General features: G+C 38.4%; 56 protein-coding genes (1 of these 56 only partly in view). 47 read left to right on the forward strand and 9 right to left on the reverse strand.

Annotation, left to right across the window (positions count from 1 at the left end):
• Window positions 1-4 precede the first annotated feature (4 nt).
• The 3 genes from PUND_RS16040 to PUND_RS16050 all read right to left on the reverse strand — a co-directional run bounded on the left by PUND_RS16040 (window position 5) and on the right by PUND_RS16050 (window position 3315).
• Window positions 5-1003, reverse strand: a complete 999-nt coding sequence (locus tag PUND_RS16040) for a DUF4382 domain-containing protein (protein WP_010389419.1) — start codon at window positions 1001-1003, stop codon at window positions 5-7.
• 128 nt (window positions 1004-1131) lie between these two features.
• A complete protein-coding gene (astB, locus tag PUND_RS16045; RefSeq protein ID WP_010389418.1) occupies window positions 1132-2478 on the reverse strand; it encodes an N-succinylarginine dihydrolase in 1347 nt (448 codons plus the stop codon).
• A gap of 348 nt (window positions 2479-2826) precedes the next feature.
• Window positions 2827-3315 carry a MarR family winged helix-turn-helix transcriptional regulator gene (locus PUND_RS16050; protein ID WP_010389415.1) on the reverse strand — a complete coding sequence of 163 codons (489 nt, stop codon included), beginning with the start codon at window positions 3313-3315 and terminating at the stop codon, window positions 2827-2829.
• A 130-nt stretch (window positions 3316-3445) separates the two neighbouring features.
• On the opposite strand from PUND_RS16050, the gene PUND_RS16055 reads away from it, so the two are divergent.
• The 5 genes from PUND_RS16055 to PUND_RS16075 all read left to right on the forward strand — a co-directional run bounded on the left by PUND_RS16055 (window position 3446) and on the right by PUND_RS16075 (window position 8914).
• The gene (locus PUND_RS16055; RefSeq protein WP_010389414.1) at window positions 3446-3874 is read left to right on the forward strand and encodes an organic hydroperoxide resistance protein; all 429 of its coding nucleotides are present in this window, start codon (window positions 3446-3448) and stop codon (window positions 3872-3874) included.
• 185 nt (window positions 3875-4059) lie between these two features.
• Complete coding sequence (locus tag PUND_RS16060) at window positions 4060-4413, forward strand: metalloregulator ArsR/SmtB family transcription factor (RefSeq protein WP_008108943.1); 354 nt, start codon at window positions 4060-4062, stop codon at window positions 4411-4413.
• 22 nt (window positions 4414-4435) lie between these two features.
• Entirely contained in the window at window positions 4436-5449 is a 1014-nt protein-coding gene (locus PUND_RS16065; RefSeq protein ID WP_010389412.1) for an ArsJ-associated glyceraldehyde-3-phosphate dehydrogenase, read from the forward strand.
• Window positions 5450-5464: 15 nt separating this feature from the next.
• A complete protein-coding gene (gene arsJ, locus PUND_RS16070; RefSeq protein ID WP_010389411.1) occupies window positions 5465-6685 on the forward strand; it encodes an organoarsenical effux MFS transporter ArsJ in 1221 nt (406 codons plus the stop codon).
• A 111-nt stretch (window positions 6686-6796) separates the two neighbouring features.
• Complete coding sequence (locus PUND_RS16075) at window positions 6797-8914, forward strand: methyl-accepting chemotaxis protein (RefSeq protein ID WP_010389410.1); 2118 nt, start codon at window positions 6797-6799, stop codon at window positions 8912-8914.
• A gap of 63 nt (window positions 8915-8977) precedes the next feature.
• Here PUND_RS16075 and PUND_RS16080 read toward each other — a convergent pair whose 3' ends face one another.
• Window positions 8978-9565, reverse strand: coding sequence for a TetR/AcrR family transcriptional regulator (locus PUND_RS16080; RefSeq protein ID WP_010389407.1), 588 nt, complete (start codon window positions 9563-9565; stop codon window positions 8978-8980).
• Between the two features lie 112 nt (window positions 9566-9677).
• On the opposite strand from PUND_RS16080, the gene PUND_RS16085 reads away from it, so the two are divergent.
• Window positions 9678-10220 (forward strand): carboxymuconolactone decarboxylase family protein, encoded by a 543-nt coding sequence (locus tag PUND_RS16085; RefSeq protein WP_010389406.1) that lies wholly within the window; start codon window positions 9678-9680, stop codon window positions 10218-10220.
• Between the two features lie 75 nt (window positions 10221-10295).
• On the opposite strand, the gene PUND_RS16090 is transcribed toward PUND_RS16085, so the two are convergent.
• Window positions 10296-10826, reverse strand: coding sequence for a hypothetical protein (locus PUND_RS16090; RefSeq protein WP_010389405.1), 531 nt, complete (start codon window positions 10824-10826; stop codon window positions 10296-10298).
• Between the two features lie 48 nt (window positions 10827-10874).
• Here PUND_RS16090 and PUND_RS16095 point away from each other — a divergent pair, with 48 nt between their 5' ends.
• On the forward strand, window positions 10875-11234 hold the full coding sequence (locus PUND_RS16095) for a DUF1294 domain-containing protein (RefSeq protein ID WP_010389404.1): 360 nt from the start codon (window positions 10875-10877) through the stop codon (window positions 11232-11234).
• A gap of 48 nt (window positions 11235-11282) precedes the next feature.
• On the opposite strand, the gene PUND_RS16100 is transcribed toward PUND_RS16095, so the two are convergent.
• Window positions 11283-11627: a PEGA domain-containing protein gene (locus tag PUND_RS16100; protein WP_010389403.1), complete on the reverse strand. Its 345-nt coding sequence runs from the start codon at window positions 11625-11627 to the stop codon at window positions 11283-11285.
• 178 nt (window positions 11628-11805) lie between these two features.
• Window positions 11806-13779, reverse strand: a complete 1974-nt coding sequence (locus tag PUND_RS16105) for a serine/threonine-protein kinase (protein ID WP_010389402.1) — start codon at window positions 13777-13779, stop codon at window positions 11806-11808.
• A 393-nt stretch (window positions 13780-14172) separates the two neighbouring features.
• On the opposite strand from PUND_RS16105, the gene tagH reads away from it, so the two are divergent.
• The 37 genes from tagH (at window position 14173) to PUND_RS16295 (ending at window position 55062) form a co-directional block, all read left to right on the forward strand.
• Entirely contained in the window at window positions 14173-15447 is a 1275-nt protein-coding gene (gene tagH, locus PUND_RS16110) for a type VI secretion system-associated FHA domain protein TagH (protein ID WP_010389400.1), read from the forward strand.
• Between the two features lie 15 nt (window positions 15448-15462).
• Window positions 15463-15927, forward strand: coding sequence for a type VI secretion system lipoprotein TssJ (gene tssJ, locus PUND_RS16115; protein WP_010389398.1), 465 nt, complete (start codon window positions 15463-15465; stop codon window positions 15925-15927).
• A 16-nt stretch (window positions 15928-15943) separates the two neighbouring features.
• Window positions 15944-17272, forward strand: a complete 1329-nt coding sequence (tssK, locus tag PUND_RS16120; protein WP_010389395.1) for a type VI secretion system baseplate subunit TssK — start codon at window positions 15944-15946, stop codon at window positions 17270-17272.
• Between the two features lie 22 nt (window positions 17273-17294).
• The gene (tssL, locus tag PUND_RS16125; protein WP_010389393.1) at window positions 17295-18575 is read left to right on the forward strand and encodes a type VI secretion system protein TssL, long form; all 1281 of its coding nucleotides are present in this window, start codon (window positions 17295-17297) and stop codon (window positions 18573-18575) included.
• 10 nt (window positions 18576-18585) lie between these two features.
• Complete coding sequence (tssM, locus tag PUND_RS16130) at window positions 18586-22095, forward strand: type VI secretion system membrane subunit TssM (RefSeq protein WP_010389390.1); 3510 nt, start codon at window positions 18586-18588, stop codon at window positions 22093-22095.
• On the forward strand, window positions 22077-22805 hold the full coding sequence (gene tagF, locus PUND_RS16135) for a type VI secretion system-associated protein TagF (RefSeq protein WP_010389388.1): 729 nt from the start codon (window positions 22077-22079) through the stop codon (window positions 22803-22805). Before tssM ends, tagF begins: the two co-directional genes overlap by 19 nt.
• The gene (locus tag PUND_RS16140) at window positions 22798-23595 is read left to right on the forward strand and encodes a PP2C family protein-serine/threonine phosphatase (RefSeq protein WP_010389385.1); all 798 of its coding nucleotides are present in this window, start codon (window positions 22798-22800) and stop codon (window positions 23593-23595) included. Before tagF ends, PUND_RS16140 begins: the two co-directional genes overlap by 8 nt.
• A 202-nt stretch (window positions 23596-23797) precedes the next feature.
• The gene (tssA, locus tag PUND_RS16145; protein WP_010389383.1) at window positions 23798-24913 is read left to right on the forward strand and encodes a type VI secretion system protein TssA; all 1116 of its coding nucleotides are present in this window, start codon (window positions 23798-23800) and stop codon (window positions 24911-24913) included.
• 15 nt (window positions 24914-24928) lie between these two features.
• Entirely contained in the window at window positions 24929-25432 is a 504-nt protein-coding gene (tssB, locus tag PUND_RS16150) for a type VI secretion system contractile sheath small subunit (protein ID WP_010389380.1), read from the forward strand.
• The gene (gene tssC, locus PUND_RS16155; RefSeq protein WP_010389377.1) at window positions 25429-26919 is read left to right on the forward strand and encodes a type VI secretion system contractile sheath large subunit; all 1491 of its coding nucleotides are present in this window, start codon (window positions 25429-25431) and stop codon (window positions 26917-26919) included. Before tssB ends, tssC (PUND_RS16155) begins: the two co-directional genes overlap by 4 nt.
• Window positions 26920-26956: 37 nt before the next feature.
• The gene (gene tssC, locus PUND_RS16160; protein ID WP_010389374.1) at window positions 26957-28483 is read left to right on the forward strand and encodes a type VI secretion system contractile sheath large subunit; all 1527 of its coding nucleotides are present in this window, start codon (window positions 26957-26959) and stop codon (window positions 28481-28483) included.
• Window positions 28484-28485: 2 nt separating this feature from the next.
• The gene (locus tag PUND_RS16165) at window positions 28486-29265 is read left to right on the forward strand and encodes a type VI secretion system accessory protein TagJ (protein WP_010389372.1); all 780 of its coding nucleotides are present in this window, start codon (window positions 28486-28488) and stop codon (window positions 29263-29265) included.
• Between the two features lie 15 nt (window positions 29266-29280).
• Window positions 29281-29766, forward strand: coding sequence for a type VI secretion system baseplate subunit TssE (gene tssE / locus PUND_RS16170; RefSeq protein ID WP_010389371.1), 486 nt, complete (start codon window positions 29281-29283; stop codon window positions 29764-29766).
• The gene (gene tssF, locus PUND_RS16175; RefSeq protein ID WP_010389369.1) at window positions 29763-31589 is read left to right on the forward strand and encodes a type VI secretion system baseplate subunit TssF; all 1827 of its coding nucleotides are present in this window, start codon (window positions 29763-29765) and stop codon (window positions 31587-31589) included. The genes tssE and tssF overlap by 4 nt, the downstream gene beginning before the upstream one ends.
• Window positions 31586-32575 (forward strand): type VI secretion system baseplate subunit TssG, encoded by a 990-nt coding sequence (gene tssG, locus PUND_RS16180; RefSeq protein ID WP_010389368.1) that lies wholly within the window; start codon window positions 31586-31588, stop codon window positions 32573-32575. The genes tssF and tssG overlap by 4 nt, the downstream gene beginning before the upstream one ends.
• A 22-nt stretch (window positions 32576-32597) precedes the next feature.
• Window positions 32598-35216: a type VI secretion system ATPase TssH gene (tssH, locus tag PUND_RS16185; protein ID WP_010389366.1), complete on the forward strand. Its 2619-nt coding sequence runs from the start codon at window positions 32598-32600 to the stop codon at window positions 35214-35216.
• 220 nt (window positions 35217-35436) lie between these two features.
• Complete coding sequence (locus PUND_RS16190; protein WP_010389365.1) at window positions 35437-35916, forward strand: Hcp family type VI secretion system effector; 480 nt, start codon at window positions 35437-35439, stop codon at window positions 35914-35916.
• 74 nt (window positions 35917-35990) lie between these two features.
• The gene (gene tssI / locus PUND_RS16195) at window positions 35991-37844 is read left to right on the forward strand and encodes a type VI secretion system tip protein TssI/VgrG (RefSeq protein WP_010389364.1); all 1854 of its coding nucleotides are present in this window, start codon (window positions 35991-35993) and stop codon (window positions 37842-37844) included.
• Entirely contained in the window at window positions 37844-38203 is a 360-nt protein-coding gene (locus tag PUND_RS16200) for a hypothetical protein (protein WP_010389362.1), read from the forward strand. The genes tssI and PUND_RS16200 overlap by 1 nt, the downstream gene beginning before the upstream one ends.
• Before the next feature lie 38 nt (window positions 38204-38241).
• The gene (locus PUND_RS16205) at window positions 38242-38532 is read left to right on the forward strand and encodes a PAAR domain-containing protein (protein ID WP_010389361.1); all 291 of its coding nucleotides are present in this window, start codon (window positions 38242-38244) and stop codon (window positions 38530-38532) included.
• 2 nt (window positions 38533-38534) lie between these two features.
• Entirely contained in the window at window positions 38535-39560 is a 1026-nt protein-coding gene (locus PUND_RS16210) for a hypothetical protein (RefSeq protein WP_010389360.1), read from the forward strand.
• Window positions 39557-40402, forward strand: a complete 846-nt coding sequence (locus PUND_RS16215; protein ID WP_010389359.1) for a hypothetical protein — start codon at window positions 39557-39559, stop codon at window positions 40400-40402. The genes PUND_RS16210 and PUND_RS16215 overlap by 4 nt, the downstream gene beginning before the upstream one ends.
• Entirely contained in the window at window positions 40402-45327 is a 4926-nt protein-coding gene (locus PUND_RS16220; protein ID WP_010389357.1) for a polymorphic toxin type 15 domain-containing protein, read from the forward strand. Before PUND_RS16215 ends, PUND_RS16220 begins: the two co-directional genes overlap by 1 nt.
• A complete protein-coding gene (locus tag PUND_RS16230; protein WP_240539529.1) occupies window positions 45324-46010 on the forward strand; it encodes a GAD-like domain-containing protein in 687 nt (228 codons plus the stop codon). Before PUND_RS16220 ends, PUND_RS16230 begins: the two co-directional genes overlap by 4 nt.
• A 79-nt stretch (window positions 46011-46089) precedes the next feature.
• Window positions 46090-46566: a hypothetical protein gene (locus PUND_RS16235; protein ID WP_010389354.1), complete on the forward strand. Its 477-nt coding sequence runs from the start codon at window positions 46090-46092 to the stop codon at window positions 46564-46566.
• Window positions 46567-46684: 118 nt separating this feature from the next.
• Entirely contained in the window at window positions 46685-47458 is a 774-nt protein-coding gene (locus PUND_RS16240) for a ChaN family lipoprotein (RefSeq protein ID WP_010389352.1), read from the forward strand.
• On the forward strand, window positions 47452-48039 hold the full coding sequence (locus PUND_RS16245) for an SEL1-like repeat protein (protein WP_010389351.1): 588 nt from the start codon (window positions 47452-47454) through the stop codon (window positions 48037-48039). The genes PUND_RS16240 and PUND_RS16245 overlap by 7 nt, the downstream gene beginning before the upstream one ends.
• A 107-nt stretch (window positions 48040-48146) precedes the next feature.
• Entirely contained in the window at window positions 48147-48746 is a 600-nt protein-coding gene (locus PUND_RS16250) for a hypothetical protein (protein WP_010389350.1), read from the forward strand.
• 297 nt (window positions 48747-49043) lie between these two features.
• Window positions 49044-49346: a hypothetical protein gene (locus PUND_RS16255; protein WP_010389349.1), complete on the forward strand. Its 303-nt coding sequence runs from the start codon at window positions 49044-49046 to the stop codon at window positions 49344-49346.
• Window positions 49346-49825, forward strand: coding sequence for a hypothetical protein (locus PUND_RS16260; RefSeq protein ID WP_010389348.1), 480 nt, complete (start codon window positions 49346-49348; stop codon window positions 49823-49825). Before PUND_RS16255 ends, PUND_RS16260 begins: the two co-directional genes overlap by 1 nt.
• A gap of 253 nt (window positions 49826-50078) precedes the next feature.
• The gene (locus PUND_RS16265; protein WP_010389347.1) at window positions 50079-50843 is read left to right on the forward strand and encodes a ChaN family lipoprotein; all 765 of its coding nucleotides are present in this window, start codon (window positions 50079-50081) and stop codon (window positions 50841-50843) included.
• 2 nt (window positions 50844-50845) lie between these two features.
• Window positions 50846-51430 (forward strand): SEL1-like repeat protein, encoded by a 585-nt coding sequence (locus PUND_RS16270; RefSeq protein WP_010389346.1) that lies wholly within the window; start codon window positions 50846-50848, stop codon window positions 51428-51430.
• Window positions 51431-51531: 101 nt separating this feature from the next.
• A complete protein-coding gene (locus PUND_RS16275; RefSeq protein ID WP_010389341.1) occupies window positions 51532-51798 on the forward strand; it encodes a hypothetical protein in 267 nt (88 codons plus the stop codon).
• Between the two features lie 60 nt (window positions 51799-51858).
• A complete protein-coding gene (locus tag PUND_RS16280; RefSeq protein ID WP_010389339.1) occupies window positions 51859-52644 on the forward strand; it encodes a hypothetical protein in 786 nt (261 codons plus the stop codon).
• Window positions 52645-52823: 179 nt separating this feature from the next.
• Window positions 52824-53333 (forward strand): DUF6795 domain-containing protein, encoded by a 510-nt coding sequence (locus PUND_RS16285; protein WP_010389338.1) that lies wholly within the window; start codon window positions 52824-52826, stop codon window positions 53331-53333.
• A gap of 133 nt (window positions 53334-53466) precedes the next feature.
• Window positions 53467-53868 carry a DUF6795 domain-containing protein gene (locus PUND_RS16290; protein ID WP_240539531.1) on the forward strand — a complete coding sequence of 134 codons (402 nt, stop codon included), beginning with the start codon at window positions 53467-53469 and terminating at the stop codon, window positions 53866-53868.
• A gap of 27 nt (window positions 53869-53895) precedes the next feature.
• Window positions 53896-55062, forward strand: a complete 1167-nt coding sequence (locus tag PUND_RS16295) for a lipase family protein (RefSeq protein WP_010389336.1) — start codon at window positions 53896-53898, stop codon at window positions 55060-55062.
• Between the two features lie 13 nt (window positions 55063-55075).
• On the opposite strand, the gene soxR is transcribed toward PUND_RS16295, so the two are convergent.
• A complete protein-coding gene (gene soxR / locus PUND_RS16300; RefSeq protein ID WP_010389335.1) occupies window positions 55076-55534 on the reverse strand; it encodes a redox-sensitive transcriptional activator SoxR in 459 nt (152 codons plus the stop codon).
• A gap of 98 nt (window positions 55535-55632) precedes the next feature.
• On the opposite strand from soxR, the gene PUND_RS16305 reads away from it, so the two are divergent.
• From PUND_RS16305 to PUND_RS16315, 3 genes are read left to right on the forward strand one after another with little or no spacing between them, the layout of a single operon-like run.
• Complete coding sequence (locus PUND_RS16305; protein ID WP_010389334.1) at window positions 55633-56097, forward strand: flavodoxin family protein; 465 nt, start codon at window positions 55633-55635, stop codon at window positions 56095-56097.
• Between the two features lie 47 nt (window positions 56098-56144).
• Window positions 56145-56669 (forward strand): DsrE family protein, encoded by a 525-nt coding sequence (locus PUND_RS16310; RefSeq protein WP_010389331.1) that lies wholly within the window; start codon window positions 56145-56147, stop codon window positions 56667-56669.
• Window positions 56669-57286, forward strand: coding sequence for a GDSL-type esterase/lipase family protein (locus PUND_RS16315; RefSeq protein WP_010389329.1), 618 nt, complete (start codon window positions 56669-56671; stop codon window positions 57284-57286). Before PUND_RS16310 ends, PUND_RS16315 begins: the two co-directional genes overlap by 1 nt.
• 35 nt (window positions 57287-57321) lie before the next feature.
• On the opposite strand, the gene PUND_RS16320 is transcribed toward PUND_RS16315, so the two are convergent.
• Window positions 57322-57671, reverse strand: partial view of a TonB-dependent receptor gene (locus PUND_RS16320; RefSeq protein ID WP_010389327.1) — the 3' portion only. 1900 nt of this gene lie beyond the right edge of the window; the window shows 350 of its 2250 coding nt (coding positions 1901-2250); the start codon falls outside the window, past its right edge; its stop codon occupies window positions 57322-57324.

A 57671-nucleotide genomic window follows, 5' to 3' on the forward strand; every position in this document is an offset into this window, starting at 1 on the left:
ATGCTTACTGAGCAATATCAAATGTCACTTCGGTATCTTCACCGGCTACAACCGCCACCGGCTTAACTTGATATAGGTTAAACGCTTCATCTTGTAGTTCGGCATCATCAATATGCGCGTTACAGGTATAACCTAGCTGATAATCGCCAGGCGTAATAAATGCTAGTTCAAATTCATATTGGCTAGTTTCATTGTTAAGTACCACATTTGCAGTAGCTAATGGTGCGTCTACAGGGGTTTCACCCTCAGTGACTTCGTAATTATCAAGTGGTTGCTCTACATCACTGTTATACAAGTAAACAGCATGGCCGAATGAACCATCTTCAGCGGCAACCTCAATGTTATCGGTTTCACAATTTGCATAAAGTGATTCGCTTACTGTACCTTCAATATCTTGTGACTCAGCAAGGTTTTCAAGACGAACTCCACGTGGTTTTAATACTATTTCGTTACCGCTTTGTGGCGCAACTAACGATTTTTTAAGATCAAATTCAAGTACAAAAGTGTTGTCCGTTTGATTCAGAGTAAAACCATCAAGTTGAATCTCACCGATTCCGTCATTGCCTTTTCGTTTTACGATTAACGGTGCAATGCTGTCATCTTCATAAACAACATGCGAAGTTTCGGTTAGGTTGTTTATATCACCATTAATTACATCAGCACGTATCCACGCGTATTCACCTGCAGGTACGTCTTCGCCCTCTAGTAAGGAAAAAATATCATCGCCAGTGTAATCCAATAAGTTAACCATTTCAGCTTCGGTTGAATCGCTGGCTTCACGTGTTTCGAAGCTAAAATCTTCGCCACCTTGTGAACGAAGGGTGATAGAGTCAAAAACTACATTAACCGCTTTTAAGCCTGTTACTGGCGCATCTGAAACTCCTAAACTGAACGTTGATTTTTGCGGATCGGTAGGAGTAATAGGGGAGTCATCATTTGATGAACCACAACCCGTTAATGCTAATAAGACGGCGCTACTAAGTAATGTTGATTTTAAGTTCATGTTAGGTTTCCAAATACTTTAAAGTATCACTCAGTATAGATACAAAAACTTAACCTAAATTGAATTAAAATTATTAATTACAGGAAGAAGATTTAAATACTGTGTATCTTCCCCCTATAAAAAAAAGCTTAGGCTTCTAATTGGAAGGGATAAACTGATCCCAAGCTCAGTAATTGTGTTAACTCATCAAGGGCTTGGTAGCTTTCGGTAAGTAAAGCAGGGTCTGCAAAGTCGTTGGCACCAAGTTTATCTCGGTAATGGCGAGTAGCCCAATCACATAATTGAGTATACTTTTGCTCATTTAAGATCACATCAGGATTTACCGCTGCTAATTCGTGGCTGTTTAATGCAACTCGTAATCGCAAACAAGCAGGCCCACCACCATTTTGCATACTTTGGCGCAAATCAAAAAACTGCACTTGATTTATGGGGGTATCGGCAACAATTAGCTCTTCAATATACGCTTTTACAGCAGGGTTGCGCTGGCATTCTTGTGGGGCAACGAGCAACATTGCATCGTCACTAAGGCTAACCAGTTGGCTATTAAATAAATAGCTACTGACAGCATCTTGAATACTCACTTTGCTGGTTGGCACCTCAATAATATAAAGCTGTTTGTTACCTACATAGGCTTCTCGGATATCGTCTAATGCTTGCGTTTGATTTAAAAACGCCTGTTGATGGCATAATAAAACATTGGCGTTACCCACTGCAATTACATCATTATGGAACACCCCTTGGTCAATCACATCAGGGTTTTGTTGTAATAGTATTTGGCTGGTATCTTTTATATTGTGTAATCGACAAATGGCTTCAGACGCTTCCAAAGTTTGCCTAGCAGGGAACTTAACGGGTTTAACAAGTTTACTGTTAAAGGCACTTGCACCAAATACAAATAGCTCCAGACCTGTTTCACCATGACTGTCGCATAGGCGGGTATGGTTTGCTGCGCCTTCATCGCCAAAAAAACCTTGCTCAGGCAAATGTGAATGGTGTGCAAAGTATTGTTCGTTATTAAACATCGCTTTGAGCAAACGTGTAGTGGTGTTTGGCTCTAAAGAGCGATGAAATTTATTATTTAGATTAGCCGCAGTGAAGTGTACCTTGCCGTCGTTAGTATCAGGTGAAGGCGATATGGTGGCTGCATTAGCGGTCCACATGGCAGAGGCAGAGTAACAGGCGCGCAATAAAATAGGATCAGCTTTAAAAGCTTTATTAATGACTTGCGCATCGTTGCCAGTAAATCCTAAACGGCGAAGTACATTTAAATCCGGGCGAGCATGAGGAGCAAAAACCCCTTGGGTTAAGCCTTTATCATGCATAGCTTTCATTTTAGCCAGGCCCTGCAATACAGCTTCTTGCGGATTTGAAAAACTCGCCGCGTTATTTAACGAAGCAACATTACCATACGACAAACCTGCGTAGTTGTGAGTAGGGCCGACTAAGCCGTCAAAATTAACTTCTAAAGCATGCATACACGTTCCACTAACCAATTAAATAGTCTTTTACAATACAACGCTATGAGGTAGCTTGCAAAGTCTGTTCAAAAATAGTTTAACGCGAATAGATACGCTCTTTTTCACTGGTGGTATGCGTATTTGTTGGCTCATTTACTTGCCACACTGTGATATCTAAGCGCCATAAAAAATAAAGAGTGTTGTATAAATTAGACATAACTTTTCCTTGGTGTTGCTAACGTCATTAAGAGAGAAGGAAGAAGTATGCCAATTGTTAATTGAATATTTTATGAATAATAATCAATAAGTTAATTTTTTATAACTGAACTATAAAAAAGCTTAAGCACCACATTGGATAAATTTACGCTAGGTTTGCACTAACTTGGGACTGTCTTTAGCATCGACACTTTCATCTTCAGTCTGGGTGCTTAAGTCGCTAACGATTAAATCGAGTAACTGCATTAATTGCTGTGCTTGGTTAGTGTCGATACTGTCAAATTTACAGAAAATTGTTTTTGGAATATCAGCAGCTTTAAGTTTTAAAGATTGGCCGGTGTGAGTCAATTGCACCAAACGCTTACGCTTATCGTGTTCGTCCTTTATAACGTTAAGCAGTGACTTGCTGGTCATCTTTTTTAATATTTGAGTAAGCGCGCCACCATCAATTGCGGTTTTATCGATTAGTTCGGCGATGGTTACTTCATCTTGCTCCCAAAGCGCCATCATAACAACATACTGAGGATAGGTAAGGTTAAGCTCTGTTAGAGACTCCCGATAGGCACGGGCTATGCTGTTAGACGCCATATATAAACGATGGCATAACTGATTTTTTAATTTTAACTGTTCAAACGACATCGCATTACCCTTCATTTCAAGATAGCTTATTTTAATTTGCATGCAAAGTAATTGCAATCAGAATTTAGTTGCTCTATTATTTTGTATACAAAGTAATTAATTTGAAAATTTTAAATCTTAGGAGTTCACTATGAATGTATTACAAAATGTAGCTTATACAGCAAAAGCTAGGGCAACAGGCGGACGTGAAGGGGTAGCTAAATCGGATGATGGTCGTTTAGATGTTAACTTATCAACGCCTAAAGGGTTAGGTGGTGACGATGGGCAAGGCACTAATCCAGAGCAATTATTTGCAGCAGGTTATGCAGCGTGTTTTATTGGCGCACTTAAATTTGTAGCCGGTAGCGAAAAAGTTGCTTTACCAAGCGATACTTACATTAACTCTGAAGTGTCTATTGGTGCTATTGAAGGCGGTTTTGGTATTGCTGTAAAACTTGCTGTATCACTAGGTGATATGGACAAAGCAGCGGCGCAAGAGCTGGTAAATAAAGCACATCAAGTATGCCCATACTCAAACGCAACACGCGGTAATATTGAGGTAGAACTTTCAGTTATTTAATTTACCTCTTTATATTGTTTATAAAAACACGCCATGAGTGATCATCGCGTGTTTTTTATTCGCTACTATATTTTTAAATGAATTGAAAATAGATAAATTCAGTTACATTCGAAATTTCATATATTCACTATTCCATATGTTTGTTTTTTGTTTTATTGTATGTGCATAAACCAAACGAGGACGCTATGGAACAACTCAACCCACTACAGTTTTATAAATGCTTAGCTGACGATACGCGCTTAAAAGCCATGCTGCTAATTAGCCATGAGCAAGAATTATGTGTATGCGAGCTTGTGGCTGCCCTTGAGCTTAGCCAGCCTAAAGTATCTCGTCATTTAGCCCAGCTTAGGCAATGTGGCTTATTGAGCGATCGTAAGCAAAATCAATGGGTGTATTACAGTATTAATAAAGCCCTACCAGAGTGGGCTGAAAATGTACTAGCACAAACCCGTAGCGCTAATATTGAATTTTATAACGATGATTTAAATCGACTCAATGCAATGGGTAACCGCCCTGAGCGTGCAGCAAACTGCTGTTAATTAACTTTTAAAGGTATTTATTATGACAATTAAAGTAGGGATTAATGGTTTTGGCCGTATGGGGCGCTTAACATTGCGTGCTGCACTTGATTGGCCTGAAATTGAATTTATTAAAATTAATGATGTTGCTGGCGATGCTAAAACGCATGCACATTTACTCGAATTTGATTCAGTACATGGGCGCTTGGCACACAATGTAACAGCATCAGCGCACAGCTTTAGTGTAGGTAAACACACCATTGCTGTAACTAATAATAAAAACATTGATGATACTGATTGGTCAGATTGCGATGTAGTCATTGAAGCCAGCGGTGTGATGAAAACCACCGAATTATTAAATCACTACCTAGCTCAAGGTGTAAAACGTGTGGTAGTGACTGCACCGGTGAAAGAAGACGGTATTTTAAATGTAGTGATGGGCGTAAATGATGATTTATATAATCCTGATGAGCATAAAATTGTTACAGCGGCATCATGTACAACAAACTGTTTAGCGCCAATTGTTAAAGTACTACAAGAAAAAGTGGGTATTAAACACGGCTCTATGACTACTATTCACGATATAACTAACACCCAAACTATTATTGATGCCCCACATAAAGACTTACGTCGAGCTCGCTCATGTGGTACCAGTTTAATTCCCACCACAACAGGCAGTGCTACGGCTATTACGCATATTTTCCCTGAGCTTAAAGGGAAACTTAATGGCCATGCTGTTCGTGTACCACTTACTAATGCATCAATTACCGACTGTGTATTTGAGCTTGAACACGGTGTTACGCAAGATGAAGTAAACGAGTGGTTTTATCAGGCTGCAGAGGGCACATTAAAAGGGATTTTAGGTTATGAAGAGAAGCCACTTGTGTCTATTGATTATAAAACCGATCCGCGTAGTTGTACTATTGACGCGCTTTCTACCATGGTGATTAATAATACCCAGCTTAAATTATATGCTTGGTACGATAATGAGTGGGGATATGCAAACCGTACCGCCGAACTTATGCTAAAAGTAGCAAAAAGTGATGTAGTTAATTAGCCCAAGGTATTAACCATGTTTGCTCAACTTAGTGATTTACCTCAAGCGATAAAACAATATTTAATTATTACCGGTAATTATTGGGCGTTTACTTTAACCGATGGGGCGCTGAGAATGCTGGTGGTGCTGTATTTCCATCAGCTAGGATATGATGCACTTGCCATCGCTATGCTGTTTTTGTTTTATGAAGTGTTTGGGGTGATCACTAACTTAGTGGGGGGGTGGCTTGGCGCGCATTTAGGCTTAAATAAAACCATGAATATTGGCTTAGGCATACAGCTTGTTGCCTTAGCTATGTTATGTGTACCTAGTGATTGGCTGGGCGTTTTTTACGTTATGGCTGCACAAGCGCTCAGTGGTATTGCCAAAGATTTGAATAAAATGAGTGCTAAAAGCGCAATTAAGTATTTAGTGCCTGATGACGAAACAGGGCAAAGTAAACTATATAAATGGATTGCGTTACTAACCGGTTCAAAGAATACGCTCAAAGGCATAGGCTTTTTTTTAGGTGGGTTACTATTAACTCTAGTGGGTTTTAAAGGCGCATTATTTGTCCTGATTGCTTTATTAGGCGTTGCTTGGTTGGTTAGCCTTATTTACTTAAAAGGTGATATGGGTAAAGCCAAAAATAAGCCTAAATTTAAGGAGTTATTTTCAAAATCCAGAGCCATTAATTTACTCAGTGCTGCGCGATTATGTTTATTTGCTGCACGTGATGTATGGTTTGTAGTTGCGCTACCTGTTTATTTGGCCGCTCAGTTTAACTGGGATCATTGGTGGGTAAGTGGTTTTATGGCACTGTGGGTTATTGCCTATGGAGCTGTGCAGTCACAAGCCCCTAAAATAACCGGTAATTCGGCTAATAAAATCGATGTGCTTAATAAGGCATACTACTGGGCCATTGCTTTAACGGGGGTGACTTTTATATTAGCAGTGCTCATGCAGTTTAATATTGCTATTCATATTAGTTTGCTCATCGGTTTGTTAGTTTTTGGTGCGGCCTTTGCAGTTAATTCCTCTTTACATAGTTACCTTATAGTCAGCCTTGCTAAAAGCGATGCAGTATCACTTGATGTGGGCTTTTATTACATGGCTAATGCAACCGGTCGACTGGTTGGGACAGTATTCTCAGGATTAGTGTATAAACTATATGGATTACAAGCTTGCTTGTGGGTAAGTGTTAGCTTGCTTTTTGTTGTTGTGTTAGTGACTCTGCGACTAAATAAGCAAAGTTAAATGGTCGTTGGTTATGAGATTAAGTTATCCATATTATTTTAAAATAATTAATAATATGTTGTTTAATTTGGTCTAAACTAAAAATAAATAAGTAAAGCAAGGTAGTTATAAATGCGGGAAATAGCGTTAGCAAAAAAGTTATTATGGATAAGCGTCGGAAGTATACTTTTAACGGTAGTACTATTTTCAGGCATACTTTGGTCTAAACTCTCATCGAGTAATGCCAACACTTCTGCAGAAGCTGAGACTCTAATTGTTAATGAGGTCGATGGGCGATTAACAGCAAATGCAGCCGCCTATGGTGAAAAAATTGCCGCCTTTATTAATGAAGCTTACCGAATACCTTTTTCACTTGGTAGTATTTTAGAAGATGCCGATAAAGCCTCAATAAAGCGTGATTCAGTTGTTTCTTTAAATCGTTCAATATTAGAAAGTAATGATGTTATTTCCTCTATTTATTCACAGTTTGAAAAAAATGGTTTTGATGGTAAAGATAGTGAATTTACTCAAGGATACAATCACTCTGTTGCCGGTGCTGGAACATTAGAAATTTATTTTACCAAAAACAGCAATGGTTTGGTTGAGCAACAGGTTGTAGAAGACGCGGAAGAAAAATACGCGGATAAAATAAACGAATTTGGTTTACGTGAGGCAGAGTGGTACTTGTGTGCTAAAGACAAGCTAAAACCATGCATTATGGAACCCTACTTGTATGAGATTACACCGGGTTACTCAGAAATGATGACCTCACTTGTTGTTCCTGTTATTAAATCAGGCAAGTTTGTAGGCGTTACAGGGGCGGATATAACTTTACCTGTATTTCAAAAACTAACAGAAGAACTTTCAAAGGCGCTTTACGATGGCAAAGCAAAAGTAACGTTACTTAGTCATTTGGGTTTAATTGTTGGTACAAGTCATTACAAAGAAAAATTAGGCCGCCCACTAAAAGAAGCTGTTAGCGCTAAAAGTTATGAGAGTTACAAAGCACTAAAAGGCACTAAAGGAATAAACAAACAGGGCGCTGAAATAATGGTGTCTTACCCGATTGAAATTAAGCTTGCTGATGTGAAATGGATGCTGCTAATTGAAGTACCCGCTGAACTTGCCTTTGAAGGACCTATTCAATTAACTGCGGGCATGTCTGAGGCTGCAAAAGAGCTGGGTGTGATTATTTTGATCACTGGGACTGTGATTGCGGTATTGGCATTTATAGTAATGAAGCTTGTAGTAGGCAGTGTTGTGGCTCCTCTTAGACAAATTCAGGAGCGGGTTGACAACTTAGCAAGCTCTGAAGGTGATTTAACACAAACTCTGCATGTTGATACTCACGCTGAGCTTATAGCTCTGGCTGGAGGATTTAATAAGTTTTTATCAAAACTTCGTGAATTGATCAGTGAGCTTAAAGCGGTCTCAGATCAAACCAAGCACCAAGGTGAAGTTACCTCAAATATTGCGGTAGAAACCAAGCATAATGTGCAGGCACAGTTTAAAGAAATTGAAAGTGTGGTTACTGCAATGAACGAAATGAGCGCGACAGCACTTGAAGTGGCAAAAGCTTCAGAGCAGTCGGCGCAACAAGCTGATGAAATTAACACCTTAGTGGTTAGTAGCGAATCGAGCTTATCATCGGCTATGACGCAAGTTAAAACCATGTCTGAAGAAATTAAAGAAGCTAATCAGGCAGTAGAAAAAGTAGCATCGCGTAGTAATGATATTACTCAAATACTTGATGTGATCCGAACTATCTCTGAGCAAACTAACTTATTAGCACTAAACGCAGCTATTGAGGCTGCACGAGCTGGGGATCACGGACGTGGTTTTGCCGTTGTTGCTGATGAGGTTAGAGCTTTAGCATCTAAAACGCGCTCCTCAACCGATGACATTAGTAGTTTAATCGATAGCTTACTTTCAGAAGTGGGTAATGCATCAACTGTTATCGAAAAAGGTGTAGTACGCGCCGAAACTGCAGTAGATGAAACCTCAACAGCTTTTGATGCACTGCACAGTGTGGTTGTGAAAGTAGATGAAATAACCAATCAAATTACTCATATTGCAACGGCTGCTGAAGAGCAAAGCTTAGTCACCGAAGAAATAAATCGCAACTTGACGATAATTTCTGATGCTGCTTCACAGCTTTCTGATTTATCTGCTCAAGCAGGCGATAGCAGCGAAGAGTTAAATAAACTAGTTGCGCAGCAAGACTCTGAGCTTAATAAATTAAAAACCTAGACGTTGACTTGGGTTTTAGATTAAAAAGGCAGCTAACTTTATTAGCTGCCTTTTTATTTTAAGCTAAAGACTCTTCATGAGTGAAAACATGTTTTCGATCATTGGTTTGGCCAACTTTTCTACATTTGGTCGATTAAAATAACTACGTAAACCAGTAAATTGTATTTGGAAAAAACGAGCATAATCTATAGCCGAGGTATTTCCACTGAGCTCTTTATTAGCTATAGCGTTTGTAAATAGTTCAGTAAGGTAATGTTCAAAGTCTATCATCAGCTCTACGCTGATTTGATAAAGATAGCTGTCTTTATCAACAAACTCATTATTTGCCTTAACTAACATGCAGATAGAACTTGGAGTATGACTTTGTGAGGAAATAACAACATATTCTACAAAGTCTTGCAATGCTTCAAGAATACTGCTGCATGATACTAAACGTTCATCTATTAAGCTTTGCATTTGCTTGGCATAATTTTTTATCGCTTCACAATATAAACCTTCCTTAGAGCCAAATGCCGCATAAATGCTGCCTGGACGCATATTAATTGCATCTTGTAAATCGCGGGTAGATGTAGCATGAAAGCCCTTCTCCCAGAATAATTGACTAGCGGCATAAACAACTTGCTCGCGTTCAAATTTAACTTTATTGGCCATGATAGTTTCTATTAAGTTGAGCAACTGTTCAATTTTAACTTGAGCGATCGCTCAAAATCAAATAGTATGTGTCTCGATGTTACTTAAAACTATTTTTTAATTGGAGTTAGTGATGGACGAATTTACCTTATACACACAAGAAAATGCATCAGAAGAAGCACAACCTCTATTGGCAGACTCTATTGCTGCTTTTGGTATGTTACCCAACCTTCATGCTGTAATGGCTGAGGCGCCAGCCTTACTTAAAGGCTACCAAGTACTGCATGAGCTATTTCAAAAAACATCATTCAATGCAAAAGAATTAACCGTTGTTTGGCAGTCAATTAATGTTGAACATGCGTGTCATTATTGCGTGCCAGCACATAGTGGTATTGCTGCTGCTATGAAAGTTGATAAAAGTATTGTTGATGCGCTAGTTAATAAAACGCCATTGGAGGATGTAAAACTTGAAGTTCTTCGTGAAACAACCCTTGAGATGACACGCGAACGAGGTGTGCTAAGCCAGTCACAGCAGGATAAGTTTTTTGCCGCTGGCTATACAAAGCAACAGCTTTTAGAAATTGTATTGGGTCTTGCGCAAAAGGTGATGAGTAATTACACCAATCATCTTGCAGATACGCCAGTGGATGATGCGTTTAAGAAATTTGTAAAATGATAGGTTAGCCGCTATTTAGCCATTAAGTTATATCGATTTAATGGCTAAATAATTTTTATATAAAGATGAAGCTGTTTATTTAAATTTAACGTCTTTATTACTGCGATAGTAAGTGCGAACTTCCGGTTTAGTCCATTCACCTTTTTTTAAATAAGAAGTAGACACAACAAACTGTTGGTCTTTAAATTCACTGGTTGATTTCACTTTAGTGATCCCTTCTTGGCTACCAGTGACATCTTCATAGGCCACAAATTGTGTTGGGCTCAGTACTTTCATGACGCCTTTAGTATAAAAGCCAGCTGTTGTGAAATAATAGAAAACAAGTGACTGTTTTTTACGATCATAGAAAATCATTGATTCCCCTCCATACTCACCCTCATTAATAGAGTGTGTAGTACGAATGGCTTTACCATTAAGTACGCGCTGCCATTTACTCACATCTTGAATGCTTGACTCACCTTTTTCGGTATTAAAATCAGCTTGCCAAGTCCCTAAGTAGGGCGTGAAAATCGCAAGTTCTGGTGCTAGTGACTCTGTTTTATTATTCGCTAGAGTGCTAAATATAGATAGCGATAACAGCAGCATCGCGGCCTTTAAATATGTCATAATTAACCCGAGTGTTTATTTATTATTCTTATTATAGGCGATTATTTTTTGATAAAAAGTACCTTAATTATATTTTCGAGCGTGTTTATAGCTTTACTATGGCTTGCTTATTTAAATCATAAAATTGAGATGTTCGTACCGATATATATTTCACTACTCAGTGGTATTACATTTTTATATTATGCGTGGGACAAACGAAAAGCAGTACAGTCGAATCGCAAGCAAGTAAGTCGTATACCTGAACGACATTTACATCTCTGTGCTCTATTGGGAGGATGGCCTGGTGCACTTATAGCGCAGCAGACTTTAAGGCATAAGTCACAAAAGCGTGTATTTATAGTGATATTGTGGCTGTGTATAGCGGTGAATTTAAGCTTGGGTAGTTATGTATGGTATGTTTATTATTAATGTTTAAATGCCTTTATTCATTAAAGGCATTTCACTTTTTTAAACAGTCTATTGCGCTGATTGGCTTAACTGTTTTTCATCGAGCTCTATAGTTAAAATGGTTTTTTTATCAACCGTTACCCATTTTCTATAAGTTACATAGCCCGCTTTACTTACTTCAATATCATATTTACCAGCATCTAGTTCAATTGCATCTTGATATACAGGCACTATATTCATTATCCGTACTCTAGAATCAGCTGGGTTAGTAATAACCGTAAGTGATATTGGTGCACTTTCTTCGCTCACTTGAGGGGTTGGCTCAATAACGACATCTTCAGTTTTGCTGGTTTTAGATGTTGCTGAACAGCCTGAGAGTATGAGGGCTGCAGCTAGTAAGCTTAAATTTTTCATAGGTACTCCATTAATTATAAAAACTCTAAATATGTAAAATCTTGGCGGAGTGTATGATGATATGAATGCACTCGTCGTCCTTGACTTTGTTATCTGTATTTTGATTTTAGTCTAATAGCTATGTAATCGTTATTCAATCACCACTGTGCTATTTTTGAGCAATAAATATATACTCTTTTTAAAGCATATTATCTAAAGACTGAGTAATCGCTTCACTTTTTTCAACTAAGCGCTCAGCAGCTTTATACATTCTTTTTTTCATTAAATCGTTAGCTGTGCTGATGTAACGTCTCGATAATTCTTTTCTCAACGAGACTAAAAGTGAGAAGTCATTCGGTAATGCTGTTGATTCAGACTTAATAAACTCTTCAAACTCCATTAACGCTTTATGATCTTCTATTGTTTCTAATTGAGCCGAGAAACGTTGAAACTTAGGACCATAAAACACCACTGCATCGGCACGCGGAAAGTCGGCTTGTTCGCCTAAATTAACCTTTTGCTGATACGCAGTTAATGCATTAATAGCAGACTCTCGCTGCATTAAATTTGCTAGTAACTCATCCGCTTTTTTGTTGTTTGTAAAAACGATTTTACCCACGTTTAAGAGAACTTTTTGGGTGATCACATCGTCACTTTCTATAGCGGTATTTAACGCAACAGTGAAATTATCAAGGTGAAGATCTGTTGGCTGATAACGGTAAGTTTTATCAACTTCTTTTAAGTCTGAAACTAAGTGAGCAATACTATTGGGCTGCTCTTCGTTATAACGCGACTGTTCAAGTAATAAATCGATTCTGGCTGTAATATCAAAAATAATTGATTGGCGTTCTCTAAGTACACTTTCTAATTGCATCGATAGTTTTTCTGAATCAGGGTAATAATCTAATGCATCAGAGTAGACGGCTATGATTTTATCGAAATCTTTAAATTTACGACCTGCAATATTATTAAACTGATTAGCTTCATCATTAAAGCTCTCTAATATGCTTTGCTGGTTTGATCTTAGTAACCCTTGTTTAAGCACTTCATATTGTGGTGGAATTTGTTCAAGTTTGTTTAAAATAGTTGGCCCCTGCCAAGACATCCACGCTTCTACTTGTTGGTTAATCGCTTTGGCATTATCGAGTTGTGCCTGTAATTGTTTTGTATTATCTGAGCTTGAGTAATAATTTTGCGCAATTAAACCAATAATGGCGATACTGGCGACGCTTGCAAAAATGGCTGGCTTTAAGTTTGTTGTGAGACTTTTTAAAATGGGCTCTAATGATTCAAGCCTTTGATTCGCATTTAAAACTAATGCTTTATTTAAATTGTTCCACAAAAGAATAGGGCAGTTACTTGGTTTTTTAACTGCTGTATTTTTAGGTACTTTGTCTGCAGCAACACGGTTAAATGGGTGTTTACTACTAAGTAGTTCATAGGCAATACAGGCAAAAGAAAAAACATCGTCTTTTACTGATGCTTCACTACCCTTTAATTGCTCAGGACTTGCATATGTTGGGGTGTAGCCGCCAATAGTTGCCAGTTCACTGTCATTTTTTACAGCGTATTGATCGTCTAAGCTTTTGTGTTTGGCAATACCAAAGTCAAGCACCTTAAGGTTGCCGTTAGAGTCAAAAATAATATTTGAGGGCTTAAGGTCGTTATGAATTACGCCTCGCGAGTGGGCATAAATTAGCGCATTGGTTAATTGCTCTAAAATAATTTTTGCTTTTTTAAACGCTAAACCTGAGGGTTTATTACGTTTAATAATTTGTTCCAGTGTTTCCCCTTCAATTAACTCCATAGTGACATAATATAAATCGCCATCAGAATCTGCTGAGTACACTTTTACAATACTTGGGTGGGAAAGTTGCTGTGTTTTTGCTGTTTCATCTTTTAGTAATGAAATAGCTTCTTCAGAGCTTGAAAATTCTTCCTGAAGTACTTTAATTGCTACTGTGGCTTCTGAGCGATTACTGCTTTCTAAAAAAGTATCGCGCGCCCGATAAATGTAGCACATACCGCCTTGGCCAATCAGCTCTTCAATTAAGTAGCGGCCAGATATTTTTTTGCCAAGTAGGTTTTGCTTGCGAATGTTTGACGTTTTTTTTGTGTTTGAGTCTAGGGAAGCAATCTGAGTTTTATCGTTGTGATCATTAGTACTACTCATAAAAAATCCTTTTATTGTGTTAAGTTAAATAATTACAAAGGTAAATATTCTCTGCTTATCTATCAATTTTCCCTCTGATATGAGTATGTATTTTACAAAAATATACAATTATAGCAATGCCTGAGTGACATATTGTTGTTGGTAAATTTCCCTTACTATATATTGAAAAAGTCGGTTTAAAGCTAGAAGGGGTCTCTAAACAGGCTGTTTTTGGCCTAGTTATAAAGCATTACGGTAAAATCTTTCATCGCTGTGTAATGTGTTTATCAAACATCTTGTTTTAGAGACAAAATCAAGAGCGCAATATTTTCTTGTGTTAATTTCAATGTTGACAATAGTTTCGCTTCTACTTTATCCTGTTCACAATAACGATATAAGGGACTGACTTATCAAATGGAACTGATACTAAACATCACTAGTTATCACAGACTTTCGCCTGAAATAGAAGCCACTAAAACTGTAACAGATTCATTAACTTTTGGTCGCTCTGAAGCGTGCGATTGGCATTTACCCGATCCCGAAAAAATAATCTCAAGTAAACACGGTATAATAGAAAAAGAAGGTGACTCTTTTTACGTATACGATAATTCAACTAATGGATTATTTATTAACTTTGCTGTAGCGCCGCTTGGTCAAGGCAACAAACAACGTTTGTCAGACAGTGACGTATTAACCATCGGCGATTTTCAAGTCAATGTAGTGCTAACATCAGATCAACAAGCTGATGTGAGTAGTTCTGCTCCAAGTCATTTTCAATCAGTAGATACTTTCGCTACGCAAAACTCTCAACCGGCTGAGCAGTCTATACCTTCATTCGATGACTCGATTATGAATGAGTCGATGCCTGAGATATCAGTGACTGCGCAACAAACAACAGATAATCATATTCCTGAAGACTGGGATGAATTAACGCGCCTTATGAATACCGATGACTTTGACATTGGCAATAATGTTAGCAATTCATCAGCACCTGTTGATACTCCTGCGCCTGCGCCTATTCAAGAACCTCCTCGTTCAAATAGCCACGCTAATGAGCACAAACCTGACAAACAGTCTGCACCAATAAAGAACGTAGTTCAAAATGACAAGGCGTTATCTGATGCGTTTTTAAAAGGGTTAGGGATTAAAGATGAGCTTAAAAATTCGTTAGATAATGAAAAACTGTGGTTTGAAATGGGCCAAGGCCTTAATTTATTACTCACTGAGCTTATGGAATCTTTACGTCAACGCGCGATTGTAAAAAACAAATTAAGATTGAACCATACGATGTTTCAGGCTGAACAAAACAATCCATTAAAATTTTCTGCCAATATTGATGACGTTATTCAGAACTTGTTCATAAAAAATAGTGCAAGCTTTCTGTCTTCGAATGAATCTATTAAAGAAAGCTTTATAGACACACGTAAGCATGAGCATGCTTTACTCGCTGGTGCAGATGGTGTGTTAAAAGGGATGTTATCGCAGGTTTCTCCCATGCAAATTAATCAACAGGCAAACGATAATTCTAACGTGTTAAAAATTATCCCTGGTCAAATAGAGTCTAAATGCTGGAAGTTATATCAAAGTTTATATGATGATATTTCTCAGGAAGTGAACACTAAAGGCGCCATGGCAATGTCTGATGATTTTTTAAAGGCATACAACGATCGAATCAAAGAAACGCACTAGAAAGGAAAGTAAATAATGTACAAAGTTAAGCTCTACTTATTGAGTTTTAGTTTACTATTTTTGGTTATGGGATGTACTACGATGAATAAAATCGTACCTCCTTCTACCGATCTGATCATTAATGTATCTAAAAATGTTAATCCAGATACGTCAGAACGTCCTTCTCCAGTGGTAATGAAAATTTTTGAGCTTAGCTCAAGAACTATTTTTGACACGCAGGACTTTTTTAGCTTGTACGACACACCAGAAAAAATCCTCGGACCTGACTTATTAAAAAAAGATGAATTAGAACTTCAGCCTGACTCAATACAACAATATAAAATGAGCCTTAATCGTAATACTCGTTACGTTGGGGTTGTTGTTGCTTATAGAAATATAGATCAAGCAAGGTGGAGAGCGGTTATAGAAGTTGACCCTACCGGCTATGACGATATCAATGTTAATGTAGAAGCAATTGCGACATACATGAGAGAGCAATAAAAAAGGATTTTTAAAAATGGGTGATAACACTCGTGTTGCTTGGACTGAAGGAATGTTTTTAAGACCTCAGCACTTTCAACAAGCAGATAAATATATTTCTAATGTTATCAAGCAAGTATGCAGTGGCAATCTTGCTGATCCGTGGGGAATAATCGATATAAGTATTGATAATGAATTGCTTAACAGCGGGCAGTTTGCTGTAGACGCATTATCAGCAATCACTCCAGATTTATTACCAATAGATATGCCTCAATCAACATCATTACCTGAACCGCTAGTGGTTAATAAAGATGTTTTTGATGAGATTGTTTATCTTGCTATCCCTGCGCTAAAAAATAGCGGGATTAATATATCTTCAGCCGACGATAACACCGTTACTCGGTATAAGCTCAATGACTTGTCAGTGAGTGATGATTTATTAGGGGCACAATCTCAGGAAATTATTCAAGTTGCGAAAGTGTATAGCAAATTGATGCTGTCTTCTGATGATCATTCAGGCTATATCGTATTACCTTTAGCTAGAATTATAGATGTGAGTAGTGAAGGGCAAATAAAGTTAGATGCTAAGTATATTCCTCCTTCTTTAAAAGTAGGGCAATGCAAACCTTTATCAGGGCTGGTCAGAGAAATTGGCTCAATGATAAAGCAGCGCGCTGAAAGTATAGCCGCTAGGCTCAGTCAAGGCTATGCAGGGAGTACCTCAGTTGCAGATTTTATCATGCTGCAAACACTAAATAAGTATGATGCGATATTTAATAACTTGCTTAGTGTCAATAGCTTACACCCTAATGTATTTTATAGTCGTTTAATTGAGCTTGCGGGCGAGTTGTCAACTTTCAGCACAGCTAATAAGAGGGTACCTAAATTACCTAATTATGATCATACTAATTTAGGACAGGTATTTAATGAAGTGGTTAACTTTTTATACCAATCGTTAAGCCATGTTATTGAGCAAACAGCAACTGAAATTAAACTTGAGCAAAGTAAATTTGGTATTTCTTTTGGTGCGTTAAAAGACAAGTCAATTCTCAATTCAGCTCAATTTGTTTTAGCAATCAAAGCAAGTGTGCCACATGAAGAATTAAGAAAAATTCTGCCTTCGCAAATAAAAATTGGCAGTGTAGAAACTATTCGAGATCTGGTAAATAACCAAATTCCAGGTATTACGATTAGCAATTTACCAACAGCACCAAGACAAATTCCTTATCATGCTGGTTTTCATTATTTTGAATTAAATAGGCATGGTGAACATTGGGATAAATTACGTTCCAGCGGGGGAATTGCTATTCACCTCTCAGGAAATTACCCAGAGCTACAACTAAGCCTTTGGGCGATAAGAACTTAACTTTTTAAAAGGAAGAGTTTCAATGGACGAAACCATTATCAAACCTCGCCCAGGTCGATTAGGGCGAAATACGCCAAGTAGTAATCCGGCACAAAATGATGCTGATAAAACAGTGATGTCGGTCGAGCCACCTTCTTCAAAGCCATTAGGTAGTAACAAAGTATCGATATTTAAAAATCCTTTGTTAGAAGCAGCAACCGATTGTTTTTCTCTTGTAATTTCAATTAATCAATCGCTTGAAATGAGCAACCTCGCAGCGCTTAAACATCGTTGTGTTGAGGCAATCAAACGATTTGAAGTGGAAGTTCGCAATCAGCACTTATCAAAAGAAGTGATCAATAATTCCCGCTATTGTTTGTGTGCCATTCTTGATGAGTCTGTATTGAACTCAAAGTGGAGTTCAATGGAATGGGCAGATGAAAGTCTACTTTCTACTTTTCATAAAGAAACATTTGGCGGTGAATATTTTTATACGTTACTTGATTCAGGCTTAGGTCAACCAGAAAGAAATCAACAGTTTTTAGAGTTGCAATATCACTGCTTAAATTTAGGGTTTAAAGGTAAATATCGCCTAGGTGCCGGCGGTGATACAAAAATCGAAGAATATCGTTCACAACTTTATCATTTATTAAATCAACTTAATGGGCCAATTAACAACAAGCTGTCTCCAAACTGGAAGCAAAGAGTAGCAGCCGGTGTTGAACTGAGAAATCAAGTTCCGCTATGGGTTATATTTTCTGTATTGGGGCTAATATTATTGATGATCTATTTATCAATAAATATGAAACTAAATAATGATGTTGTTGCGATTAATGAAAAGCTAGCCGGTATTCACCCCTTAGCAGTCAACCAGATGGTTGATAAAAAAGATCAGCAATTACGTGTCCTTGAACAGTTGTTGCAAACAGAAATTAAAATGGGGATTGTTGCCGTTGCTAAAACCTCAGATGGGATCCGCATTACAATCAACAGTGAAAACTTGTTTAAGCAAGGAGACGCGCAACTTCTCCCTTCATTCCAGCCTATTTTAGAAAAGTTAGCGTTAAGCCTAGAAGGAACTAAAGGGCGAGTCCTCATAACAGGTCATACAGATGATTTACCAATTAGTACTGATACGTACCCTTCTAATTGGCATCTATCTTTAGCCAGAGCAACACAAGTTGCTAATTTAATGGCTAAAAGCACCAACTTGAGCGGCCGTCTATGGCCAGAAGGAAAGGGCGCAGCAGAGCCTATCGCCAGCAATTCAGATTCAGCTTCTCGGTCGTTAAACCGCAGAATTGAAATCGATCTATTATTTTAATGAGGCTGTAATGAGTTTCTCACAAAAATTTAAGAAAATAACCTACGCACTAACGTCTCGAACCGCTATGTTAATTATCGGTTTTTTAGCCTTATCATTATTAATTTGGTTTGGTGGTCCTTTAATTGCAGTGGCCGATTATGTTCCGCTTGCCGGTGTCGCAGCAAGACTATTAACTATTTTATTGATAGTTCTCGTTTTTTCAGTAACCAAAATTTATCGCCTTATGCAGCAAAGCAAACGTGATGAAAAAATGGCAGATGAGTTAATAGATAATAACGATGCAAACAGTAGTGAAGTTAACGAAGAAATAACCACCCTAAAAACCAGAATGAATGAAGCCATAGATTTACTCAAAGACGTAAAACTATTTAAAGGTAAAAATATATACCAATTACCTTGGTACATCATGATTGGTCCACCTGGCGCAGGTAAAACAACGGTTATTCATAACTCAGGCCTAGATTACCCATTAAAGGATAAGCTTGGGGTTGATTTAGTGCATGGTGTTGGTGGTACGCGCAATTGTGATTGGTGGTTTACCAATAAAGCGGTATTAATCGACACCGCAGGGCGTTACACAACGCAAAGTAGCCACGCTAAACACGACTCTAGAGCATGGGAAGGCTTTCTCGGCTTATTAAGAAAGCATCGCCCATTACGCCCTATAAATGGGGTAATGATCAGTATGGGGATTTCTGAACTTATGAGTCAGACCAAAACTGAACGAAATCTTCATGCGCGTGCTATAAAACAACGCCTTCAAGAATTACAAAACCAGCTTGGTATGACATTTCCCGTTTATGTTATTTTTTCTAAAGTAGACTTAATTGAAGGATTCAGAGAGTTCTTTGGCGAACTTACTGAGGAAGAATGTGAGCAAGTTTGGGGGATCACCTTTGAGCTTGATTTAGATAAAGATACCCAAGTCGATGCATTCAATAAAGAATTCCACGCTTTAATTTCTAAACTTACAGAGATGTTGAACCGTCGATTGATCAATGAGCGTAATGAAGCTATTCGAGCTAAAATCTTTGAGTTCCCCAGACAGTTGCGTGTGTTACAAGGCGTTGCTGATGACTTCTTAAAAGAGATTTTTACTCCTAACGCCTATGAAGAGTTACCTATGTTTAGAGGCGTGTATTTAACCAGCGCTACTCAAGAGGGTACCCCTTCGAGCTTTTTAAATGATGCAAGTGCAGATAAAACCGATTACATAAACCAATCTAAAAGCTTTTTTATTAAAAACGTTTTAGAGAGCGTTATTTTCCCTGAGCAAAACTTAGCAAGCACTAACAAACACCATGATAAGCAGAATAAGTGGCTTCGAATTGCTAGTGTGTCACTTGCGTGTATTGCTTTGTTCGGTTTTTCAATTTCTTGGTATTTTAGCTTTGCGTGGAATAGCAACTTAATTGATGCCACAGATGAAGCAGTTGCCACGTACCAAGAACTAGACTCATCGTCTTTTGATAGAAATAATCTACTGGTACTAAATGACAGACTAAATGCATTAAGAAACTTGCCAGCAACCAATGCTCAGTTAATTGATCCTGAAGATGCATCTTCAGTTGGCTTTAATAAGCTTACTGAAATTAAAGAGTCTTCTGCTAATGCTTACAAACGTTCTTTGCAAACCTATTTAGAGCCCTTCATTGCAAACACGTTAATAAAGGAAATGGAGGCTCACCCAGAGCATCTTAGCTATTTATATGAAACGCTCAGATGCTACTTAATGCTATTTAAACCTGAATATTTTGAAAGTGAAGATATTTCCGTTTGGTTTAGTGCATATTTAGATAGAAATTTGCCTGGTGATTTGAACATGCAGACGCGTAATGAGTTGATGAATCATATTGCTGCGTTGTTAAAAGAGGGCGTAACACAAACCGAAATAGATAATCAGGCGGTTCGCGTAGCTCGTGCAGAACTCACTAAACTACCGATTGCAGAAAGAGCATACCAGCGACTTCAAGCTGATTTTCTTGATAGCAGTATTCCGCCTTTCAGATTAACCGATATTATTAGCTTTGAAAGTGCGCAAAAGTTTACTTTTCGTAATAATGGTGATTTAACGCGCAGTATTCCGGGGCTATACACTTTTAACGGTTTTCATGGCATTTTTAATATTGAAAAAGGAAAAATGCTTGGCAACTTAATGGCTAGTAGCTGGGTGTATGGTCAAGAAGCCTCTGGCACGTATGATATTTCTAAAGCAGAGATAGAAAAGAAGCTAGAGCAACGTTACTTTCAAGATTATATCTATTATTGGCAGTCGTTTTTAGATGACTTGAGTCTTAATCAATACAGCTCACCTGCTGAGGGTGTGAATATTACTGATGTATTAGCAGGCTCCGAAGCGCCAATAAAAAATATCATCAATGCAGTTAAAAAGAATGTTCAACTAACTAAGCTACCTGTTTCTGAAAATCAAAAAGTCGCAGGGGATATTGCGGCTAATGCAGCTAAAGTTGCGATGCAAACGAAAGCAAATCGAATCAAACGCTTCTTACCTGACGAAGCGCCTAAGTTTGAGGTACAGCTACCGGGCTATCAAGTCGAAGAGGCGTTTGAAGATATTATCGATATAGACATTCAGCAGCTTGATAATATTCAGAAAAACTTAAGAGAGTTGAATATTTATCTAACTAAACTTGATAGAGGTGATCAGCTTAAATACTCAATTAAAGATCAAATAAGTGGTAAGAGTAAACCGAGTTTTATTCGCCAATTAGAGTACCAAAGTAGTGATTTGCCTTATCCGTTTAATAGTTGGTTGCTTGATATAAGTAGAGATACTAGCAACATCACCAAAAATAGTGCTAACAGACATTTAAATGAAATTTGGAAAAGCAAAGTGTTGCGCGAGTATAACGCGGCAATTGTGGGGCGTTACCCATTTGCTCCGCAGGCAGAAAAAGAAGTCAGCATTAAAGACTTTACTCGCTTCTTTGGCCCCAATGGCACCATAGATAACTTTTTTAATAGCTATGTAGCTCCGAGTGTGGACATGAGCTCTAGCCCGTGGAAATTTGAAAAAGATATTGGTATTAGCAATAACACCTTAAAAATGTTTGAGCACGCTTTCAAAATTCAAACCGCATTTTTTGAACGTGGTAGTGACACACCCCGAATTGAGTTTGGCTTACGTACTTTTAATTTAGATAAAACGGTATCTAGTTTAATGATTGAAATTGATGGCCAGTCAATGATTTACCGTCATGGTCCACTCAAAGTTACAAACTTTGTATGGCCTGGCGCCAGTGGCCAAAGTAAAACTCGCGTTGTGTTTACACCGCCAAACGGTGGGCGTTCAATTAACACGACTTATCAAGGCGAGTGGTCACTTTATCGAATGCTAGATGAGCTCAGTGAAAAGCGCAGCAAAACCCGTCAAGATCTAGAGTTACATTTCTCTTTGATGGGGAACAATGCAAAAGTAGAATTACTGCCTAGCTCAATCAGGCATCCGTTTTGGAACAGCAGTGTAGAGAAGTTTTCATGTCCGACCCGATTGTAGATATTGGTTATCTTGGCAAGGTGCCTTGTTTAGGCGACTTTGTTCAAGATAACGTAACTAAAGAGTTTTCAGAGCATTGGGAGCAATGGTTACAAGCTGCCATTGCTGTGAGCAAAGAGCAACTTGGTGATGTTTGGCAAGAAAGCTACCTAACAGGCCCTGTTTGGCACTTTGCCTTAAGCCCCAATATTGTGGGTGATACTGGCATTATGGGTACGTTATTGCCCAGTATGGATGCAGTAGGAAGGCACTATCCACTAACAGTAACTCGTGCAACTCATATTGCTCCGGTTGATGTGCTTCATTCTGGTGTTTTTTCATTAGAGTACGAAGATGCTGTTCTTAAAGTACTTGATGGCTCTGTGGATTTGTTCTCTTGGCGAAAAGAACTAGCCAGTACATTAAGTGAAGTTGCTGCAAATAAAAAGCAAGTAAGTTATGCCAATTCAAAAGATAAAAACAAGCAAGCAGTCGCACTAGAGTTTTCAGGCACAGAGTTAAGCGATCATATATTACAAGATGCCATGCATGCGATTTTACATAAAAAGTATGGTGATTACAGTGTTTGGTGGACTCATGGTTCTTGTAATATTAAGCCTATGGTACTGATCACTTCAGCTTTGCCGCCGGTTAATCAAGTAGCCGCTATGCTCGATGGACGTTGGAAGCATTGGGAATGGAACTACACACAGGTAAAGAATAGTGATTAGTAATTTAAGTACAAGTTATGCCATTACTCATAGAGGTGCAGTGAGGCAGCTTAATGAAGATGCGCACGTGGAAATTAACAGCCATAACTTATGGGTCGTGGCTGACGGAATGGGTGGGCATGAAGCGGGTGAAGTTGCTAGTCAATTAGTGGTTGATGTGATTAGAACTACTGTTGAAAAGCTCAGGCTAGAGGACTTGACCGTAAGTCATATTGTTAGCGCTATAGAAGATGCAAATAAGCAACTAACTCAGTATAGCGCTGAATATTTAAGCAATAAAACAGCTGGCAGTACAGTAACAGCTTTGTTTGTTAAGAATGAGCGCTATTACATATTATGGGCTGGTGATAGCAGAGCCTACTTATTACGTAATGGCAAACTAACGCAAGTTTCTCGAGATCATAGTCAAGTTAATGACTTAATCGACGAGGGAATGATCTCTGTTGAAGAAGCTAAAAGCCACCCATTATCTAACGTTATTACCCGTGCTGTAGGGGTAATGGATGAAGTGAAAGTTGATGTAATTGAGGGTGAGATAAACAAAGGCGACATCTTTTTACTGTGTTCAGATGGCCTTACCGGTGAATTATCAGATGAAGACATATGTTTGTCATTAGAGCCCAGTAGTATTATTGATTCAGGAATGGCTTTAATGCACTCCTCGTTAGTCAGAGGTGCTAAAGATAATGTGACTTGTATTTTAGTGAAATATGATGATGTAGATGCCAATCAATCGATACAATCTTGCAATATACAAGATGAGGCAACGATTCCATTGTTCACTAAGTAGCTGATTAAGCCTGTTTTAGTATATTTAAGAAAAAAATTGTAAATATATCAGGAACAAAAAAACTGTTATTTCAATTATTTATAAAATAACATTAGCCAGCTTATCGGCATAATGACGCTGAAGCTTGTAATTTAATTTAAAGAATGTAATATTATTCACGCTCTAAGCTTTAGAGAATATGGATAATATTTAGGACAATGGAATGTTTTTATTTGAAGAGTATATTTCCCCTATTTCAGATACTGAGTTTGCAGGTAGTGATCCGCGCTCAGATGTCTCTCCAACGTCTACTTACTACGCCTTAAAAGATTTAAGAAACCAACTTCGTGCGGCTGAAAGAAATGCGTTAGTCGATGAGGAAGGAATTGCTTCGCTTTCTCGAGATTGGATTCCGTTACTTGAGCAATGTAGTGAGGCAATTAAAACCGAAAGTAAAGATATAGAATACCTAGCATGGCTAATTGAAGGCTTATGCCGCGTTCATGGCTTTAAAGGCATTGCGTTTGGTTTTAGTGTTGCTAAGCACCTTTTGGAACATCATTTTGAGTCACTTTATCCAACACTTGATGACGGTGATGAAATTTCAGACAAAGTGTCTGCATTAGTTGGCTTAAATGGCAGTGCTGGTGAAGGTACGTTAATTATTCCAATTAAAAGTATATACATGACAGACAGTGTCAGTATGGATCCATTTTCTTTTTGGGAATATCAGCAAGGTTATGACATTTCACGTTTAAGTGATGAAAAACGTGAAAAGAAGATAACCCAAGGCGCCGTTGATTTTGAACAGCTTGAAAAAAGTGCAGCCGAAACCAGTACTGAGTTTTTTGTATCTTTAAAAAATGATATTGAAGATGCGATAGAAAAGTTTGCCGCTTTGAGTGAGGTTATGGACGAGGTAACGGGTGAGCCACAACCTACGTCTAATATTAAACAAGCATTAGAAGTGAGCTTAGCTGCGGTAAACCATGTTGCAGCAGATAAACTTGAAGCAGCACAAATTGCATTAGATAAGGCAAATGCTGAGCCTGAAGAGGAAGCGGTTGAAGATGCGAGTGAAGCAGACGCAGCGCAACCTAAAAAGCGTGTCAGTGATGAGATTGATTCGAGAGAAAACGCAATAAAAAAACTTCAAGAAATTGCGACATTTTTCAGAAAGACTGAACCTCATTCACCAATGTCTTACACGATAGAACAAGTTATTCGATGGAGCGAATTATCGCTACCTGAGTTATTAAATGAGTTAATTACAGATAGTGATGCTAGGACTGGATACTTTAAGTTGTCTGGCATTAAGATCAGCGAAACTGAAACATAGTAAAAGGAGTTCTCAATGAGTATCCATGATAAGTTAAAACGAGTTCGTAAACCAAGAGTACATATCACTTATGATGTGGAAACTGAGGGCGCGGCAGTAAAAAAAGAATTACCCTTTGTAGTAGGTGTAATGGGTGATTTTTCTGGTGATAACACAGAAGCACTTAAACCACTAAAAGATAGACGTTTTATTCAAATTGATCGTGATAACTTTAATGATGTTTTAAAACGTATGAGCCCTTCTCTGCGTTTAAAAGTAGACAATACATTAACGGATGATGGTTCTCAGTTTGAAGTTAACTTGAACTTTAAGTCGATTGACGATTTCGAGCCTGCTGCGGTTGTAAACCAAGTAGAACCTTTACGCAAATTGATGGAAACGCGCAACAAGCTGCGTGACTTGATGACCAAAATTGACCGTTCAGAAGAGCTTGAGAATGTGCTAGAAGAAGTATTAAGCAATACAGCAAGCTTAGACTCGATGGCTAAAGAACTTAACTTAGAGGAGACTGATAAATGAGCACTGAACAATTAGCAACAGAATCAGAATCGGTATCAGAGGTAAGTTCTTCACTATTAGAGCAAGCAATTGGCGCGACTAAACAAACAGAGTCGAGCCGTGCTGAAGAATTACTAAAAACATTAACAGAAGAAGCGTTAAAAGGCACAGTTCAATGGAATAAAAACATGACTGTGACGTTTAATGAAGCTATTCAGTTAATCGATCAAAAAATCTCAAAACAGCTAAGTGTGGTGATGCACTCGGATGAGTTTCAAAAGCTTGAAGGCTCATGGCGCGGTTTGCATCACTTAGTGATGAACTCTGAAACAAGTTCTACATTAAAAATTCGTGTTTTAAACATGAAGAAAAAAGAGTTACATAAAGACTTAAGTAAAGCCGTTGAGTTTGATCAAAGCCAAACCTTCAAGAAAATTTACGAGTCTGAATTTGGTACTCCAGGTGGTGAACCATATGGCACTATCGTAGGTGACTTTGAATTTACTAATCACCCTGAAGATGTTGAAACATTGAGCTTAATGTCTAATGTGGCTGCAGCTGGATTCTGTCCATTTATTGCTGCCTCTTCACCGTCTTTATTCGGTTTTGATAATTGGGAAGAGCTTACTAAACCACGTGATTTAGAAAAAGTATTTGAATCATTAGAATATACTAAATGGCGCTCATTTAGAGACAGCGATGATTCACGCTTTGTATCACTTACTATGCCGCGTTTCCTTTCGCGTTTACCTTATGGTGCTGCTTCTAAACCTGTTGAAGAGTTCAACTACGAAGAGTTTGAAGTTGAGCCAAAAGACGGTCGTTCAGTGAGCACTGATAACGGTGATTACTGTTGGAGTAATGCAGCATACGCTATGGCAACTAACATGACCGCTGCGTTTTCTCAATACGGTTTCTGCACTGCTATTCGTGGTGCAGAGGGTGGCGGTAAAGTGGAAGGCTTACCGACTCACATATTCACTAGTGATGATGGTGATCCAGATCTTAAGTGTCCAACAGAAATTGGCATTACAGATCGTCGTGAGGCAGAGTTAAGTCAGTTAGGCTTCTTACCTCTATGTCACTATAAAAATACTGATTATGCTGTTTTCTTTGGCGGTCAAAGCTGTCAAAAACCAAAAATTTACTCAACGCCTGATGCCACGGCTAACGCTGCTATTTCAGCTCGTTTACCATACTTAATGGCAACTTCTCGCTTTGCGCATTACTTAAAAGTAATGGCACGTGACAAGATTGGTAGCTTTATGGAAGCTGAAGACGTTGAATCATGGTTAAACCGTTGGATCCTGTCATATGTAAATGCGACAGAGGGCGGTGGTCAAGACATCAGAGCACGTTACCCTCTTGCAGATGCAAAAGTATCTGTAAAAGAGATCCCAGGTCAACCTGGTGCCTACAACGCTGTTGCTTGGTTGAAACCTTGGTTACAAATGGAAGAACTAACGTCTTCTTTACGTCTTGTAGCTAAAATCCCAGAGATCGGTTAATAATACCGCTCTCTCGCATTAAGGATGATGCAATAGAATGAATCACGAAGAGTTTTCATTTATAAATCAAGACTTCACTTTTCAACAAAAGTCACAGTCTCGAATTAGCGATAATGACGCTTTGCTCGATAGGTTTTTAAATGAAAAAAACCTAGATAAAGCGTTATTGTTATGGCTTGAAGGCTCTTCTGATTCTCCCCTTTCTTGGAATAAGGAGTCTTTGAGTCCTTATTTACAACGTGTAATTATTGAACTCGATCAACTTATTTCATCGCAACTCAACCACATAATTCATGCTAATAGCTTTCAACGTTTAGAAGCTAGCTGGCGTAATCTATGGTGGTTATTATTACAAACAGAGCAACAAGACAAAGAAAAAAAAGTAAAAGTTAAATTGCTCAATTGTGATTGGTCAACGCTCTCAAAAGACGTGAACAAAGCGATTGATTTTGATCAAAGTATGTTTTTTCAGTTACTTTATCAAAACGAGTTTGACAGTGCCGGAGGCGAGCCTTTTGGTATTGTAATTGGTGATTACGAAATTAGTAATGGTTGCTCAGCAGGCACTATTTACAACGATATTGATACCATAAAAGAGGTATCAAGAACGGCAGCTGCTGCATTTTCTCCTTTTATATGTTCGGCATCGGCTAATTTATTTGGTGCTGATAGCTTTTCAGATTTAGGTTATTACTCTGATTTATTTAATCAGTTTGAACAGCCAGAATATATAAAATGGCAAAGTTTTAGAAAAATGGAAGAAGCGCGCTTTATGGGCTTTACATTGCCTCATGTATTAGTCAGGCCGCCTTATGTTAATGATGGCAAACGCCATCAAGATTTTTACTTCAAAGAACAAATAAAAAATCCAGAAACAGATATGTTGTGGGGCAGTGCAGCGTATCAATTCGTATCAACAATAATTAGAGCTTACTGCGATAGCGGTTGGTTTGGTCATATTCGTGGTATAGAGCCAGGTAAAGTCTCTAAGGGATTAGTAACAGGACTTGCTCGTGATAGCTTTGCAAACGATACCTATCAAAAAGAGGCAAAGCCGCCACTTGATTTATTAGTAACCAGTAAGTTTGAAAAGCAATTTTCTGAGCTCGGTTTTATCCCAGCTTCTTCGGTTACAAATACGGAACATATTGTTTTTTACAGTAATGCATCGGTTCAAAAAACAAAAAATTACGACTCAAGTGCTGCCAATATCAATGCGCGCTTATCGTCTATGTTGCAATACATTTTGTGTGTATCGCGCTTTGCGCACTATTTAAAATTATTAGCCCGAGATCGTGTCGGTTCTTATAGCACAGCACAGGCCTGTGAGAGAGATTTACAGGCGTGGATTAATAACTACACAACCGCGTCAGACTCCGCGTCTGAGCATATTAGAAGCAAATATCCACTGAGTAATGCAAAAATAAAAGTAAGTGAAAATAAAGCAAACCCGGGGCATTACTTTTCGGTTTTGCAGTTACAGCCCCACTTTCAGTTAGACCAAATGGTCTCGAGTATTAAGTTAATAACAGAGCTCAGTCCTCATCATAAAATAAAGGAATAGTCATGAAAAAAATACACAGTTTAATTCGCGAGGGAAAACTTGCTGATGCTTTATTATGCTGCGCTACCGAGTTGCAAGATGAGCCTTTAAATTTTGACATTAGAAGTATTTATTCTGAATTACTTTGCATTAATGGCGAGCTTGAAAAAGCAGATAAACAACTCGACTTTATGGTGCAAAAGAACCCAGAGTTTGCTGTAGGTGCAGTTAACCTTAGACATTTAATTCGTGCCCAGCAATCGCGCGTAGATTTTTATCAAGGTAAGGGGATTCCTAAACTTTTTCATGAAGCCAATGAGCTAGATACCTTGTTTTTAAAAATGCATGTTGCTTTGCTTGAAGGTGAAACATCTGAAGCAGCCAGTCTTGCACAACAAATGGAAGCGCTTCGCTTGGAGAGTGTTGAAGACGAGCAATCAGCAATTAGAGATTTAGATGATAGCTTAAGTCCTTATTTAGAAGTGCTAGGCACGAATGGCGAGTTTTACCTGGCTAACTTTAATGAAATTGAAACATTAAAAGTAGAACCTGTAACGTCATTATTAGAGGGTATTTGGTTACGCGTTGAAATTACTATTAAAGACGGCCCATCGGGCACCGCTCACTTGCCACTGGTTTACGCAAACTCAAATACAGATCTAGAAAAGCTAGGCCAAGTATCTGATTGGGAAGAACTTCAAGACGAATTTATTGTAGGCAAAGGAATGAAAATGTTGTTTGTTAACGATGAAGCCATCACTGTTCCAAATCTTAAAATAAACGCCCTAGAAACAGCTGAGTAAGCATAGTAAATAATTATGATAGAGCATAAGCAGCAGCTTCAAGCATCCATTTTAGATAGGCTCATTGACGATGAGCCAGACTTTCAGGATGCCCCATCTCGTACTGAGGGGATCAGCATTAGTGAGCTGAGAAAAAATGTGCGCAGAGACATAGAAGCGCTGCTAAATGCGCGAATTCAATGGCACACGTGGCCAGCACAATATGCAGAGTTAGCAACATCCTGCTTATCGTATGGTTTACCTGACTTTTCGAGTATGTCGGTGAGCTCTCACGAAGGGCGGGCACTGCTATGTGAAACCGTTAGAAATACAATTTTGAAATTTGAGCCTCGGTTCATTGAAGTTGAGGTATTTACTGACGATGAAGTACCCGTAAATAGAGTATTAAACTTGCGAATAAACGCTTTACTATATGCAGATCCAGAGCCTGAGTTTATTAGCTTTGACTCTGAAGTTGAGCCTGTGAACTTAGGGATGAAGATTATAGAGGCTTCTTTATGAACGATGAATTATTAAAATATTACAATCGTGAATTGGCGTTTGTTCGTCATATGGGTAAAGACTTCTCTGAAAAATACCCTAAAGTTGCAGGGCGATTAAAGCTAAGCGATGATCATATTGAAGACCCTCATGTATCTAGATTAATTGAATCGTTCGCATTTTTAACGGCTAATATTAGGCAAAAGTTAGATGATAGCTTTCCTGAGCTTACTGATGCTTTATTAGGGCAAATGTTACCTGACTATCAAGCGCCTATTCCTTCAATGTCGGTGGTTAAATTAGAGGCTGAAAACCTCTCAACCACGGGAGTAGTGATTCCAAGAGCGAGTGAAGTTGAAACAAATGTTGAGTCAATGAAGCAATGTAAGTTTCAAACCTGTTATGAAACTTACTTATGGCCTGTTGAAATTACCAGTGCGCAATTTGATAACAGTCCTTTTGTGGCACCAAAACCACGTTGGCATGAGAAAGCAAAGTCAATTTTCAAACTTGAGCTAACCGGTGAATACCCGGGTGTATCACTGGCTGAAACTGGGTTGGAAAAATTACGATTATTTATAAATGGCCAATGGCATCATACGCTTAAAGTGTATGAATTATTGTTTAAGCACGCTATTGGCATTGCTTTTGATAATGGTGATGAGGGAATAAAGTACCTTTCTAAAACTCAACTTAAAGCGGTTGGCTTTGATGCAAATGAAGCGGTTGTACCGTATTCGCAGCGATCAAGTTCCGGCTATCGCTTACTCGTCGAAAACTTTACCTTTCCTGAAAAGTTTCGTTTTTTTGAACTTGAAAATATTCACTCATCGTTGCCTAAAAATTCTAATAAATGCACAGTGTATATTTATCTTGATGCGGAATCTTCAGAGCTCGAAAAGCAAGTAGACAAAGACATGTTTTTGATGGGGTGTACGCCCATAATTAATATGTTTGAACAAGAATTAGAACCTATTCGCCCTGAACTGAGCGAATACGAATACCAATTAACGCCGCGTTATATGGACTCTGAGATTTCAGAAGTAATTGGTATTTCAGAAGTAATTGCCTTTGATCATAAGGGAAATAAACAAATAGTTTGTCCGTTTTATGGACAAACCCATCCACGATACCAAGGCCATGATGATTTGTTTTGGCATATCCGCAGAGAAACTGCCTCATGGGCAGGGGGTTATGTTGAGTCAGGCACCGAATCGTTTCTATCATTGGTAGATGCACGATTTGAAAATAGCGCTATGGATTATGCTGAAGGGAACACGGTCCTAACCGTACGTGCTAATTGCAGTAATCGAAACCTCCCTGCAAGCATGCCTTTTGGAGACGATGAGCTAGGCTTATTAATGCCAGAGCGCGGCGATGTAATTAAAAAAATTAGGTGTTTAATTCCATTTACTCATGCAGTTAGACCGATATTAGCCGATGCAACTCGTTGGCAATTAGTTAATCATTTAACGCTCGACGCGTTTAGTGGAGATGATGCATGTAATAAGCTTAAAGAAGTGCTACGCCTTTATGATTTTAGAGCATCTCCGCAAACAAAAGGCCTTATTGATAATATTTACCGTGTGGTTGTAGAACCCGCAACGGCTCGTGTTGTGCAAAAAGGGCGAGTAAGCTTTGCAACGGGAAGTGAAATTGAAATTACCTTCGCCAATGATGACTTCTCAGGTAGTGGCATGTTTTTCTTTGCCTCTATCCTCGATCATTTCTTTGCGCAATTTGCAGCAATTAATAGCTTTACTCGCGTTAGTTTAAGGCTAAAAGAACAAGAGCAAGTGTATTACCAATGGCCTGCGCGAGTTGGGGAAAGCCCGTTAATATGATCCAACATATTATTTCTCAAGCGTCACAAGTTGACTTTTATAAAGCAGTTTTCATTATTGAAAACCAGCTGAAAAAGCATGGCTTGGAGTATCGCTACGTAGGGTATGACAGTAGTCCAAAGCAAGAGTTAATTAAGTTTACCGCAACTCAAAAATTTGGTTACCCAGGTAACGCTATCACAAAATTAGAACAAGCAAGCTTTGAAGATGGCTTACATAAAGTCAACATGCAGATCTCTTTTATGGGATTAACGGGTTGTTCGGGCGCTTTGCCTCAATTTTATAGCGAACTGGTGATGCAGCGTCTTCGCTATAAAGATACAACTATGCGCGACTTTTACGACATGTTTAATCACCGTTTGGTGTCTTTATATTATCGAGCGTGGAAAAAATATAAACCGTCTTTAAATCATGTAAATAAAGATAAAAACAAAGACCCATACACGCAAATATTAGGGCTTTTAAGCGGCGGTTATGATGAACATCAGTTGCACTTTTCAGGCCTTTATAGCCGAAAAATTCGCAATGCTTTTGACTTAAAAAGTGTACTGAGCTCATATCTTGGCTGTGATGTTGTCATTAAACAAATGATAGGTAAGTGGCACGATTTGAAGCCACAAGAGCAAACATGTTTAGCAAGTGAACGCCTTTATGAGGGACAACATGCCCGCTTAGGTGTTGATACGGTAATTGGTAAAAAGATATGGGATATTTCTTCTAATATCGAGATCCATATCAGTACCCGCGATTTTGATAAAGCAAAATCCTTGTTACCTAAAGGCAAGTTATTTGAATTAGCTAAAAAAATTGTCAAAGACTATGCCGGCAATGCTATTTCATTTCGACTTGTTATTGAGTCAGATTTTCAACAACTTGATGCGGTGCAGCTGTCAAAAAGTGAATGCCAACTAGGCGCAAATAGCTTTTTAATGGCGAGTAAAAACACCCCTAAATTTAACCCTACTAAGTTATCGTTTAAAGGATAATTAAAATTAAAAGGAACAGTGTATGTCAACGATGACATTAAACAAATTAGTTGAGAAACTAAGCCCAGATTGTAGAAAGAGCTTAGAAGCAGCGGTCGCAATTTGTAATAGCCGCAGCCATTTTACGGTTGAATTAGAGCATTGGCTGTTAGCTATGATTGAGCAGCAACTAGACGATGTTAGACTCATATTCGGTGCTTTCGATATTGATATTGATCAGGTAAAGCAAGATTTAAATCAATCATTAGAGTCATTTAAAACGGGCAGTGATTCGTCGCCTAGTCTGTCGGTACATGTTACTACTTTACTTAGACAATCATGGTTAAGCACCAGTATAGAATTTACTGATGAGCAAATTCGAAGTGCTTACGTTATTTATACGCTTACAAAAGACGATACCTTGTCTAGTTTAGTAACGCGTTGTAGCAAGCTTTTCAATAATATAGAACCTGGACAACTACTACATGCATGGCCTGAAATTGTTGCCCAATCGCAAGAACGTAATACCACCACTGCAAGTGCTACAACACCTGCAAATGGTTCATCTAAAACACCAAGCTTAGATCAATTTACCGTCGATTTAACCGCACAAGCAAAAGCAGGAAAAATAGACCCAATTTTAGGTCGTGATTTCGAAATACGTCAGATGGTAGATATTTTAACTAGACGTCGTCAAAACAATCCAATATTAACGGGTGAAGCGGGTGTAGGTAAAACCGCTGTGGTTGAAGGACTTGCCCTAAGAATCGCTCAAAAAGATGTACCTGCAGTATTACAAAACGTTAAGTTGCACAGCCTAGATTTGGCTTTGCTGCAAGCGGGTGCGGGCATGAAAGGTGAATTTGAAAATCGTTTAAAGTCGCTAATTAATGAAGTGAAAAACGCTGTTGATCCTGTGATTCTTTTCATAGATGAAGCTCACACTATGATTGGTAGTGGCGGACAAGCAGGTCAAAATGATGCTGCTAACTTACTTAAGCCTGCTCTAGCAAGAGGGGAGTTACGCACTATTGCAGCAACAACGTGGGCTGAATATAAAAAGTTTTTTGAAAAAGATGCTGCACTAACACGTCGCTTCCAAGTGGTTAAAGTTGAAGAGCCAACACCAGAAAAAGCGGTTGCTATGCTACGTGGTTTAGTTCCTGTGATGGAAAAACATCATAAAGTGTTTATTTCAGAGCAAGCACTTGAAAGTGCAGTGCATCTATCGCACAGATACATTACTGCCAGACAATTACCCGATAAAGCCGTTGCATTGTTAGATACGGCATGTGCTCGTGTTGCTATGAGTCAAGCATCGACACCTAATGCGATTGAGCAGTTAATTAACAGGCTTAGTGAAATTGAAGCGCAAGTTTTAATGCTAAATCGTGAGCAAAAAACTGGTTTAGATCACAGTGAACAATTATCAACGCTTAAATCTGAACTAGTTGAGATTGAACAGCAACTGGAACCATTAAATGAGCAGTTCAATGTTGAGAAGGATATAGTTGCCGAGTTAAACCAAGCGCTAGAATCGATTAACACCAACGATGCTGACTCTTCTGCTGAAGTACTTGAGCAGTTAAAAGAAAGCAAGTTTAAGTTAGCCTCGTATGAGCATAATATGGTGCATTGGCAAGTTGATGAAGAGTTGATTGCACAGGTTATTTCTGATTGGACTGGTATTCCTGTTGGTAAAATGCATGAAGATGAAATTCATGGCATTTTAAATTTAGCTGAGCAAATGAAACAACGTGTAGTTGGCCAAGATCATGCGCTTGAACTTATGGCTAAAGTGGTACAAACCTCACGTGCGCAGCTAGCAGACGAGAGTCGCCCTAATGGTATATTTATGCTGGCAGGCCCAAGCGGTGTTGGTAAAACAGAGACCGCGCTTTCACTTGCACAAGAAGTGTATGGCAGTGAAGATAACGTAACAGTTATTAACATGTCTGAGTTTAAAGAAGAGCATAAAGTGTCATTACTTCTTGGCTCACCTCCGGGTTATGTTGGTTATGGCGAAGGCGGTATTTTAACCGAAGCAGTAAGAAGAAAACCATACAGTGTGGTGCTACTTGATGAAATGGAAAAAGCCCATCCAGGCGTGCAAGATATTTTCTATCAAGTATTCGATAAAGGTACGATTAAGGACGGTGAAGGCCGAGACATCGACTTTAAAAATACCATCATTATTATGACCTCAAATGTGGGTACTGATACCACAATGAGTTTATTTGAAGATGAAGAAAGTAAGCCGAGTATTAAAGGTTTATTAAAAGCATTACAAGATGATTTATTAGGCGCATTTAAACCCGCATTTTTAGGGCGCATTAATGTTATTCCTTATATTCCGTTAAGTGATGAAATTCTGACCCAAATTGCAGCGCTGCAAATTAGCAAAATTATTAAGCGTGTTAAAAAGCATTATGATGCGCAATTAACGTATAACGATGACGTGATTGAGCACATTATTGCTAATTGTCAAAATGCCGGTTCGGGTGCAAGAAATATTCACACCATATTACAGAATAAAGTACTACCACTATTGTCTGAAATTTTGCTTTCGAGCATGGTTGATGGTGAAAAAGTGACATCTATCTCATTGTTAATTAAGGATAATGAGTTTGATATTGAGCTAACTAAAGTTAATTTAAAATAACCTGTTTTTATGGTTGTTTCTTTAGTTTTAGAGCATTATAATTCGTGTGTCTTATATAGAAACATGGAATTTTTGAGACATTGTCTTCATCTAGGGAAAGGAATTCTGAAGACCTTTTCATTGCTGTTTTAGAGATAATGATTTCAAGGAATTTTGGGTAACCAAAGTAAACGAATCCACATAATGGATAATATTGTTTAATAAAAAGGAGCATTATCAAATGCAAGCAAATACATATTTAAAATACGGTTCAATCAAAGGCGAAACTACTGCCGAGTCTTTCAAAGATTTAATTACAGTTTTATCTTTAGATTGGAACGTTAGCCGTGAAATTAGCTCAGCGACTGGTACAGCGATGGATCGTGAATCTAGCTCTACTCGTTTAGGCGACGTGACTATTACTAAGCTTCAAGATAAAGCATCTCCGGATCTTTTCAAAGAAGCAACTATTGGTAAAGGTCTACCTGCTGTTTTTCATATCACTAAACAAGGTGATAAAGTTGAAGAAATCATGAAAATCGAACTTACAGATGCCATGATCTCTAGCTACTCAGTATCTGTTCAAAACGACCGTCCAATTGAAACAATCACTATCAGCTACACTGAAATGATGATGACTGTTACACCTACTGACGATCAAAACAACATCACTGCACCACTAGTATATGGTTACAGCGGTGTTAAAGGTCAACAAATGTAATATTTGTTACCCGATTGTAGCTCTGGGCTTATGCTCAGAGCTTTTTTTGATCTTCAGGATGGGAAAAGCAAGGAATGCAAAAAGCAACACAAGATAAAAACGTAATTCAAATTAGTACCCCTGTTGGTAAAGACGCCCTTTATTTAACACGCTTCGTTGCACAAGAAGCCATGTCAGATTTATTTGTTATGTCGGCCAATATGTTCACCATAGGCCAACAAATTGCACATGAAGATCTGGTTGGCAAACCGGTATCGATAAAGGTAAAAAATGCCGAAGGTGGGGGAGAGCGTTATTATCACGGTATTGTGAGTCAGCTTGTTTCTAACGGCAGCCGCACTGCAGACGTTGACGAACAAAAAAATTACATTGATTATCAAGCTACCATTGTGCCTTTTGCCGCTTCTATGCGTAATCGCAAGAACAGCCGCATTTTCCAAAAGAAAACAATAAAAGATATATTTGCTGATTTGTTTGGCCAACACAATGTGGCTTTTTCAGATAAAACCAGTAAAACCTACCCCAAATACGAATACTGTGTGCAATATCAAGAGTCAGATTTTGACTTTATCCAACGCTTATTACAAAGCGAAGGTATTTTTTACTTCTTTGAGCATACAAAAAGCAACCATACATTAGTTTTGGCAGATGATATCACTGCCTATGAAACATGTGGTGAGGCTAAAGTTGTTCATTCAACTGGCCATTTAAGCGAATCTCATGTTTCGCGTTGGCAAGGCGGATTAAGCTTAGCGCCAGGAAGCTTTAAGCGTTTAGGTTACGATTTTAAACAGCCGTCGCGTTACCCTGATGCAGAGCAAGCAAATGCCGAGTTACCTACGCAATCGGTATCAGAAATTTTTGAATATACAGCAGAAGCAGAGTGTCATCCTCGCGCGGCTAATTTGGCATCTGTACAATTAGAGTCGCTACAAAGAGATATGAAGCTCTCAAGCGGGCGTAGTGACTGCCGCTCATTTTCTGTTGGTAAACTGTTTAGTTTCAAAAAACATGAAGACCCACGCCTTGAAGGTAAAACCTTTGCCATTACCTCGATGATGACATCGATTGTAGTACCAAACCAATCAGGCGCTTTACAATCATCAAGTGATGAAGTGTATTCTAACCACTTTGAATGTGTGCCAAAAGACATTCCATACAGAGCGCAAGTGAGCAAAAAGAAACCGGTTATCAATGGCGTACAAACAGCTATAGTAACGGGTGATAGCGCCGATGAAATTATGATTGACCAATATGGCCGCGTAAAGGTGCAATTTGATTGGGATCGTGAAGGTAAAAAAGATTCTAAAAGTTCATGTTGGATCCGAGTTGCACAAAACTGGGCCGGCAAAAAGTGGGGCGCATTTTTCTTCCCTCGCGTAGGACAAGAAGTTTTGGTTGATTTTATTAATGGCGACCCAGATCAACCTATTATAAGTGGTGCTGTTTATAACGCAGACTTAATGCCTCCGTACGCTTTACCGGGCGAAAAAACGCAAAGCGGTATTAAAACTCGCTCAACTAAAGAAGGTGGAGCAGATAATTTCAATGAGCTGCGCTTTGAGGATAAAAAAGGCAGCGAGCTTGTGTATATGCAAGCCGAAAAAGATAAACAGCTTTACGTTAAAAACGATCAAAACGAAAAAATAGATAACGATCGTAATGTTGAAATTCTTAATAACGACAATCTTAACGTTACAAAAAACCGTATTGCGGAAATGGGTGAAAATGACACCTTAAAAGTAGGTAAAACACTTAATATTGAAGCGGGTGACGAAATAGTGATAAAAACAGGCTCTGCGCAAATTAAAATGAGCAGTAGTGGCAATATCACTATTGAAGGTACAAACATTGATATTAAAGGCAGTAATGTAAAAGTAGATGGCAGTGCCATTACCTTATCTGCTGGTGTAATTAAGTTAAATTAATGATGGAAATAGTCAATAACTTTCAATCAGGATTCAGAAACGGCATTGCAAATAACGGGCACGTTGTTTACTGCCGCTATGGTTTACCGCATTTAGTGTGTTTACCAATAAATAGGCCAGATGATCCATTACTAAGCCCTGCTTTAAGTCATTTAAAAGCTATGAATGGCTATTATGCACAGCAGTTTTTTATTCATTTAAGTGATTCACTTAATAGTGAAAATGTAATTTCAAATTTATATCAATATGCAACTCAAAGCACAGTGGCACTTGCTGATCACCGTAAAGATGAGCTAATTGAAGAAATTTCGCTATTAGTGACGACTAACAAGCTACTAGTTATTCCACTGTATGAATAGTATTTCATAAACAAGCAAAGATACGACAAGGAGTCAAAATGGGTAAACCCGCTGCTACAATTGGTCATATGCATGTATGCCCTAAAGTGACCGCTAAAGTTCCACATGTGGGTGGACCTATAGTTGCCGGCTCTGGCAATGTGTTAATAGGTGGCATGCCCGCGGCGCGCAAAGGCGACATGATAGTGTGTATTGGCCCGCCAGATAGCGTAAAAACAGGCTCGGGGAGCGTTAAAATTAATGGCAAACCCGCCGCCAGAATGGGCGATGATAGTGGCCACGGCGGAAAAATCGTTGTTGGCAACCCAACTGTTTTAATTGGTGGCTAACTTTGCTAGCGACCTATTTAAGTGATCATCAAGCACAATTACTACAAATTAGTAACGCTCAATTGTGCCCGTTTACGTGTGTAGGTCATGTTCGTTATTTAAGAAAAACCCTATTAGAAAGCTGCTGGGTAAACGCAAAAAACAATAATCAGAAAAATAATTTTGAATTGCCCACCACTGAGCAACTAGTCGAAATAATAACTAACACTAAAAACGATGAATTAGTTGCCCAAGCATGTATTGAAGTCATGGCAAACTTGCCACAAAATAAAAATATTATATTTATAAATGAACTGCTTAATCAGCCAGCGCTGAGTGCTTTTTTTAAAATCATTATAAATAAAGTGGTTATTCAACAGCATAGCTTTAACTTAATTCGGCTATTAAATTTAAACACCTTGTTTTTTGCTTACAGTGCTGATGATGAAATTCCGCCGCAAACACTGGTCACTATAAATCAAATTACCAGCCTTGCGCAGCACCACGGGCCACAGATATTAACGGCTATTTTTGATGCATTAAGTGAGCAAGCCCATCTATCACCCTTAATGTCGTTATTTTTGTTGTCATTAAATTTTGAGCAAGTAAACAGCTTAAGCAATCATGCCAGTAATACCTTATCGGTTGATCAAACATTGCATATTTTATTACAAAGCGGTTTTGTAAAACTGATTGTTTTAGCTAATTCTTTGCTACCACAGGTAGAGCAACCCGCGTTAATTATTGCGCTAATAAGGCGCATGTTAGGTGATAAACTCGATCAGCTAGTTGAGTACGATATTCAACGACTTGCTTGGCAAGGCGATGAAAGCGCGTTAATAAATTTTCAGCAGCAGTTAAAACATAACTGGCCTAAATATGAAACCGCCATGTCGAGTTTACGATTGATTGCAGGACACCCTCTTGATGAAGTGCCTAATGCCATTTATTTATCAGCCATGGATAGCTATAGCCAAGGGGTGTTTAACTTATATCGCTATTATCAACACCTCGCTGCCAATAAAGCTCAGGACGAGGTGGCATCATGAGTGCATTTTCAATAGAGATGGTATGCTTTTCTGCCCCAAATATTAGCAGCGTAGATGCATTATTATTTGACGATAACAGTGCTGTTTTTAATGAACTGCAATGGCAGTCTTGGGATGCCTGTGTTTACGATTGCATAATTAAATCTAAAGAATTAATGGCAGAAGTCACAGACAGCACATTGCCGATGATCTGGTTACTACCAGCGTTATCATTTAAAGATGAGCTAAAACAGTTATTAACTCAGAGCTTACAACAGTTATACCCCGATCATAGCAATGAGCTTATTTTTCATGGTGCAACAGCCGCGCACTCTGCTATAGCTTTGGCCGGTGAAAAAAAATGGCAAAAATTCAATGTAATTGCTTTAGATGCAACCTTTAAAGCAAATAAACAGCAGCAGTTTGCTTATCAAGGTGTAGGTGGCGCGTTGGCCCTAGTTGAAATGGTGCCTTGTGGGTGGTCGCAGGTAAGCCATGAAATTGCAGCATCTATTGATTTTAGCAAACATAATCAGCTAGCAGGTATGCTTACGCGATTAGCTGAAAAAACAGAGAATAAGATAGATCTAATTTTTGCACCAGGAAATGGGGTAGATGATGATAGTTGGCTAAACAATTTACAGCTACTTACTAGCTTAATTGATGAGCACACATATTACGAACTACCCAATTATAAATTAGGGAAAATAGGCGCACTAGAAGGGTTAGTTAATTTGCACCAATTAACCACAAGCCCTGCAATTGTTGAGCATTTTAGTTATGCATTAATGCTTTCACAGGAGCAAGCTAAGCATCAAGGTGCAGCATCATACTTATGGATAAGTGAGGAAGTAGACAGCTAATGCAAAGTAATACCGTTGTTTTACAAGGAATAAGTTACCCAATTTGCCTCGTCGCTGGTAAAGGTTCAGCGCCGTCGGGCTTTGTTGCTGTAGCAGCTAACACGCCTGAAAGTGCCAAGAATCAAATTGCGCAAGTAGGCAGTGCGCTTACAAGCGATGCAGCTAAACGTTTAGACGTTATTAACTTGCTTAACCTTGCAGGAGTAAGCTGTTCGCGCGGTTCGTCAGCCCGTGAAACCGCGAGTGTATTAACCCAAGCTTTGGTTGCAGATAAAATTAGTTGCTATCACCAAAAAGCTAAGTCGGCTATTCAAGTAAGTGATAACACCAATAGCGGCGCAGCAGGTAAAAAGCCAAATAGTAAGAGCAGTTCAACAGCCTCAGGTAAAAGTGCCTCTCAAGCGCCGGCTAAAAACAGTGGCGGTGCAAGTAATAATACCCCAAGTGAAGAACCTATCACCCAACAAGAGTGTCGCTCTGATCCAGTTTCTATGCTTTCGGGTGAAGAAATACTGCCGCTTATTGATTTCACCCTGGCAGGTAGTAAACAATTAATTTGGCGACGCCTATACCGTTCATCGCATGCGGATGTATGCAGCTCTATGGGTAATGGTTGGCGACATGACTTTATGGTGCAGTTAACTGAGCACTATTTACCGCCACCTAAAGTAGGTCCAAAGCAAAAAGGCATGTATTGGTTAGAATACCAAGATGAGCATGGCGCTAAACACCGCTTTGAAAAAGTAAAACCGGGACAATCGAGCTATCAATTAAGCAGTAATTTGGCGTTGCATTACCAAACTAATGGTAAGCAAGTATTGGTAACCCCAGATGATCAGCATCTTACGTTTAAAGCTGGCGAAAACTCATGGTTGCTCGAAAAAGTTATTAACGAAAAAGGCCAAAGTATTGGTTTTTATTACGATGCGAAAGAGCGCTTGCATCGCGTTGAGGTAAATAAAGCGCGTGGCTGTATTTTAAAATATAACCCGCAAGGGTTGCTGGCAAACATTTCGGCTTATCGTACAGGTGATAACAACAAGCCAGTATTACTAACGCCGTTACTTGCGCAATATGATTATGATGAAAACAAAAACCTCGTTCGCGCGACCAATCAACAAGGTGAAACAGAGCATTATGGCTATAACGCCGCTAATTTATTAACAAAGCGTACCCGTGCCAGTGGTTTTAGCCATCATTTTGAATGGGACAGTTACTCATCAAGTGCTAAGTGTATAAAACAGTGGGGCGATAACAACACCTATACGTATCAGTTTGAATATAATTTAGACGCTGGTGAAACAACCTGTATAGATTCGCGTGGTCATAAAGAGCACTTTGTACATAACGCGCAAGGTAAGTTAGTTAAGCACACCGATCCAAATGGTAATGTGTGGCAATACGGCTATAACGCACAAGGCCAAAAAATAACGGAAATAAAGCCAGATAGTAGTGAAATAAAATACAGCTATACCCCTTATGGTCAGTTAGAATCAATAACCCAGCCAGATGGCAGTGTCACAAAATTTGCTTACAACCAATTGGGTCAGCGTGTATTAACCACTTTGCCTGACGGCCAAACAGTAACACGTAAATACAGCGTGGCGGGTTTGCTGCAAAGTGAAACCTTTGGCGACGGTCGCACCGTACTTTACAGCTATGACAAATTTGGCCAGCTAACCCAACACATAAATAAAGATGGTCAAGTCACTAAATTTGTATGGAACGAGCAAGGCGAGCTTTTAGCCAAGCACCATAATGATGAGCTTATTCGTTATAGTTACGACAGTTTAGGCCGTGTAAATGCCACCATTAATAACGCTGGTTTGCTGACTCAATATAAATACAATGAGCATGGCCAGCTTGCGCAAACTATTGCCTTTGACGAAAAAGACCCTGAAAACAAACAGCATCAACACTTTAGTTACGATGATGCAGGGCGGTTAATTAGCTCGCAAAACAGTAAGGGTGATACCACCGAGCAGCACTTTGAAGGGCTAAGCCAGCCACATTGTGTTATTCAGCCCGATGGCAGTGCACTGCATTTAACTTACGATAAAGAGCGTAACTTAACCGCCATTGAGCGCAGCGACGGCCATGTATACCGCATAAGTTATGACGCTAACGAAAACCCAACGCAAGTAACTGGATTTGATGGCACGCTACAGCAATATAAATACGATGCCTGCAATCGCTTAACCTCGGTCACACAAAGTGATAAACGCCATGTGAAAATAGAGCGCGATAAACTAGGGCGCGTGATTGCGCAGCATGCAAGTTTGGCAACCGATACTCACATCGTTAATAATGCCAATTACTACAACTATAACCTGCAAGGTAAAATTACTCGTGCGCACAATGCACAATCAACCTTAAAGCAGCAGTTCGATAAAGGCGGGCGGTTACTGTGTGCTGAGCAAGTACATAATCAGCAACAAGCGCACACCTTAAAATACAGTTACGACGACTACGGCAGAAGGCAATCCCTGACCTTGCCAGATTCAAGTACGCTTAAATACAGTTACAATAAATTTGGCCAACTAAGTGCGATTCATTTACACCAAGGCAACAGCACCACTGTTGAACTTGCAGCGCTCAGCTATGACAGTCAAGGCAATATTCAAACGCAAAAGTTTGGTAATGACATAACTCTTACTCAACAGTTTGATGTATTTAATCGCTTAACACGGCAGCAGTTAACCCATCCTGCGCAAGCGCTATTTGATACCTGTACGTACAATTACGACAGCGTAAACCAACTTATTGCGCGTAAAGAGCAAGGCGTTAGCAGCCACAATATTAATTTTGAGTACAACAGCCTTGGTCAGTTAATTCAGCAAAACCTAGTAAGTTCTGAGGTTGATGCAACCACGCAATACCAGTGGGATAGCTTTGGTAACCCAGTTAGCCAGTCAAAAATTCAAAATAACGAATTAGCCGAACAGCAAGCTACTCAGCACAATGATGATAGCGATGCTAGTGACGCCAGTAATAAGATTGAAAGCAGTCAGTCAGCTAACATAAATAATGTGCTTCCCAGTGAGTATAACGATTCAAGTGCAGCAACGGCCACCAGTGAGCTAATCGAAGATGATGGGGTTATTAAAGGCACCACAAACGCCGACCGTTTAACCCACTTTGGCGACAGCGATTTTCATTATGATGAGTTTGGTAACCAAATACGGGAAACCGGTAAAGGCATAAAAACCCGCCGCGAATACAATGCGTTTAATCAATTAAGTTGCTTTAACAACAACGGCACGCTTACCCAATACGACTACGACCCACTCGGGCGCCGTATCGCCAAGCACACCGAGCAAGGCAAAATTGACTACATTTGGGATAACGACCAGCTAATTGGTGAATACCAACACGGTGAATATACTTGGTATATCAACCTACCAAACCAATTTCACCCAGTAGCGCTTATTAAGCAAGGCGAGGTGTATTACTACCACCTAGACCAACTGAATACCCCACGCTTTGTGACTAACAACAAAGCAGAGGTCGTATGGGAAAACCAAGCGGATGTTTATGGTTATGAAGAATCAGAGATAAGCAATACAAATAACTTCACTCAGCCTATACGCTTTCAAGGGCAATATTTAGATATCGAGAGTGGCCTACATTACAATCGTTATCGCTACTACAGCCCCAAACAACAACGCTTCATAAACCAAGATCCAATTGGTTTAGTAGGCGGAATAAACCACTACCAGTACGCGCCGAACCCGGTTAACTGGGTCGATCCGTTTGGGTTGAGTTGTAAGGAAAATGCCTGGAATACGTTCTTAAAAAATACCAAAGGGCATTTTAATAGCACCACTGAAGCCGCAGATAGCTACAAAAAAGTAAAAGAAGTTTTACTTACACCTAAAGCTGAGCGACCAGATCCGTCGACATATCTACCACAATCATATATAGATGCACATATAGCCCAGTTTAATCAACAAGGTGCAGGTTTTATTTCTATTCAAAGTTGGATGCTAAACCCTGAATATCCCACGTTACCGCCAAGAAAGTTTGTAGGGCTTAAAAGTGAAATGGACGCTATTATCGCTAAATACACTCAATCAGGAAATGATTGGAGAATACTTAGAGATGAACTTAGTTTAGGCGAAAACACTGACTTAAGTAATGATGAAATTACGTATATTACAGTCGAACCTGGCGATGAGCGATTTAAGTATGATATTCCAAATGGTCGCGAAGGTGGTGCATACGATGGGGAATGGATCCCAGGAGGCAAAACCAAAGGCGGTATAACAGAGGCTGCATTAATTAATTCCGAAACTGTCGTTCATAATAACAGTCTTGAAGAGCTATCTAGTAATTTCGAAAGTACAGAAAAACTGCAATCCGATGAAGATGATAAAAAAATGGAGCTTCATAAGGTTGCATGTTTTAAGAAAAATGCAAAAGGTACAGAAGCAGAATATGATCGTCAATTGAAAGGCCAACAAGACGGCATTAATGATATGACAGTTAGAAAATATCTAGATAATCGTGAAGCTTACAAAAAAATAGGCAGAAAAGGTACAGGGGCAGCACAAAGAAAAGCCAGAATAGATTTTCAAAAAGAATTGATTATAAAATATAAGAAAGAATTAAGAAGAACTGAAAAGTTAAGTGGAGAAGCGTTAAAGGCTAAAGCTACGGTGTTAGCGAAAAGAGATATGAAAACTCTTAATGCTCTTCATAATCCTGATATGATTGCTGGAGGTTCTGATGATAATGTCCTTGATCTGGGGGATGCTAGCGTTAACCAATCTATTGGCTCACAATGGAAAGGTAAAGGGGTTGGTGAAGGTGGCGATAAAATGAAGGGAAGCCGAGTAGAAAAAATGGATTTAGAGGCTGAAAAAGCACTTAAAGAGTTTGGGCCAAAAGCTAAAATGAACGTAAATTTACACAGGTGTAAATGATGAATGAATATTTTAAAGACTTTTATGATTACGAGGGTTTCGGACCTCCTATTAAAGGTACAAAGCCAGAACAAATTACAATTGACTCATACAAAAAGGAGTTGCCGAATCGTTTGATTGAATATTGGCAAAAGTACGGCTTTTGTGGTTGGGGTGATGGAATACTTTGGGTTGTTAACCCAGAAGACTATAGTGAGGTATTAAAAAAGTGGCTAGATGAGACTCATTTTGCTGAACGTGAAAAGGCTGGCATCGACAAGTATCATGTAATCGCGAGGGGAGCTTTTGGAAGACTGTTTGTCTGGGGGGAAACTTCAGGACAAAGTATCAAAATTAACCCCTTGTTTGGAATGCTAATACCATCTGATGAAAGTGCTGATTTAATAAATGATGGACCAGACATGCTTATTGATCTCTTTTTTGCTTCAAGTTCAAAAAGTGACTTTGAAGAAGAGGATGAAGCAGAACGGCCATTATTTGAAAGAGCATTAAAACAGCTAGGTCCTTTAGAATTTGATGAAATGTATGCGTTTGTACCTGCTTTGGCCTTAGGTGGCACAAACAAACTAGAAAATCTAAAAAAGGTAAAGGTTATTGAGCATTTGAACTTTTTAGCTGACTTAGGTGAAAAACGGGTAATGGCTGATATTGTTGCTATGTCAAATGAGTTACATAAAAAGTAGATACGATTTTAGTAAGCTGCTAACTAAAAATATAAGTTGAGCAATTACACCTTTACTGTCATTGACTAAGAGATTTTACATGACAAATTTATTTGAAGTTTCGATAAAAAAAAATGAGACAAATAGCTTTTTTCGTGGAGAAAAAAACTATTTTGTAAGAACTCCCGATTTTGACCAGCATAATCATGGTGCAAACCTTGGCGGGCATGTTGAATCTTTTTTAAGATCGGGTAATGGCAACGCTGAAGTTTTCGATAAAGCTTTTCTAAAGTTTTTGGAGTCTTTAGAGGTAAATAAAGAAGATTTGACACATTTTATGGCAAATCTTTCAGCTTTTTTTGCTTTAAAAAATAGAGGTAGATTGGAAGGTTCAACGCTCTTTAGAAGCCTCAATAGCAACGAATCAAAATTAGTTAAAAGCTATTTAACACAGATATCAAACAGTGAAATATATTTCAGTGAAAAGGATAGAATATATATACATGCAAATTTCATCTCTAAAAATGGTAATGATCTTTTATTAAATGTGCTGAAAGAAATAGATGGTATTAAATAAAGGTGGTATACGTTCTGGTTTTTTTAACTAAAAATAAACAGAAAACCTAAACTCCCAGTAGTTGAACACTATACTGTGCGGTAATTATATAATTTAAATAAACTTATATGGAAATAAAATGAATAAAATAAACACGGATGTAAATTACAGAACAATGGCGGGCAATGCGCGTTTAGTTATGCTGGGCGAATCGAGCCATAGTGCTGCCGGCTATAAATATGAAGCTATAAAAGCGATTAGGCAGTTAAAGGCTGCGGGTTTTACACATTTTGCTATAGAAATGCTGCCTAGCTCGATGCAGGAAAAAATAGAATTTTATCAACGAACAGGTAAAGGCTTTAATATAATACAGCAATATTTTGATAAATATTGGACACATGGTGATTTTACTCCTCAGGCCTATGGTGAGCTGGTAAAGGCGGCACGTAATGCAGGAATGAAGATAGTTGCATTGGATGTTTCTGTAGAAACGATGGAAGTAATGGACAGTGTATGCCCATCGACAAAAGCCGTGACTGGAGAATGTTTTGATGCGCATACGTTTAGAAACGATCTTTGGGCTTACAATTTAGCTACAATCCTCAAGAGATCTAAGCAGAATAAAATTGTTGCTTTTATGAGTCGATGGCACGCAGTTAAGAATTTAAAGTATCAAATAGGTGTTGATTCTTTAATTAAAGAGCACGGTATTCAAAATGTTCGTTTTATTGATTTTATTGGTGGCTTATCTTGTTACAGCGACAGGCCGTGTAAGGGAATGTCTAGCCAACAAGAGACTTTGAAAGGACAATACTTCTACAAAGAGGGCTTTCCGTATGAAAGTACGGTTAAATCATTTCAAGTCCACCTACCAGAAAAGCGTATTAATAATGATGGATCATTCCAATGGTAAAAGCACTAGTGACACTTGTGTTAGCAATTAGTTTTTTTACTTTTACGGATGTTAAAGCATCTATGTTTGCGAATATTGATATTAATGATCCGAACTTAACCGTTGAAATTGCAGCTAAGCAATGCGAAAAAAGCTATATGCATGCACCTAACAAATTAGAAGAATGGTGTGAAAAAGCTTACGAAATGGGTCACTTGGAGTCCTTGTATTATATTGGTATGTATACTGGGGATGGTTCTCGTTATTTAGATGAATTAAATACTCGAATTGAACAAGGTGAAGCTAATGCTATTAACACATTAGCTTGGTTATACCAAAGCGGCCGTTTAGTTAAAAAGGATTTAAGTGAAGCTATACGCTTATACAAGCTTTATTTAGCACAAGAAAATAATCAAGCAATTACACTTAAAACTTCTACACATTTTGAGTTAGCTACAATTTATAGAAAGCTGGGTATGTGGGATAAAGTAATAACTCATACTCAATATGTAATTGATAAGGCAAAAAGAGAAGGTCGTAGGGAACTTGCACAGAGATGGCGAGATGAGGCTGAAACATATTTGAAAGAAAGTAATTTGTGAGTTTACACTTGTATTTAGCTTTAGAAACGCAAGCAATATAATTAAAGTTGTTATTCAGAGTGTTACCTAGGCGCAGTCAGAATCAATTTAAAGTAGAGCAATGTGACGTGATAAAGTATTTATTAATTAGTACACTGTTTATTTTTAGCTTAATTAGTAATGCTGCTGGCCCTCGATGGGATAATTCAATAGATATAAATGCTCCAGATTTGACTGTATTAGCTGCCGCAGAGCAGTGCCATAAAAGCTTAATTAACGCGCCTGAGTATCTCGAAGAGTGGTGTGAAAAAGCTTATGAAATGGGATACTGGAAGGCACTGGTTACACTAAGCCTTCATAATGGAGATGGAACTCGATTATTAAAGGAGGCCAAAAAGCGGGTTGCGGCAAAAGAGCCAAAAGCTTATTCAACTTTAGCTTGGTTATATGGCAGTGGTATGTTTGTGGAGCAAGATATTAATTATGCTATTGCCCTTTACAAAGAATTTTTAGCATTAGATGCAGAATTGCCAAATTCGTTAGTTGCGGCTGCGCACTTTAAGTTAGCAAACTTATATGAATCGCAGCAGGATTGGCTTGCAGTAAATGAGCATGCACAATATGTTATTGACCACAGTCCTTTAGCTTATGATAAAGAACGAGCTGTTGATTTGATAAAGTTAGCTAAAAAAGAAATTTTGATTAAGAATAAATCATTGAATGAATAGACTAGACACCCATTCTGATTTTGCAGTTTAGTAAACAAAGTACTACCACTTTATATAGCGTTTCGTTCGGCGTGCATTTTGTATGGTGATGAGCATTCTACAGGTCAACCTCAACTATCGCAGAGGCTGAGTTGAAGATAAGTTGCTTAAGCTCGAAAGGTGTTTTGTATTGATGTATGTGTTTACGCAGTTTTGAGTAACCACACTCAACACGCATAGATAACTATAAGATTAAAGTTGTAATGAAATATGTAAGTCGATGCGCTTATCTAAGCTAGCTAATATAGAGGGAATGATTTGTTTTTTAGTGATAAGCAAAAAAATAAAGTGGAATTTTATGCACTTGTATATGTAATCTCATTTTTATTGCCATTTCCTGCTTCGCTATATTCTGTTGCATTATCTCAATTAGGTGGTGTAGCACTTTGGCTGATTGGCTCAATAACATATATGATTGTTTACCTGCGAGTTGTGTCAGAATTACCAAAAGAAGATAGGTATTTTGTTACATGGGGTCAAGCAAGCTATTTTCCTCAACTGCTTTTTAAAGTAGCCCCTGTATTAATATTTATACTTCTTTGCTTGTTGGGAAGTTTATAGTGTTTAAAAACGATGAGGTGTTTTTATTATTCGCCCCATGGAAGCTTTTACGTAGGTTCTTATTAGTAACAATCATCTTACTTATAGGAACGGTTTATTCAGGCATGACATTGTTAACACAGTACTTTGATACAAGTCCAGAGTGGCTGTTGGGCATTTTGTTTTCCGTTGGAATTATGTTTTGCTTTTTTAACTTTAAAGTTAGTCAAGGCTCTTTTCTATGTGCAAAGATATTGAAATACTATGCTCTATTTTTAGCTTTGATTTGCTTACCATCATTTATAATTTTAGAGGGAAGTGGTTATCATATAGCTACAGTTACTAATATAGCCTTTATGCTGCTGTCTTTTTATCTAATTAAGGGAAATAAATACCAAGGCTTAATTAAATATCAATATAATTTTTTTAAGGATATAAAAGACGCTCGGGCCGCTGTTGAAAAAGAAATGGCTAAAGGAAATAAAAGGAAGAAAAAGTAAGGCTGTATAGCTTTGCTGAAATGCAAAGGAACATAGATAAAAATAGGGCGACGGGTATGTTAGCCGCGTAATGCCATTATGGCGTGGAGTTAAGGAATGTTATTCAAAAAGTGAAGAATGTAACTTCACTACACAATAGCTTTTATTTGCAATGAGCTATGAATATGCAGTTGCTCCACAGCTCTGAGAATAATAACGCTATTGAATTTTATAGATGGTGTTTTGAAAATTTAAATAAAAACTAGGATAGGTAATGAATAAAATAAACATGGATGTAAATTACAGAACTATGGCCGGTAATGCGCGTTTAGTTATGTTAGGCGAATCAAGCCACAATCCCGCAATCTACAAATATGAAGCCATAAAAGCACTTAGGCAACTTAAAACAGCTGGCTTTACCCATTTTGCAATTGAAATGTTACCTCGTTCTATGCAAGAAAAAATAGAGTTTTATCAACGAACAGGTAAAGGGTTTAATGTAATTCAGCAATATTTTAATGATAATTGGGCTTGGGGTTATTTAGTTCCTAAAGCATATGGCGAGCTGGTTAAAGCCGCTCGGGAAGTAGGCTTAAAAATAATTGCACTTGATTTGACTTTGGATGAGATGGAGGTTATTGATAAATCGTGTGATTATGATAATTCATTAGCAGGTAATTGTTTTAATAGTCACACCATTAGAAATATGGTTTGGGCTCAAAATATAAGTAATATTTTAAATCAAACTAATCAAAATCGCGTTGTTGCTTTTATGCATCGTTGGCATGCTGTTAGATCAACTAAATATCAAGAAGGTCTTGATACACTTGTGAAAATGGAAGGCACGCTAAAACTTAGATTTATTGACTTTATTGGTGGTACTGCTTGTTACTCACAAAGAAGTTGTGAGGGTTATTCTGATGAAAAGGGTAATCTTAAAAAGCAATATTTTTCACGAGAAGGTTTTCCATTTCAAACTGCAGTAAAATCTTATCAAGTACACCTGCCTGAAAATACCTCGATAGTAAAAGGTATATAGTAGTGAAAAAGTTAATTTATACTTTTTTTGTACTTATATTATGTTTCGACTCATTTGCTGGAACTTTATTTCCAAAGCATGATATTAATGATCCTAAGTTATCCAAAAACACCGTGATACTTCAATGCCAAAAAAGCCTGATGTATGCGCCTAGACAGCTTGAAAAATGGTGCGAAAAAGCATACGAAATGGGATATTGGCAGGCGCTAGAAGTTATAGGTTTACATACAAGTGATGGAAGCCGTTATATCACGGAGGCTCAATTACATGCTGAAAATGGTGATCCTGATGGAATCTTAGCATTGGCTTTTGCATATGAGTCTGGGCGTTTTGTTACTAAAAACCTACATAAATCGATTGCTTTATATAGTCAATACTTAAATGAAAACCAAGGTATTGAAGAAGAGAAAATGAGAGTAATCAGAACCCATGAAGCTCTATATTTGATATATACAAAGTTAGGTGATTTTGAAAACGCAGCTAAACAGAAACGCTTTTTAGATGAAAGTAATTATAAAGAAAATAAAGAAGCTATATTAAAAAAACAAATACGAGAAGCAGGAATATTTATTGACTCAGAACAATAAAATGCAATTTTAGTAAAATTGATACTTTGATATTCACATGACAGATTTCATTGAAATAAAAAGGAGCTATAAACGCCAAATTAAGGCGTTATAGAATTATTATGGAACAACAACACCAACAAACACTAACCAACCTTGTATACGATATTTACGAGGATCCAACCAAAATTGAAGAGCATCAAGAGCTTATTCAGCCATTACTGAGCGATTTAGTTGCAACTGCGCCTGCGGGTTTTGAAGGCATGGCGACGATGATCAATACTCACATATCAAACGGGTTTAAGTTTAAAAACCCTAAAATACAAAAATTTGAGCTTGAGTCGGGCTTATTAAAGCTTAAAACCTACCTGCAAAAAATAAACCTTTAATTAGTTTCGTAATTGCCAATACTCTCGGCGCAGTGTGTTGGCTGTAATCAAGGATGATAAATGACTCTTATAAACACCTGCATTTTAATGCTGTTTTTACAGCCATTATTTGTTTATTTAGCACTTTTTAAACAGTCAAAATACAGTGTTAAGCCCAAAAGCTCGTTAGATAATGAAGATTCAATGTTTTTATTTATCGCCCCTGGCCTATCGGTTTTTTATCTTGATAAGTTTTGGGTCGCGCTGCTTTATTTAGGGAGTGTGTGCTTATTGGGTGTATTGCTAGCTAAAATTGTAGAAAGCAAAGCAAACAAGCGATTGACCAGAGACGATTCAATAGGCTTTATGGTCGCCAGTTTTATCTTTTTTGGAATGATAAAGTTAATTATTGTTGCAGCTGCGTATTTTTTTACCGATGACGCTTCAAGCGCGATAACAGAAGATTTAAGCCCAGCTAAAGAGCCCTCATTGACGATTAGCCAAATGTTTAGTGTGGATTATTTGTATAGCCAGTTTAAACCTACGGTTTATTTTTTAGCATTAATGGTCGTGACCTTAGTGCTCAAAATTATTGAGTACAAGTTCTCTTTGAAGGAGGCGCTTTCAGGTATCCTTATTATGCTAAGTGCTATATTAGTAGGCATTTCCCCACTATTTGCCGAAGCTTATATATTAGGCTTAATTGCTAATTTTTTTATCTTTTTTATAGTGTGCTCTACATGTATTGAAATAGACAAAATAGGGGATGCATCGGGTGGCGCTATTGCTATTTTATATGGCTATATATTAATGATGGGACTTGGGTTTAGCATTATATGTAAGCTGGTTTATGAAGTGTTTTTTTAGGGAATGATTTATTGCTTGTTTTTTGCTCTAAATGCTTGCAGTGCGCTTTGTACCCAATTAGAATAAATTTTAGTTGAAATGGGCAATTTCATTAACGCTGATAGTTAAGAGTCTAAAACGTCATTAAATAGCAATACGACACGTGTATTTTGAGTTTAATAGTTGGGAGCTTGTATATTTTGTTATCACGTTTTAAAGCTCACATTTTGGTAATTGTATCTATTGCTATTATTTTTACTACAACACAGGCTTATGCAGATATATTTGGTTTTTTTAATAAGCAGGATTTTGTTTTATCGGCTCCGATGAAGGGGCAATTATTAGATAAAGGGCAGCCTGTTGCAAATGCTAAGGTTGTACGTGCACTTACTTATGGTGATGAATATAAAGATGAAGCAATAACCGATGATAATGGTTTTTTTACCTTCATAGAAAAATATATAAAAACGAGTAAGCCTGCAAACATGTTTGATAATGAATCACTGGTTCAACATGTTTATTTAGAAAATGGTACGCCTGAGGGCGTTGTTCTTTGGTACATAACCGTGTCTATGCACGATGGGAGTGATACCCTAAAAAGCTTACTCGCTGACTTAGAGTGTGATATTGCCAAAGACCCACAAACATACGACATACCTATAGAAGAAGCGCCAGAGCACTTCTTTACGGTATATGGTGCATGCATTTGATTTATTGGAGATTATATTTTTGATGGAGCGGTTTAAGTTGCCATTACTCATTGTAGTTGTGGCTATTCTAATTTTATTTACTACAACACAGGTTTTTGCAAATATGTTTAGTTTTTTTAGTAAGGAAGATTTTGTGTTATCAGCTCCAGTTGAAGGGCGCTTGCTTTTTGATGAGCAGCCTGTTGCTGGTAAAAAGGTATTTCGTAGACTAAATTATGGCGATGAATATATTGATGAAGTAACAACAAGCAGTGATGGTCGTTTTTCTTTCCCTAAAAAAGTTATCAAAACATCAAAGCCATCAAACATGTTCGACAACGAATCTGTTATACAACACATATACACATTAGATGAGAATGCAAAGGAAGTTACTATTTGGGCAGTTAGGCTATTTCCTTATGAGCATAAAGATACGCTAACCAAATACTTAAGTAATTTGATTTGTGATATCGCAAATGAGCCAGAAACATTTGATATAGCCGCTAAAGATAATAAGCAGCATACATTTGCAGTTTTTACCACCTGCAAGCTCTAACATTTAAAACCAATAAAAGGATTTAAAATGAATACGTTAACACCTACTCAGGCAGTCCAATTAGCATCACTTGCTTATGATGCTAAAGAATTAAAAAATACAAAATTATTAAATGGGTTATTGCACGCATCCTTACGAGATCAGTTTGATTTTTCTATCAATAATAAATCCATACAAGGTGTGTCAGGCGGGTTTTTCTCTCATTTATTTGGTTTAAGTACTGGGTTTGGCCTTGTTGCACACGGTAAAAATTCATTTCAAGGTGATTCAGTAATCACAATTCGTGGGACGGCTTCTCTTAGAGATGGCCTAACAGATGCACATTTTGGGTTAAGCGGTGGCTCTAACGGAAGTATGGTACATGCTGGGTTTAATAAAACCTTTTATAGTATGAAACCTGCACTACAAGAGTTCGTTGCTGCAAATATAAGAGATAAAATGACCGGCTGTGTGCACATTGTTGGTCATAGTTTAGGTGGGGCATTGGCTACGCTTTCAGCCGATTGGATAAAAGCAGAGTATTCGTTGCCGGTTAAATTATATACGTTCGGCTCACCAAGAGTGGGGCTTGATAACTTTTCACGGGCTGCCACCTCTCGTATTGATAAAATATACCGCTGTACACACGGCGCTGATCCAGTTACAAAAGTGCCTTTGTGGCCATTTTCACATGCGCCCTACAATGGCCAAGAAATTCGTCTTGATAATGGTCAGGGCCTTAAAGGCGCAGCACACAAGTTAAGTGGTACGCCAGGCTATGTTAATACTGCAAACAGTAATGATTGGGGTAATTTAACTGTAAAAGCAAACCACTTTTTAAGCACGCCGGTACGTTTGAAGTTTGAAGACAGAAATCAAGCTTCATTTAGTTCGCATTGGGCAGATAAACTTGGCGCTGCGTTAGTTACCTTATTAAAAGATTCGGGCTACTACAGTGCTGTTGCGGCGCAAGCAGCCATAGGTACAGGTTTAACTTTTTACGATATGCTCGCGCGAACGCTTGATAAAATAGCCAAAGCGTCAGCTTCATTTGCAACACAAACCTTAGGTTTACTCGGGCACATGTTAGTGTTTGCTGGCAAAGTTATTAGTAAAGCCGTAGAGCTGACTTACAGTTTTATTAAATCGGTATTTGATTCAACTCTAGGGGCATTATATCGCGCTGCACGAGAAGGCTTAAATGGTTTAGATTAAGGTTTTATCAGCCTTAATCTCGCTCTAACAAAATAGCACCACTTTGGGTTTCACCTAAGTGGTCGTCTTTGTTATAAATAGGGCACTTACTCATTGATAAACACCCACAGCCTATACAGCCATCAACCCGTTCACGTAAACGTTGCATATAAGCAATACGCTCATCAAGTTTCTTTTGCCATTGTTTTGAAAGTGCAGACCAGTCTTTTTGTGTTGGCGTACGCTGCTCTGGTAACGTTGCCAGAGTTTGTTTAATTTCTTCGAGCGTGATCCCCATCGCTTGTGCTGCTTTTATAACTGCTACTCGCCTTAGTACATCTGGTTTAAAGCGTCGTTGATTGCCACTGTTTCGCCAACTGCGTATTAGCCCTTTATTTTCGTAAAAGTGCAGTGTAGATACCTTAACGCCACTGCGTTTAGCGACAAACCCAACCGTTAAGTTGGCTTCAGTAAGCTTTTTTTGTACCGCCATCACTTTAATTCCTTTTAAAAATTAAATTATTTCTTATTGACCTGAACTTAACTTGAGGTTTTAAGCTTTGCTCCATCATAAGAAAAGGAGCTAACCCAATGCAAGAAAAATCAGCACACAATATCGCAATCATATATTCAAGTGGACGTAAAAATGGCAATACTACCGCGCAAGTTAATGCCTATAGTAAGCAACAAAGCGGCATTGTTTTTTGCTTAGATGATTATGTTATTTCACCTTATCGCTACGATAAGCAGTATCACAATGATGATTTTTATAATTTGTTTGAAGTGTTACTTCGTTACGAACATTGGGTGTTCGCATCGCCTGTGTACTGGTATAACACCACGCCAAAAATGAAAGCATTTATAGATAGGATCACAGATTACATGGATGATGAGGCGTTAAAACCGAAGCTTAGAACTTTACGTCAAAAACAGTTTTCACTGTTGTCTAATGCTGCATCTCCCTCTGCGCCAGACGCATTTATCGATATGTTTAAACATACCTTTAATTATTTAGGAATGACTTTCAAAGCACATTCACATGTTCAGGCTAGTTAATCACGTTAAATAGCGTTAGGCTAAACAAAAAGTAAAAAGGATGATGTATGAAAACGTTACTTATTGGCTCAAGCTTACTTTTGGCTAGCTTTAGTACTCTTGCAGCAGAGCCTGCGCCTGTTATTAAAGACTATGGTTATTTTTATAATGTGCCCGAGCATGTGTCTGATTTAAACCAAGCACAGTTCAAGATAGCTTTTGATGTAGGTAAAGGCGCTGAAAAGGGCGTGCAAAATAATCATATTAATTCGTTAGCGCGATTTATTAATATGCATGTGGCTCACGGCGTAAAACCAGGAAATATTCAGCTTGCGCTGGTGGTACACGGTGGAGCCAGCGTTGATGTACTGAAAAACAGTGATTATAAAGCTCGGTTTGAAAAAGATAACAAAACCGAATCTTTAATTAAACAGCTGCTTGCTAATAACACGCAGGTATATGTATGCGGGCAGTCGGCAATGCATATGAAGGTAGCAGCAGATCAGCTTATACCTGGGGTGAAAATGGCGCTTTCAGCGATGACAGCCCACGCCCAGTTACAGCAACAAGGCTATACATTGAATCCGTTTTAATGAATATATTATGTTTTGGTGATTCCAATACCTTTGGTATTTCTCCTGTTGATGGCAAACGGTTGAGCGAAATTGAACGCTGGCCTACTTTATTAAAGCAGCAGTTGGGCACCGGCTTTGAAGTGATTGAAGCCGGGGAGCCTAATCGTACTTTAGTCAAGAACCCCCCGTTTATGGGAGATAAATCGGGCATTAAATATTTAAAACCGTATCTGGAAGCGCACACTGTTGATGTTGTTATTATTCAACTCGGTACTAATGATTTAAAAGCACGTTTTGCACTGTCTGCTATCGATATTGGCAAAGCGCTTGAGGAGTTAATTTTAGCCATTAAAGCCTTTTATCACTGTAAAACAATACCAAAGATAATCATTATAAGCCCGCCAGAGGTTTATGAGGTTGGAAGTTATAAAAGTATTTACGCAGGTGCAGGTATAAAAGCTGAACAATTATCCATTGAGTTCAAAGCTGTCGCTGATCGTCACACGTGTGTATTTTTAGATTGTTATCCGCTGATACAATCTTGCAATAAAGAGGGCATACACTTACCCGTTAGTGCGCATAAAGAGCTTGCTAATAGTTTGACACCTATAATAAAAAAAGCCGCCGTGTATTAATCACCGCGGCTTTAATTTATTGCTTAAGGAGTGTATTAAAATGCGTAACTAACACTTAAGCGTGTTGTACGCGGCATAATGTAACGGCCATTGGGGGCGTCGGCATTGCGTGGGTCGCCTTCAGTGATGCCTTGCTCGTCGGTTAGGTTATCTATGGCTAATTGCAGTTTAATGCCTTCCATTGGTTCAATAATTAAACCTAAGTCAACTTTTTCGTAGCCATCAAGTGTTACGGTGTTTTCATTATTACCAAAGCGGTCATCTACTGCTGACAAAGTACCATAGAGTGTGGCGTACATGCCGTCTACTTCAAAGTCATAGCTTGGTGTTACGCGTACTTGCCATTTAGGCTGGCGCTGTGCTTCATTGCCTTTATTTTCCGGAC

The sequence above is a fragment of the Pseudoalteromonas undina genome, from assembly GCF_000238275.3.
GTDB lineage: Bacteria > Pseudomonadota > Gammaproteobacteria > Enterobacterales > Alteromonadaceae > Pseudoalteromonas > Pseudoalteromonas undina.

Excerpts from the sequence above, each read along its gene's own strand:
- tssC (WP_010389377.1), top strand. The coding sequence starts at position 25,429 with ATGAGCACTGAACAATTAGCAACAGAATCAGAATCGGTATCAGAGGTA.
- tssJ (WP_010389398.1), top strand. The coding sequence starts at position 15,463 with ATGTACAAAGTTAAGCTCTACTTATTGAGTTTTAGTTTACTATTTTTG.
- arsJ (WP_010389411.1), top strand. The coding sequence starts at position 5,465 with ATGTTTGCTCAACTTAGTGATTTACCTCAAGCGATAAAACAATATTTA.
- tssG (WP_010389368.1), top strand. The coding sequence starts at position 31,586 with ATGATCCAACATATTATTTCTCAAGCGTCACAAGTTGACTTTTATAAA.
- PUND_RS16220 (WP_010389357.1), top strand. The coding sequence starts at position 40,402 with ATGCAAAGTAATACCGTTGTTTTACAAGGAATAAGTTACCCAATTTGC.
- PUND_RS16085 (WP_010389406.1), top strand. The coding sequence starts at position 9,678 with ATGGACGAATTTACCTTATACACACAAGAAAATGCATCAGAAGAAGCA.
- astB (WP_010389418.1), bottom strand. The coding sequence starts at position 2,478 with ATGCATGCTTTAGAAGTTAATTTTGACGGCTTAGTCGGCCCTACTCAC.
- PUND_RS16205 (WP_010389361.1), top strand. The coding sequence starts at position 38,242 with ATGGGTAAACCCGCTGCTACAATTGGTCATATGCATGTATGCCCTAAA.
- tssA (WP_010389383.1), top strand. The coding sequence starts at position 23,798 with ATGTTTTTATTTGAAGAGTATATTTCCCCTATTTCAGATACTGAGTTT.
- PUND_RS16105 (WP_010389402.1), bottom strand. The coding sequence starts at position 13,779 with ATGAGTAGTACTAATGATCACAACGATAAAACTCAGATTGCTTCCCTA.
- PUND_RS16310 (WP_010389331.1), top strand. The coding sequence starts at position 56,145 with ATGAAAACGTTACTTATTGGCTCAAGCTTACTTTTGGCTAGCTTTAGT.
- PUND_RS16230 (WP_240539529.1), top strand. The coding sequence starts at position 45,324 with ATGATGAATGAATATTTTAAAGACTTTTATGATTACGAGGGTTTCGGA.
- PUND_RS16305 (WP_010389334.1), top strand. The coding sequence starts at position 55,633 with ATGCAAGAAAAATCAGCACACAATATCGCAATCATATATTCAAGTGGA.
- tssH (WP_010389366.1), top strand. The coding sequence starts at position 32,598 with ATGTCAACGATGACATTAAACAAATTAGTTGAGAAACTAAGCCCAGAT.
- PUND_RS16265 (WP_010389347.1), top strand. The coding sequence starts at position 50,079 with ATGAATAAAATAAACATGGATGTAAATTACAGAACTATGGCCGGTAAT.
- PUND_RS16060 (WP_008108943.1), top strand. The coding sequence starts at position 4,060 with ATGGAACAACTCAACCCACTACAGTTTTATAAATGCTTAGCTGACGAT.
- PUND_RS16240 (WP_010389352.1), top strand. The coding sequence starts at position 46,685 with ATGAATAAAATAAACACGGATGTAAATTACAGAACAATGGCGGGCAAT.
- soxR (WP_010389335.1), bottom strand. The coding sequence starts at position 55,534 with ATGGCGGTACAAAAAAAGCTTACTGAAGCCAACTTAACGGTTGGGTTT.
- PUND_RS16280 (WP_010389339.1), top strand. The coding sequence starts at position 51,859 with ATGACTCTTATAAACACCTGCATTTTAATGCTGTTTTTACAGCCATTA.
- tssE (WP_010389371.1), top strand. The coding sequence starts at position 29,281 with ATGATAGAGCATAAGCAGCAGCTTCAAGCATCCATTTTAGATAGGCTC.
- PUND_RS16080 (WP_010389407.1), bottom strand. The coding sequence starts at position 9,565 with ATGGCCAATAAAGTTAAATTTGAACGCGAGCAAGTTGTTTATGCCGCT.
- PUND_RS16075 (WP_010389410.1), top strand. The coding sequence starts at position 6,797 with ATGCGGGAAATAGCGTTAGCAAAAAAGTTATTATGGATAAGCGTCGGA.
- PUND_RS16100 (WP_010389403.1), bottom strand. The coding sequence starts at position 11,627 with ATGAAAAATTTAAGCTTACTAGCTGCAGCCCTCATACTCTCAGGCTGT.
- PUND_RS16295 (WP_010389336.1), top strand. The coding sequence starts at position 53,896 with ATGAATACGTTAACACCTACTCAGGCAGTCCAATTAGCATCACTTGCT.
- PUND_RS16065 (WP_010389412.1), top strand. The coding sequence starts at position 4,436 with ATGACAATTAAAGTAGGGATTAATGGTTTTGGCCGTATGGGGCGCTTA.
- PUND_RS16055 (WP_010389414.1), top strand. The coding sequence starts at position 3,446 with ATGAATGTATTACAAAATGTAGCTTATACAGCAAAAGCTAGGGCAACA.
- PUND_RS16090 (WP_010389405.1), bottom strand. The coding sequence starts at position 10,826 with ATGACATATTTAAAGGCCGCGATGCTGCTGTTATCGCTATCTATATTT.
- tssK (WP_010389395.1), top strand. The coding sequence starts at position 15,944 with ATGGGTGATAACACTCGTGTTGCTTGGACTGAAGGAATGTTTTTAAGA.
- PUND_RS16050 (WP_010389415.1), bottom strand. The coding sequence starts at position 3,315 with ATGTCGTTTGAACAGTTAAAATTAAAAAATCAGTTATGCCATCGTTTA.
- tagF (WP_010389388.1), top strand. The coding sequence starts at position 22,077 with ATGTCCGACCCGATTGTAGATATTGGTTATCTTGGCAAGGTGCCTTGT.
- PUND_RS16165 (WP_010389372.1), top strand. The coding sequence starts at position 28,486 with ATGAAAAAAATACACAGTTTAATTCGCGAGGGAAAACTTGCTGATGCT.
- PUND_RS16040 (WP_010389419.1), bottom strand. The coding sequence starts at position 1,003 with ATGAACTTAAAATCAACATTACTTAGTAGCGCCGTCTTATTAGCATTA.
- PUND_RS16245 (WP_010389351.1), top strand. The coding sequence starts at position 47,452 with ATGGTAAAAGCACTAGTGACACTTGTGTTAGCAATTAGTTTTTTTACT.
- tagH (WP_010389400.1), top strand. The coding sequence starts at position 14,173 with ATGGAACTGATACTAAACATCACTAGTTATCACAGACTTTCGCCTGAA.
- PUND_RS16315 (WP_010389329.1), top strand. The coding sequence starts at position 56,669 with ATGAATATATTATGTTTTGGTGATTCCAATACCTTTGGTATTTCTCCT.
- PUND_RS16190 (WP_010389365.1), top strand. The coding sequence starts at position 35,437 with ATGCAAGCAAATACATATTTAAAATACGGTTCAATCAAAGGCGAAACT.
- tssM (WP_010389390.1), top strand. The coding sequence starts at position 18,586 with ATGAGTTTCTCACAAAAATTTAAGAAAATAACCTACGCACTAACGTCT.
- PUND_RS16275 (WP_010389341.1), top strand. The coding sequence starts at position 51,532 with ATGGAACAACAACACCAACAAACACTAACCAACCTTGTATACGATATT.
- tssI (WP_010389364.1), top strand. The coding sequence starts at position 35,991 with ATGCAAAAAGCAACACAAGATAAAAACGTAATTCAAATTAGTACCCCT.
- tssL (WP_010389393.1), top strand. The coding sequence starts at position 17,295 with ATGGACGAAACCATTATCAAACCTCGCCCAGGTCGATTAGGGCGAAAT.
- tssB (WP_010389380.1), top strand. The coding sequence starts at position 24,929 with ATGAGTATCCATGATAAGTTAAAACGAGTTCGTAAACCAAGAGTACAT.
- tssF (WP_010389369.1), top strand. The coding sequence starts at position 29,763 with ATGAACGATGAATTATTAAAATATTACAATCGTGAATTGGCGTTTGTT.
- PUND_RS16235 (WP_010389354.1), top strand. The coding sequence starts at position 46,090 with ATGACAAATTTATTTGAAGTTTCGATAAAAAAAAATGAGACAAATAGC.
- PUND_RS16215 (WP_010389359.1), top strand. The coding sequence starts at position 39,557 with ATGAGTGCATTTTCAATAGAGATGGTATGCTTTTCTGCCCCAAATATT.
- tssC (WP_010389374.1), top strand. The coding sequence starts at position 26,957 with ATGAATCACGAAGAGTTTTCATTTATAAATCAAGACTTCACTTTTCAA.
- PUND_RS16200 (WP_010389362.1), top strand. The coding sequence starts at position 37,844 with ATGATGGAAATAGTCAATAACTTTCAATCAGGATTCAGAAACGGCATT.